Below are 56,470 nucleotides of genomic sequence, written 5' to 3' on the forward strand. Positions count from 1 at the left end.
CTCCACGATCAGCGTGTTCGCATTCGAAATGTCCAGGCCCGTCTCGATAATCGTCGTACACACCAGCACGTCGTACTCGTTCTGCCAGAACCCCTGCACGGTCCGCTCGAGGTTGTCTTCGTTCATCTGGCCGTGCGCGACCACAACCCGCGCCTCGGGCACAAGCTCGTGAATTCGCTTGGCCGCCTTGTCGATCGAGCTGACGCGGTTGTGCACGTAGAACACCTGGCCGTCGCGCAACAACTCACGCCGGATCGCGGCCGCGACCTGCTTGTCGTTGTACGCGCCCACATAGGTGAGCACTGGGTGGCGCTCCTCGGGCGGAGTGAGGATGGTCGACATCTCGCGAATTCCGGCCAGGCTCATTTCCAGTGTGCGCGGGATCGGAGTGGCGGACATCGTGAGCACGTCGACGTGTGTCCGCATCGCCTTGATGTGTTCCTTGTGCTCCACACCGAAGCGCTGCTCCTCGTCCACCACGACGAGCCCGAGGTCTTTCCAGCGCACCCCGGTCTGCAGCAATCGGTGCGTGCCTACCACCACATCGACGGTGCCCTCGGCGAGTCCGTCGAGGATCTCGCGCGATTCGCCGGCATCGGTGAAACGGGACAGTCCCTTGACGACGACCGGGAAGGCCGACATCCGCTCGGTGAAGGTCTGCAGATGTTGTTGCGCCAGAATCGTTGTCGGCACCAGGACTGCGACCTGTTTGCCGTCCTGCACGGCCTTGAAGGCTGCCCGCACCGCGATCTCGGTCTTGCCGTAGCCAACGTCGCCGCACACCACGCGGTCCATCGGAACAGCGCGCTCCATGTCGGCCTTCACCTCACCGATCGCGGTCATCTGATCGACCGTCTCGGTGAATGCGAACGCGTCCTCCATCTCCTTCTGCCACGGCGTATCCGGCCCGAAGGCGTGTCCGGGCGCGGCATGTCGAGCGGCGTAGAGCTGCACGAGTTCGCCTGCGATCTCGCGAACTGCCTTGCGCGCCTTCCGTTTCGTGTTCGCCCAGTCGGAGCCACCGAGCTTGGACAGCGCTGGCATTTCGCCGCCGACGTAGCGGGACAACTGATCGAGCGAGTCCATCGGCACGAACAGCCGGTCACCAGGCTGGCCGCGCTTGCTCGACGCGTACTCGATGACGAGATACTCGCGCCGCGCGCCACCCACGGTGCGCTCCACCATCTCGATGAACCTGCCGATGCCGTGCTGATCGTGCACGACCATGTCACCGGCTTCGAGGGCGAGCGGGTCCACCTGGTTGCGCCGCTTCGCCGGCATCCGCTTGCCTTCGCCGGCTGCGGTGGCGCGATGCCCGGTCAGGTCGGACTCGGTGATGACAACGAGGCCCGCGTCGGCGAGCACGAAGCCGGACCCGAGCGTGCCGCACAGCACGCCGACCAGGCCTTCCCCCGGCTGCGCACCCGCGTCGAGCAGCGTGCTCGGCACGTCCGCCTCACGCAGCCGTTCGAGCACACGCTCGGCGGTGCCGTGACCCGCGACCACGATCGCTGCCCGGCCGCCGGTGCTGACATGCCCGCGCAGCATCGCGAAAGTATTGGCCAGCTCCTCCTCGGAACCGCGCGCCGCCGGCGGCGGGGAGACCGCGAGTTCGACCTCGGACTCCGCGCCGGACGCGAGCGGACTGATCGTCCACCAGGGCAGGTCGCGCGCTCGCGCGCTCTCCTGGACCTCGCGGAGCTGGCGATACGCCGATGCGCCCAGGTCGATCGCGAGCCGAGCGCCATTGCTGTCGCGAAGGTTCGACGTATCGATCGGAGCCGTGCCGCCCACGGAGGCGGCCGTCCACGACGCCTCCAGGAACTCCTGCCCGGTCCGGACCAGGTCGGCCGCGCGGGTGCGCACCTTCTCCGGATCGCAGATCACGATGTGCGCGGCGTCGGGGAGCACATCGGTGAGCAGTTGCAGCTTGCCGGGGATCAGCACCGGCAGCAGGGCCTCCATGCCTTCGACCGGAATGCCCTCGCCAAGCTTGTCGAGCAGCTCCACCAGTGCGGCGTCGGCCTGGTTGTCGGCGGCGAGCTGGCCGGCGCGGTCGCGGATGGCTTCGGTCAGCAGCAGCTCGCGGCACGGCGGCGCGATCACGAGGTCGATCGGAACATCGGAGAGCGAACGCTGGTCGGCCACAGAGAACGCCCGCAACTCGGTGATCTCGTCGCCCCAGAACTCCACCCGCACCGGGTGGTCTGCGGTCGGCGAGAAAACGTCGAGGATGCCGCCGCGCACGGCGAACTCACCACGCTTGCCGACCATGTCGACACGGGTATACGCGAACTCCACCAGACGCTCGGTCAGCTTGTCGAAGTCCAGTTCGGCGCCGATCCGCAGCGTGATCGGCTCGATCTCCCCCAGCTTCGGCGCCATCGGCTGCATCAGGGATCGGACCGTGGTCACGACGACCCGCAGCGGTACGCCGTAATCCGGGTCGGTGGGGCGGGCCAACCGACGCAGGACCTCGAGCCGTCGGCCGATGGTGTCGGCGCCGGGTGAGAGGCGTTCGTGCGGCAGCGTCTCCCAGGACGGGAACTGCACGACCGCATCGCCGATCGTCTCGGTCAACTCGGTGGTGAGGTCGTCCGCCTCGCGGCCGGTCGCGGTGACCAGCAGCAGGAAGGACTTATCGGCGATCGCGGTGGCGGCGAACGCACGCACCGCGGCCGGGCCGACAAGCTCGACGTCCGGCTGGCCGACCAACTCGGCTACTCGGGTGAGGGCGGCGTCCGCGCAGGCGACGGCGGCCAGCCCCGCCAACGGCGGGCTAGTGGAAGGCAACGGCAAGCTCCTGGTGCCCAGTCGTGGATCTGTGACGCCACCGACGGTGGCCTTCCCCATCTTATGAGCGCACGGAGCGTGCCGGGTCCGCGGCTGGTTCAGTAGCGGCGGGCGCGGCGCGCGGCATACTCGCGGAAGTACCCGAGCTTGGCGTCGGGCACGAGCGACGGCAGCAGGTGGTACCAGGCCCGTTCCATGCGCGCCGGCATCTGCTCGACGTCGCCCATGCCCAGTGCGATGACGTGCACTCCGGCCGTCACCTCTTGCAGCAGCAGCGCGACCGACTCCGGCTCGATGTCCGGGCGCAGGTCGCCCTCTTGCACTGCCCGCTTGGCCAGTTGCACATGCTCTTCGACGAACAAGGCCAGCATGTTCTCGTTGCTGGTGCCGCGGTAGTCGCCGACCTGATGGTTCAGTGCGAGCATCGCCGCGACCATCCGGTCGCGCAGAGCCATATCTGCGACGAGATAGCTGTAGGCGACGCACACCTCGAGCGCTGGGGCATTGTTGTCGGCGAGCCGGTCGCGTGCCCCGGCCAGGCGCTCGATACCGATGTCGATGACGACTCGGGCGAGCTCCTCCTTGGAGCCGAAGTGGAAGTACAGCGCACCCTTGGTGACCTTCGCCTGCGCCATGATCTCGGCGAGGCTCGCGTTCGCGTAGCCCAGGCGCAGGAAAACCTCCGCCGCGCCTGTGAGCACCGCGTCACGTGTCGCCTCGGCGCGGGCCTGTCTAGCGACCCGCATGTGCACCACCGGTCATGTGGGAATTGTTGCCCCTCATTCGTCACCCAGTTCGGGATTCGGCTCGAGGTTTGTCAGTCCGTTCCAGCACAGGTTGACCAGATGGGCCGCGACCACCTCTTTCGGTGGTTCGCGGACATCGAGCCACCAGGTCGCCGTGACCGACACCATCCCGACAAGTGCCTGGGCGTAGAGCGGCGCGAGGGCCGGGTCGAGGCCGCGCCGGGCGAAATCGCCGCCAAGGATGTAGCCGACCTGACCGATCGCCTCGTTCAGCAGGCTCGAGTAGGTGCCCTCGGCCGCGGTCACCCGCTGGTCGCGGACCAGGATGCGGAACCCGTCGGTGCGTTCGTCCACATAGGTAAGGAGCGCGAGTGCCACGCGTTCCACCCGCACTCGCGAGCGGTTCTGGGTGAGCGAGGAGGTGATCATGTCGTTGAGCGTGGACATCTCCCGGTCCACGACAACCGCGTAGAGGCCTTCCTTGCCGCCGAAGTGCTCGTAGACGACCGGCTTCGAGACATGCGCGCGCTGCGCGATCTCCTCGACGGAGGCAGCGTCGTAACCGCGCTCGGCGAACAACGCCCGGGCGACTTCGATCAGCTGCTGGCGGCGCTGGGTTCCGGTCATCCGGACCCGGGGGGCGCGCTCGCCGGGGCCGGTATGTTCTGGGTCCGACATGGACCTAGCCCCGCCCTCGGTTTCGCTCCATAGCGCCCGCCTTGCACCGATCCGCAGCCATGTCATCCCTCCCGGAGTGTCGCCGGCCTCCCAGTGAGGAGGCGACGAACCTGTCACCAGGACATACCCTAGCCACGCCGACGGTGGAAATACGCGAGCGGTTCGACGCGCGCGCCGTCGGCGTGCAAGGATCGTGGCGCAGCGGCGGGACTGCACCCGCTAGAAGTACGGCTCGCCGGTGCGACAATCCGCCGTAGTGTAATGGCAGCACCTCTGATTTTGGTTCAGATAGTTCAGGTTCGAGTCCTGGCGGCGGAGCGCAGGGACCGGCGCTGATCTGCGGAAAAGCGCCGGCACCGCATGATCGACCGAACACCGACGCTAGAGGGAGCTCAATGCGACAGCGCACCGCGGTCGTTGTACTCGCCGCCGGGGCCGGAACCCGAATGCGGTCGAAGACCCCCAAGGTGCTGCATCCTCTCGCTGGGCGATCGATGCTCGCCCACGCGCTGTACGCGGCAAACGACGTTCACCCCGAACACCTGATCACCGTGGTGGGTCATGACCGGGAGAAGGTGTCCCACGCGGTGTCCACGGTGGCGGGCGACCTGGGCCGCAAGATCGACCTGGCGGTCCAGGAGGAACAGCTCGGCACCGGCCACGCCGTGCGCTGTGCGCTCGACATCCTGCCCGCGGATTTCGCCGGCGACGTCCTGGTCACCTCCGCGGACGTGCCGCTGCTCGACGGCCACACACTCGAGGCGCTCGTCGAGGAGCACCGCAGCTACTCCGACCGCCCCGGTGCCACCGTGCTCACCTTTGTTCCCGCGGATCCGAACGGCTACGGCCGGATCGTCCGCGACGACAACAATCAGGTCGCCGAGATCGTGGAGCACGCCGACGCAACCCCGGCGCAGGCTTCGATCGGCGAGGTCAACTCCGGTGTCTATATCTTCGACGCGGACCTGTTGCGCGCCGCGATCCATCAGCTCCGCACCGCGAACGCGCAGCACGAGCTGTACTTGACCGACGTTGTGAAGATCGCGCGTCAGGCCGGTCGCGCGGTGTACGGCGCGCTGCTCGCCGATTCGACGCGCGTGACCGGCGTCAACGACCGCGTACAGCTGGCCGCCGCGGCTCGCGCACTGAACACCGTCCTGCTGGAACGGCATATGCGGGCCGGTGTCACCGTGATCGACCCGGGCAGCACCTGGGTGGACGCAACAGTGCAGATCGGCCAGGACGCGCTGCTGCATCCCGGCGTGCAGTTGCTCGGAGCGACGGTTATCGGCGAGGACGCGGAGATCGGCCCCGACACCACCCTGACCGACGTCACGGTCGGCGCCGGCGCAAGCGTCGTGCGCAGCCACGGCACGCGCGCGGTCATCGGCGCCGGCGCGACCGTCGGGCCGTTCACCTACCTGCGCCCGGACAGTGAAATCGGTGAGGCAGGCAAGCTCGGCGCGTTCGTGGAGACCAAGAACGCGCAGATCGGCGCGCACAGCAAGGTGCCGCACCTGACCTACGTCGGGGACGCGACGATCGGGGAGTACAGCAACATCGGCGCGTCGAGCGTTTTCGTCAACTACGACGGCGTTAAGAAGAGCCGCACGATCGTCGGTTCGCACGTCCGCACGGGCAGTGACACCATGTTCGTCGCACCGATCGAGGTCGGAGACGGCGCGTATACCGGCGCCGGAACCGTGTTGCGGAATAATGTTCCACCGGGGGCGCTGGCCGTGTCAGGTGGATCACAGCGCAATATTGAAGGCTGGGTGGAGCGGAATCGTCCCGACACGGAGTCCGCTCGGGCAGCTGCCCGGGCGCGTGACGGGATAGAGACGGCCGATACCCCTGCGGATGCGGATCCGCAGCCAGGACCGCCGGCACAAGCTGCGGGCACATCGCACGAAACGCAACAAAAGGATGGCGAAGACCAGTGAGCGCGTTCTCAATCGACAACTCGAAGAACCTGATGCTGTTCTCCGGGCGAGCGCACCCCGAACTGGCCGATCAGGTCGCAAAGGAACTCGACGTTCAGGTCACTCCGCAGACCGCACGCGACTTCGCCAACGGCGAGATCTTCGTGCGCTTCGAGGAGTCGGTCCGCGGCTGTGACGCCTTCGTCCTGCAGAGCCATCCCGCGCCGCTGAACACCTGGCTGATGGAACAGCTGATCATGATCGACGCGCTCAAGCGCGGATCGGCCAAGCGCATCACCGCCGTCCTGCCCTTCTATCCGTACGCGCGCCAGGACAAGAAGCACCGCGGCCGTGAGCCGATCTCGGCCCGCCTGGTCGCCGACCTGCTCAAGACCGCGGGCGCGGACCGCATCATCACGGTCGACCTGCACACCGACCAGATCCAGGGCTTCTTCGACGGCCCGGTCGACCACATGCACGCGCAGGGCCAGCTCGCCCAGCACGTCCGCAACGGCTACGAGCTCGAGAACATCACGGTCGTCTCCCCGGACTCCGGTCGCGTCCGAGTGGCGGAGAAGTGGGCCGACTCGCTCGACGGCGCGCCGCTGGCGTTCATCCACAAGACCCGCGATCCCCTGGTGCCCAACCAGGTGAAGTCGAATCGCGTGGTCGGTGAGGTCGAGGGCCGCACCTGCATCCTGATCGACGACATGATCGACACCGGCGGCACCATCGCCGGCGCGGTCAAGGTGCTCAAGGAAGCCGGCGCGGGCGACGTCATCATCGCCGCCACCCACGGCGTGCTGAGCGATCCTGCGGCCGAGCGCCTCGCCGCGAGCGGCGCACGCGAGGTCGTCGTGACCAACACCCTGCCGATCGACGAGGACAAGAAGTTCCCGCAGCTGACCGTGCTGTCCATCGCGCCGCTGCTCGCTCGCACCATCCGCGAGGTGTTCGAGAACGGCTCGGTGACGAGCCTGTTCAACGGCAGCGCCTAGGAGCCCTAAGCAAATCCACCGCCCGCGGTGATGCGGCGGCCCGCCCGCGGTGATGGGGCGGCCCGCCCGCGGTGATCACGAGCATGTGGTCGCCGCGGGCGTCTTTGTAGGTGTCGCCGTTCCGCGGTGATCACGAGCAAATGGCCCCAGTTTCGCCCGTGAACGCGGCCATATGTTCGTGATCACGGCGGAATCCGTAGGCTGGCGATGTGTTCACCGGGATACCCGTCGCTGCGCTCGACTTCTACGAGGACCTCGGCGCGGACAACAGCAAGACGTGGTGGAACGCGCACAAGGACGTCTACGACACCGCTGTGCGTGAGCCGATCACCGCACTGGCCGCGGCGCTGGAACCGGAGTTCGGCGCCGCCAAGGTGTTTCGGCCCTACCGGGACGTGCGCTTCTCGAAGGACAAGACGCCGTACAAAACAGCGCAGGGCGCGTTCGTCGCCGTCGCACCGAGCACGGGTTACTACCTCCAGGTGGACGCGTCGGGACTGCGCCTCGCCGGCGGCTGCTATCACGCATCGGGCGAGCAACTCACCCGGTTCCGTTCGGCGATCGACCGCGATGATCGCGGCACCGAGCTCGAAAAGCTGCTGCAGAAGCTGACCCGCAAGGGTTTCGAGATCGGCGGCGACAAGCTCAAGACCGCGCCGCGGGGTTACGCCGCGGACCACCCGCGCATCGAACTACTGCGGCACAAGTCGCTGACCGCGAGCATCAACGTGGGTTGCCCGGATTGGCTCGAAACACCGAAAACGGTCGACGAGGTCCGCAAGACTTGGCGCGCCCTGCGCCCGCTCGTGGAGTGGGCGCAGGACGTGCAGAGCTGACCACTACTTCGCGGCGGCGAGGACCAAGGCGAAACGATCGTCCGGGTCGGTCCAGTGCCTCGCGACACTGAAACCGGCATGCGCGAGTTCGCCTTCCAGCCCGGACAGCCGGAACTTCGCTGAAATCTCGGTGCGCATCTGCTCCCCCGCGGCAAAGTCCACGGTCAGGTCTAGATCGCGTACCTCGACGCGCATGTTCCGCGAGGCCTCGAGCCGCATCTCGATCCACTCCTGCTGCGCATCCCACACCGCGACATGCCGGAAAGCGTCGGCGTCGAAATCGGCGTTCAGCCTGGAATTCAAGACCCGCAGGACATTTCGGTTGAACTCTGCGGTCACTCCGGCCGCATCGTCGTAGGCCGGCACTAGTACCGCAGGATCGATCACCAACCCGGCACCCAGGAGCAGGAACTCCCCCGGATCGAGCACATCACGCACGCTGGAGAGGAACTCGGCCCGCTCCTCGGGCACGAGATTGCCGATGGTACCGCCAAGGAACGCGATCATGCGCTTGCCGTCCTTGCCCTTGGGGCGGGGCAGGTGATGCAGCGTGTGGGTGAAGTCGGATACCACCCCGTGCACGGAAACACCCGGGAAACGCTCGTTGATCTGTTCCGCGGCCGTTTCCAGCGCGCTCGGCGAGACATCCTGGGGCACATACAGTTCCAGCTCGCCATGGGCCACGAAGGCATCGAGTAGCAGCACCGTCTTCTCCGATGACCCCGAGCCCAGCTCTACGAGCACCTCGGGGGCAGCGGCCTCGGCGATCTCGCCCGCGACCGCGGAGAGCAGTGCCCGCTCGGTGCGCGTCGGGTAGTACTCGGGCAGTTCGGTGATCTGCTCGAAAAGCTCGCTGCCGCGCGCATCGTAGAACCATTTGGGCGGCAACCATTTCGGGCTTGCGGTGAGACCAACGCGAGCGTCGTGGCGCAATGCTTCGGTGAGCATGTCTTCGGACAGGTGGATTTCCAGCGACGGTATCGTCATATCTCCTGCTTCGCGAAGGGTTCGATTCGGACACCGCCGGGGCGGGCGGTAACGATGTGGAGGTCGGGCACCGGCGTCCAGCCGGGGTCGTCGTCATACGGTTCGGAGGACACGGTCACGCTGTCCTCGGTGGCCAGGACCGACAACGAGTGGTAACAGGTTGTTGCCCAGAGTGTTTCGCCGTCACCGAGCAATAGGTTGAGCCGGGCGGCGGGCTGCCAGTCCAGCACCCGTGCCATCAGGTTGGCGAGCGCTATTTCCGGCTTGTGCAGTTCGAGCAGCGTTCGTAGCACCAGCCAAAGCGCAGCGGAGTCCGTAAGCGCCTCGATCTCGTACAGGTTCTGCACGAGGACCTCGTCTGCTATCGCAGCGAGCGTCTCCCGCCACTCCGGTACGACGCCGTTGTGGCTGAATGCCCACTGGCCGTGGACGAACGGCGCGCAACTGGCCCGGTCCACAGGCATGCCGGGGGTGGCCGAGCGTACCGACGCGAGCACGGCGGGCGCGGTGATCTGGCCGAGCACCTCTCCCACGGCTGGGTCGGTCCAGATCGGTATCGGGTTGCGGTAACGGGAGACGGCGGAACCATCGGCGGTGCGCTCACCGGGCCACCAGGCAACGCCGAACCCGTCGGCATTGATAGTCCCGCCGCCACGCATTTCCCTTGGCGCCCAGGACTGTACGTACAACGAATGTGCACCGCACGTGATCGGCTCGCTGACCGGAACCGGCGGCCCCAGATATCCGAGGTGACGGCACATGCGCTATCGCGGTCCGTCCGTCTCACCAGGTGTGAGGTCGCGGGCGAGCCGGAACCCGGCAAAGATCTGGCGCCGGATCGGGTGATCCCAGTTCCGGAACGTGCCACGGCAGGCCACCTCGTCGGTTCCGAATGACCCGCCGCGCAGCACGCGGTAATCGCCGCCGAAGAACACCTCGGAGTACTCCCGGTACGGGAAAGGCGCAAAGCCGGGATACGGGTCGAACCCCGATGACGTCCATTCCCACACGTCACCGATCAACTGGTGTACACCCGTCGGGGATACGCCCTGCCGGTAGGCGCCGACCTCGGCTGGTTCCAGGTGGCGCTGACCGAGATTCGCGCGCGCCGGGGTGGGATCGTCGTCGCCCCACGGATAGCGCAGCGAACGCCCGGTGGCCGGATCGAACCGGGCCGCCTTTTCCCATTCGGCCTCGGTGGGCAGTCGCTTTCCCGCCCAGCGCGCGAATGCCTCGGCCTCGAACCAGCACACGTGCACAACGGGCTGACGCGGCGCGAGCGGCCGCATCGAACCGAAAACCCTTCGCCACCAGTTGCCGTCGGTATCGTGTTCCCAGAACTGCGGCGCGGTCAGGCCTTCTGCGACGCGGTGTGCCCAGCCGGCCTCGCTCCACAACTCGGAGCGGTGGTAGCCGTCATCGGCGATGAACGCGAGGTACTGCTCATTGGTGATCGGCGCGGCATCAATCGCGAAGGCGTGCACCGAAACCCGGTGTGCGGGGCGTTCGTTGTCCAGCGCCCACGGCTCGGTGGAGGTACCCATGACGAATTCACCACCGGGCACGATCACTTCAAGCGGGACCGGAGCGCCCGGCGGAGGCGCGGGAGCTTCGAGCACCGCGGCTCCCGTGCGCAACTGATGGGTGGCGAGCATCGTCTCGTCGTGCTGCTGTTCGTGCTGCGCGATCATCCCGAACGCGAAGCCGTCTCGCTCGAGGTTCCGGCCGCCAAGTGAGCTGCGGTCCAACACGTCCCAGACTTTGTCTCGCACCGATCCGGCGTACCCGCGTGCCTCTGCCGGACTGAGCAGCGGGAGCGCCGGGCGGTTCGAGCGGGCATGCTTGAACGCGTCATAGAGATCGTCGATGTCACTGCGCACCGGTTCGCGTCCGCCGACGTCGCGTACGAGCCACAACTCTTCCTGGTTGCCGATATGCGCGAGGTCCCACACCAGCGGACTCATAATCCGGGAGTGCTGCGCCACCAGATCGGCCTCGTCGACGCAGTCGGTGAGGCCGGCCGTCCGCGCGCGTGCCCGGGCCAGCACCTCCGCGATCCGCGTGCGCAGGGCCTCGGCAGGCTCGACGCCGTGGTCGATGGTCACGCAGCTTCCTCCTCGATCGGGTTACGTCCCCGCCGGCAGCGCCGAACGGCGGCACATAGTTGCGCGGCCGCATCCAGGGTCGGCGCATGTGCCTCGGCCAATTTCAGCAGTTCCACCGCAGCGGTGCGGATTTCCGGATCCGCGAGCCCGTCTCGTGCGCCGTCGATCCAGCGCGTCTCCGTGCCGGAAACGATTGTGACCGCCTCGGCGAGCACAGTGGGACTGCTGGTCAACGCGGAGACTGCATGAATCGGCACTGCCCAGGTGTCTGCCGGTTGCGCGTCGAAATAGCGCACCTCGAGGTGCCCCGAGGCGCGGACCGGCGGAAACAGCGTGGTGAGGTGGTAGTCCAGATCGTCCCAGTCGGGACGCCGGTCGACCAGGCCGTCGAGATTGCCTGCGAGCCAGTCCGAGAACGTCGCGTCCCGTGGCGGAGACCAGTCGGTCTCGCCGTCGCGACGAATGCACAACAGCGGCGCGTCGAGCGCCCAGCGGACGTACGCCTGGGTCGGATCTGCCGCATCGACCGGTGGTTCGGTACGACCGAGATCCAGGTTAAGCCAGGTACGCATCCGCTGCGACGCCCACGAGCCACGCGGAACACCCTGCAGCACAGGGGAACACGCGAATGCCGCAAGCAAGGCAGGACCCATCGCATTCAGCGCCACCCAGCGCGCGCCGGCCTCGGCAAGGTCCGTGCCGGCATCGACGCTCACCTGCGTGGCCGCGGTGTTGCACATCATCAGCTTGCCGAACGGCCCAATCCGAAGGAACCTGTTCTCCATGGCGCAGTAGCGCGGCATTTGCAGCAGCCGCCGCGCAGGACGGTAGGCCTCGGCCGCCGCCGATACGAGCCCAATGGAGTGCGCGCGAAGCAGGTCGCGCAAGAAGTCTTCGTCGTCGCGCAATCGGCGACAGAGTTCCTCGGTTGAGGAAACGGGAATGCTCGAGATTTCGAGCTGACCACCCGGCTCGACTGTGACGCGGCCACCGAATGGCAATGCCAGCGCCGGCGAGGACGGGGAGAGGGAGGTGGGTGCGTACGGGCCGAGGGCCGACGCGAGGACCATGAGGTCCGGTCTAGCAACGTGCGCTTGCGGTGGGCTGGAGGTGGGACAGTCACCATCGTCGATCGTGGTCAACCATTCGAGCTCGGCCCCGACCAGCGTCGGCGGTCCCAGCTTGAAACACACTCCGCCGAGATAGGCCTCGGCGGCGGCGCGCGTCGAGAGCGTGCCAACCGTCATTGCAGTTGCCATCGTGACCTCCGATCAGAGGCGGACTGCCAAATCGGGACCCTAGTCGGTGGTACCGACATCAAGTAGCCGCCGGTGTTCCGACATTAAAACGAAAACGACGCGCGCGCACGGCCCGTTCACCCGTTCGGCACGAATTTCGGGCAGTCTCGACGCGGACTGCTGCCGGGCCACGTATGCCCTACCGGGAAGGACCTCACACATGCTCGACCGCGAACGGGTTCGCGCCGATACGCCCGGTTGCCTGGATCTGGCGTTCTTCGACAGCGCGGGTTCCTCGCTGCCGCCAGAACCGGTAGTCGCGACCGTAACCGGGCATATCCGCCGAGAGGCGCAGGTCGGCGGCTACCGTGCCGCGAACGAGCGGCTCGACGACCTCGCTGGGGTGAAGGTGGCGATCGGCGAGCTGATCGGCGCAACCGCGGATTCCATCGCACTCAGCGACAGCGCGACGCGGTCGTGGACGGACTTCTTCGGTGCCGTGCCGCTCGGCGCGAACGATCGCGTGCTGATCAGCGAAGCCGAATACGCGAGCAATGCGATCGCCGTGCTGCAGCGTGCACAGGCCGTCGGCGCAACCGTGGATGTGGTGCCGAGCGACACCGACGGGCAGCTCGATCTCGATGCGCTCGCGACGCTGCTCGATGAGCGAGTACGGCTCGTATCGCTGGTACATGTGCCCACCAACGGCGGGCTGGTCAATCCGGTCGCCGAGGTCACCGCGCTCGCCCATCGGGTCGGTGCGCTGGTGTTGCTCGATGCCTGCCAGTCCGCAGGGCAATTGCGGCTCGACGTGGCCGAACTCGGTGTCGATGCGCTGTCGGTGACCGGGCGAAAGTGGCTGCGCGGTCCGCGCGGCACCGGTTTCCTCTACGTCCGGCAAGGACTGCTCGACACCCTCGAACCGGCCTCGCTCGACCTGCACAGCGCCGAGTGGACCGCGCTCGACACCTACCGGATGCACGACGACGCCCGTCGGTTCGAATTCTGGGAACACGACGTCGCAGGCCGGCTCGGTCTCGGCACCGCGGTCCGCTATCTGCTGGATCTGGGGCCCGACGATGTCTATGCGGCAATTGCGGAGCGCGCCGAACGGGTGCGCGCCGTGTTGGGCGAGATCGACGGGGTGCAGGTGCGCGATCTCGGACAGCGCCGAGCTGGGATCGTGTCGTTCACCGTGGCCGGGTTCGAGCCGGTGGACGTGCGTGACCGGCTGGCGGAGCAGAACGTCACGGTGACCGTCAGCCACCGCAGCTCGACGCTGATCGACATGTCCAAACGCGGACTCGGCTCGGTTGTCCGCGCGTCCCCACACTGCTTCGTCTCCGACGAGGACATCGATGCGCTGGCCACGGCGGTCGCAAACGTGAACCGGGATTCGGCCCCGCGCAGGTAGGTGCGGTAGTCTGTTCAGGTTGTCTCGGCGAGGGTGCAGACGAAGCACACGCTTCCCGCACCGTGATCGACGCGGCACGGCTCCGTTCGCCGTCCACGTCTGTCCCGCCGCGACGTGTTGACCACAACTGATCGATCGAACGTAGGAGCCGTTTCACATGTCCGACGCAAGTCGTCTCACCGCCGTCGTCCGCACCGAGTTCGGCAAGGGTGCCGCGCGCCGCACCCGTCGCGACGGCAACGTTCCCGCGGTCCTTTACGGCCACAAGACCGACCCGCAGCACCTCGCGGTCAACGCGCAGGCGTTCGCCCGCGTGCTGCGTGAGAACGGCACCAACGCCATCCTCACCCTCGACATCGACGGCACCGAGCAGCTCGCACTGACCAAGTCGGTTGTCGTGCACCCGATCCGCAACTACATCGAGCACGCGGACCTGCTGGTCATCCGCAAGGGCGAGAAGGTCGTCGTCGACGTGCCAGTCGTCGTGACCGGCGAGGCCGCCCCCGGCTCCGTCCTGACGCAGGAGGCCAACACCATCTCCCTCGAGGCCGATGCGCTGTCCATCCCCGAGTCGATCGAGGTCGACATCGAGGGCGCCGAGATCGGCACCCAGGTGCTCGCCGGTGCGCTGGAGCTCCCCAAGGGCTCGACCCTGCAGACCGACCCGGAGACCCTGATCGTCAACGTGGTCGCGCCGGCGGCTGAGGAAGCGGAGACCACCGAGGAAGAGGGTGCCGAGGAAGAGGGTGCCGCCGAGGAAGAGGCTCCTGCCGACGAGTCGGCCGAGGGCTGATTCTCCTCACTCGATGGCTGATACAGGTGCGGCGCTCGTCGTCGGGCTCGGTAACCCGGGCCCACAGTACGAGCGCACCCGCCACAACATCGGTTTTATGGTCGCCGACGTGCTCGCTGAGCGCGTCGGCGGCCGTTTTTCCACCCACAAGAAGTCCGGCGCGGACCTCCTGCAGGCGCGCCTCGACGGGCGTCCTGTGCTCGTCGCCAAACCGCGCTGCTACATGAACGAGTCCGGTCGCCCGGTCGCCGCGCTCGCCAGATTCTTCTCCGTCCCGGTGGAGCGGGTGATCGTCATCCACGACGAGATCGACCTCGACTTCGCCACGATCCGGCTCAAGCAGGGCGGTGGCGAGGGCGGCCACAACGGGCTTCGCTCCATCTCCAGCGCCCTGACCAGCAAGGACTATCTGCGCACCAGGGTCGGCGTTGGCCGCCCGCCGGGCCGGATGGACGCCGCGGCCTACGTGCTCAAGCCGTTCTCCGCCGCCGAGCGCAAGGAGCTGCCGATCATCTGCGAGCAGGCCGCGGATGCGGTGGAACTGCTGCTCGACGTTGGGCTCGAGGCCGCGCAGAACCGCCTGCACTGAGCACCCCGCTGGGTTAGGGACAGTCTCCCGACTCGCCGTACTTGACCACGGACAGCACCGCGTCGCCCTCGTCGATCGCGATCCCCGGGGCCGGACTCTGTGCGACGACGACCCAGTTGCGATCCGAGATCTGCATGCGCCCCTTGCCGGTCGCATCCTCGCTGCGCGAGTAGAAGACTCCGGCAGCCTGGATCGCGTCCTGCGCCGCCTGCAGATTCATGCACAACACAGCCGGCATCAAAGCGGTTGGCGCCGAAGCTGATTGCGGAACCGGAGCCGCAGCCGGCACGCTCGTCGCAGGAGCGATAGTTGTCGGAGTAATCGTCGCCGAGGGTGCGACTGTCGTCGTCGGCGAGGCCGACGTGGTGGCACGGGCCGCCGACGTGGGAACTGGCTGCGTCGAGGATGGCGGCGATTGGTCCTCGGACTCGTCGAAGCCATCCGAGATATCGGTGGCGATGCCGATGACCGTCAATCCGGCCGCCACGATTGCCGCAGCCACAACGCCCTTGCGGACGGGTGGCGGAGCGTAGACCGGCGGCGGCGCCGCGAGGGCGGCAGCCGTATCGCCAGCCATGAATGCCGCGTTCGCGGCATCCGCGCGGGCGACGATCGCCGCGTTCCGTGCCTTCACCCGGGCGATGTGGTCCCGAATCGGCTTGGCCAGGGCGAGATACCACAACCCGGCGGCGAAGACGGTCATCGTGACAACCTGCCCGAAGTCCACCTGGATCGCGCTCACGACGATCAGCCACGTGCAGACCGCGGCGAAGAATCCGGCGAGGACGCGCAGATAAGGGCTGAGGGTGTTCATCGATCCTGCTTCGGGTGGCTACGGCGGGTGGAGCCAGGAGTCTGGCATCCGTCACCGAACAGATTCGGCCGTTCCACGGCGGCCGTTACGGACCCAGCCGGGCCCCCAAACGGGTGCAAAACTTGTACCCGGGGCCGAAACTTCGCACCCGTGAGGAAGACTTGCACCCGCCTGAACTTCCTCACGACCGCAAACCTTGTTCCCGGGGACGAAACTTCGCACTCACGAACACAATTCGCTCGCCTTTGGTCGCCGGATATCGCTACAGCAGCGCCAACGTGTGGGTCCGCCGCAGCTTGCCCGACGACGTCTTCGGGATCGAGCCGGGACCGAGCACCGCGACTCGGCGGGGGCGTACGCCGACCTCGCCGAATACCACGTGCGCCACCTCGTGCTCGATGCGCTCGACCTCGGCGTGGTCCTCGAATCCGCCGCTCTCCACGACGACGGCGAAGCTCTCGCGCTTGTCCCCCGCGTCGATCCGCACCGCCACCGCATTGCCCGGCCGCACGCCGTCGACGCGTGCCGCGGCCCGCTCGATATCGGTCGGGTAGATATTGCGGCCGCCCATGATGATCACGTCCTTGATGCGGCCGCACACCACCACGAGCCCTTCTTCGGTGAAGTAGCCGATATCTCCCGTATCGAGCCAGCCATCCTCGTCTTGTGCGGGCACAAACCCGTCGACGGTGACGTAACCGGGTGTGACGGCATCGCCGCGCACCTGAATCACCCCGACGCCGCGCGCGGGCAGCTCCTGGTTGTCCGTGTCCACCACACGACCCTCGAGGTTGTCGACGAGATAGCCGAGTGTCGCGAGCCGGCGCACGTGCCCTCGCGTGGCTGGAACCGCCCGGCCCATTGCCTCGAGCAGTTCCGCGTCCACGGTGTCGAGGACGAGGCCGTGTCCGGCATCGGGCACCGAGACCGCGAGGGTCGTCTCCGCCATGCCGTAGACCGGGGTGAGCGCTGTGGCATTGAGACCGAACCGCGCGCCGTCGGCGGCCAGCGTCGTCATCGTGTCCGGATCGACGGGCTCGGCACCGTTCCACATGTAGCGGATCGAACTAAGGTCCACCGCGCCGTCATCCGCCTGACGCAGTCGCCGCGCGAGCAGGGCGTAAGCGAAGTTCGGCGCCGCCGTCACGGTGCCGCGGTACTTCTCGATCAGCTCGGCCCAGACCAGCGGCCGGCGCAGAAACTCCAGCGGAGTGACGCTGACGACCTCGGCACCGTATTGCATTGGCACGCTGAGGAATCCGACCATGCCCATGTCGTGGAACAACGGCAGCCAGCTGATCATGACGTCGTCGGCTCGGTCGAACTTGATCCGGTCGATCATCGCGTACGCGTTGACGTAGAAGTTGCGGTGCGTGATCTGCACGGCCTTGGGTGTGCCGGTCGAACCCGAGGTCAGCTGCTGCAGGGCGATGTCGGTCTCGGCGGTTTCGATCGGGTCGATGTCGTCGCCGGTGCGCAACTCCTTGACGGTGACCACCCGGATTCCGCGCTCTTTGAGCAGTGGCGCGGCCGCCTCGAACGGCTCCCCGACGATTACCGCGTGGGCGGCGATCATCGTCAGAATGGCCTCGGTATCGGCGGCCCAGGCGATGAGATCGGTGCGCGGGGTGGGCTGATGCAGCATCGTCACCGATGCTCCGCGCATCCAGGTCGCCTGCACTGCGGGGGCAATATCCACCGGCTGACCGGCCAGCACACCGACCGCATCGCCGTGTCCGATCCCGGCTGCGGCCAATCCACCGGCCATCCGGCGAGCCACCGTGTGAATCTCGCCCCAGGTATGCCGAACCGGCGCATCCGGCTCGCCTGTGACTAGCCCGCGGTCGCTCGTGCGGGCGGTCTCGTACATTTCCTCGGTGAATTTGCTCACGATCCCGACTCCTCGAGGCAGCGCCATATGCGGCGAGTACGTGTCTCCTTCTTGACATCCCGACACGCCCGGGCGGCGTTAACGGTCCCGCGACGCGACGGCGCCGGATGAATGCCGCGCCGACGTCGACTACTCTGGAACGTCGCGTATGTCGCGCGCACGCGACGCTTTCTCGCCCCACCGCGCACGCCCCCACAAGAGCACGAGGTAGACCCTTGACCACGCCTGCATCGGACGAGTCCGCCGGCACCGCGACGACCAAGTCCAGCGAGTCGCTCGCCAAGGAGGTCTCGCGCCGCCGCACCTTCGCGGTCATCTCGCACCCCGACGCAGGCAAGTCGACGCTCACCGAGGCGCTCGCGCTGCACGCACGCATGATTTCCGAGGCGGGCGCGATCCACGGCAAGGCCGGACGCCGCTCCACCGTCTCCGACTGGATGGAGATGGAGAAGGCCCGCGGCATCTCCGTGTCCTCCACGGCGCTGCAGTTCGAGTACCAGAGCGCCTCCGGTGTGAACGCGGTGATCAACCTCGTCGACACACCCGGCCACTCCGACTTCTCCGAGGACACCTACCGCGTGCTCACCGCGGTCGACGCGGCCGTCATGCTGATCGACGCCGCAAAGGGCCTCGAGCCACAGACCCTGAAGCTGTTCCAGGTGTGCCGTCACCGCGGCATTCCGGTCATCACCGTGATCAACAAATGGGACCGGCCCGGCCGGGAACCGCTGGAACTGCTCGACGAGATCGATGAGCGCATCGGCCTGACGCCCACCCCGCTGTTCCTGCCGGTCGGTATCGCGGGCGATTTCCGCGGCCTGCTGCGCCGCGGCGAGGACGGCGCGGCGACCGAGTACATCCACTTCACCCGCACAGCAGGTGGCGCGACGATCGCGCCCGAGGAATCGCTCGATCCCGACACCGCCGCGGCTCGCGAGGGCGACGCCTGGACCGATGCCGTGGAAGAGAGCGAACTGCTCTCTGCCAGCGGGCAGGATCACGACCAGGAACTGTTCCTCGCCGGGCAGACCTCCCCCGTGATCTACGCGTCAGCAATGCTGAATTTCGGTGTGCGGCAACTGCTCGAGTCGCTCGTGTCGCTCGCACCATCCCCGCGTCCGCGCAACGATGTGAATGACAATCCGCGTGAGGTCACCGCCCCGTTCAGCGCGGTGGTGTTCAAGGTGCAGGCCGGCATGGACGCCGCGCACCGAGATCGCTTGGCGTTCATGCGCATTGTGTCCGGCACCTTCGAGCGCGGCATGGTGGTCACGCACGCGCAGACTGGAAAGCCGTTCGCCACCAAGTACGCGCTCACTGTTTTCGGCCGGGACCGCACCACCGTCGAGGAGGCCTACCCGGGCGACGTCGTCGGCCTGGTGAATGCCACCGCGCTCGCGCCCGGACACACCCTCTATGTGGACCGCAAGGTCGAGTTCCCGCCCATTCCGTCGTTTGCTCCCGAGCACTTCGCCGTGGTGCGCGCCGAGAGCGCTAGCAAGTACAAGCAGTTCCGCCGCGGCATCGATCAACTCGACTCCGAAGGCGTGGTTCAGGTGCTGCGCAACGAAATTCGTGGTGACGCATCGCCCGTGTTCGCGGCCGTCGGCCCTATGCAGTTCGAGGTGGCCGCGGCGCGGATGAAGGCCGAGTTCAACGTCGAGGCCAAGCTCGAGTTTCTCCCCTACACGCTGGCGCGGCGCACCGACCGCGAGTCCATGGACGAACTCGGGCGCCAGCGCGGCGTCGAGGTGTTCACCCGTACCGACGGCGTGATCCTCGCGTTGTTCAGCGACAAGTGGCGGCTGCAGTATATCGAGAAGGAGCTCTCGCAGCTCACCCTCGAGCCGCTGGTTGCCGCGGCCGACTGACTACCGGCACCGTCCGGGTTGGGCGCACCCAGCCGCCGCACACCTTCTGTTGCGCCGCATAGGAATCCGCACGCGGGAGCCTGTGCGAGGCGTCAGGAAGTGTGCGGCGATGGGGGTGCTGGCGAGAACAGCGCGATGACGCCGTAGGACGCCGGAACCGCGCGGACCGTCACGGCCAGAGATCGCTCGCCGACCATCCCGGTTCCGCGCGGGTGAACCGGCGCCGCAGATGCCGACGCCCTGGGTCGGCCTGCCAGAACTCGACTGTCATCGGCTCGATCCGCCACACCCGCCAGTGCGCGGACAGCAGTTGCGGCTGGTGTTCGATCAGGTTCTGCGCGTCTGCCACGGCCGCGAAATACTCACTCTCGTCGGCCAATTCGGCGCTCTGTTTGCTGCCGAACGCCACTGCCTGCGCGATAGTTGACCGGTCGTGGAAGTCACGGGACGCCGCCTCGATACCGCCGTCGATCACCGACCCGGCAATGCGCACCTGCCTGCCGTGCTCACGCCAGTAAAACGTCAGCGCTGCTTGCGGATTCGCGGCGATGTGCGCGCCCTTGACCGAGAAGTCCGGCCCTGAGACCGACCAACCGGACGCATCGATATCGCGCAGCATCAGCACACGCGCCGACGGAAGTCCGTCGGCGCCGGTGGTGGCCAGCACACCAACATGCGGCTCGGGGATACCCGCATCGACCGCGTCCTCCAGCCAGCGGAGAAACGAATCATGCGGTGGCACAGCGGGATCGGGAAGCTCCCGGTACGGCGGCTCGATCGCTGCGAAGCCGAGCGAGCGCAACCAGGCGCGGTTGTCCGAGAACTCCGTCCTGCGCGGCACTGCCCGAGGTTACGCGGAGGCAGGAGGTTGTGCGACCGGCCCCCAGCGATTCGAGGTCAACCGGAAGCCGGGTAGGTCGGTGAGCGCGTACACGACCTCGTACGTGCGGGCATAGCCGGTGTGCAGAATCTTCCACTGCCCGTCCAGGCCTTTGACGTAGCGATCGTCGTAATACGCGGCACCGCGCATCAGCATGTTGTGCTCGGGAATGAGTACGGTGTCGGACTGGTACCAGACCCCCGAGGCCGTGTCGCCATCTACTTCGATCTCGGGGTGGTCACAGTGGTGCTCGGTGATGACATTCGGGCCAAGGGTGTTGCGCATGAATCCGATGAAGGCGTCACGCGATTCGAACTGCAGGTACTCGCTGTAGGTGGCCGTTGCTTCGGGCAGCATCGTTTCGGCCAACTCGTCCCAGGCCTTGGTGTCCAGTGCGCGCAGATATCGGTACTTCAGGCGGCCGATCTCGTACACGGCTTCCAGATCCATGAATCTACTGTGCCACCATCGGGCCTGATTGAGAGCTTTTTTGGCGTGGTCGATCAATCCGTGAGGGGTGACTCCGCCTGGCGCGGGTCCAGCGTGAAGCAGGTTTTGCAGAAATCGACGCCGAAATCGGTCAGCAACAGCGATTTGCGGATGACCTTGGGGGCGCGACCAGCCTTTTTGCGCGCTTCCTCGACCGACGGCTGTACCTCGAGCACCATGTACCGGTTCAGCACCACCGGATCGGCGGATACCTCGACGAGACCGAGCCGTTTCAGATTGGTCACGTACGAGCCGGATCGGTGCAGGTGACGCACGCCGGCCTGCTCGGGAACGGAGGTGAGATCGCCTGCGATCAGCTCCGAACCGATGCCCAGCGGGCGGTTGGTCCGCACGTCGACGAGCGGTTGCGCCCCGTTCAACGCCAGGAAGCGCAGCATGCGCGCCTCGTCCGGGGCGAGTTCGCCGAGAATCCGGTCGAAGGCGGGGTGGACGTCCTCGGTGAAATAGACGTCGGCCGACACAGCGAGCAAGGCATCCCCGCGGCGGCGCAGGTCGTCAGTAGTGGACGCTTCGAGCGCTTTTCGGGCCGGATCAACCTGCGGCGGCAGCGTCGCGGCCGGCACGTAACTGACGATCTCGCGCACCGATCCCTCGGTGACACCGAGGGCGGTCTGCGCGAGCGAGCGCAGCGAGTTCGCCGCGCGCTCTGCGATTTCCGCGGATGTCTCACCCTCGATCGCGGCCTGCGCGATCTGCCGGCCGACCTCGAGCCCCGTCCCGGCCACCCACTGCGTTCCGCGCAGTGCGGTACCGACTGCGAAACCGGCCGCACGGAACGTGCCGCGGATCAACTGGGCTTCGGGGCTGATTTGCCGTTCGACCTCTTTGCGCTGCTGCTGCGCGAGTGCGGTCGACGGGTCGGCCGCGGCAAGCACGGCCTCATCGGAGGGCGTTTGGCCGTCCGGTCCGGCAATGTCGTCGGGATCGATCACGTCACACTCCGAAGATCGCCAGGTGGATGAAGCCGCCGATCGAGCCAAGGACGGCACCGTGCACGAACAGCAACCATTCGTCCTGCTTGGTCGCCGAGCGCAGCAGATCCACGAAGTCTTCCAGACTCAGTTTTTCCATTTGCTGAGCGATGAAGGTTCGGATGCGGCCGGCCTGCTTCTCGGCGAACGCCCGGTCGGTCATCGCATCGGTGGCGAAGTCCAGTGCCACCGGGGCGAGCGAGGACTGGATGCGCGCGTATTCGTTACTGCCCAGCGACATCACGAGGGCGATCTTGGCCCGCCCCACCGCTCTGTCCACCGAGTCGCGCATCACACTATCGAGCATCTGCAGGGTGCGGTCGGAACGAGAACCGGCGAGCAACTCCCGAGCCATGTTCTCTGTGGTGATCACGTCGTCGGCGATGATGTCGGCGAAGCCCTCGATGATCTCGGTACGCCGTTTGAGCATCAGGCCCTGCCGCCACGGCACCCACCACTTCGGGTGCAGCGGCTCGTAAATCATGTTGATGCCGACCCAGTTCACGACGTAGCCGATCACCACGCCGCCCACCGGAAGCAACCACCAGTACGGGAAGACGTGCAGCAGGCCGACCAGAAGGAAGCCCATCGGGTAACCGAAGTAGAACCCGAAGTTCTGCATGAACCGCAGTTCCTTCGCGCCCATCTCGCGGAAGATGCTGTTGAGCAGCTTCGGGTTCTCGGTCAGATGCCGGATCGCCATCCACTTCGGGTCGACGAGGTCCTCGATGTGCTCACCGAGCGTCGCCGTGATCTTGCTGGCGTTCTCGGGCAGTTCACTTTCGACCTTGCGGTACACCGCTTCCCGGGCGAACGCGGGGAGGCTGCGCCATAGCCGCGGGCTTTCGCGCTCCACGATGCGGTCCACCACGCCGCGGATCTCCGGCCTGGCCACGGTGACGAAATGCTCGGCGATGCTGTCCGGGTCGAGTTCGCGGTAGAAGTCCGCGACGCTGCCCAGCTTGGAGATGCTCTTGTCCACCGCGATGGAGGCCATCTTCTCGGCCCGCGAGGGGACCATGCCTTGCCAGCCGATCTTGCGGCCGTCGGGCGAGTAGATCGGCAGAATCTGAATGCGGCGATGCAGGTACGGGTAGATCAGCTCATTGCCGGGAAGACGGAAGCCGTGAAATTTCAACGGCTGGAACAGCATCAGGACGCCTGTCCAGTTCGTGACGTAACCGATGATGCCGGTGAACAACGGGATCGTTATGAGATCCATCATGAGTTTGTGGTCCACGTCGTCCACCTCCCCTCGGCGCGGCCGGCGGCCGGTCCTCGCGTTCGTGCCGTGTCGCAGTGTCCGTTAGCCGAGGCCTTCGTGACGCGAAATCGAAGGCTACCGTGTTGATCGTCACGGTCCGGCACGGGTGCGCTCGTCACACCCGTGACCCACCTCACTCGTGTTCTGCGGCGAGCTCGAGCCAGCGTTCCTCGGCCGAGTCCTTCTCGCTGACGACCCGCTTGAGTTCGGCATCCAGGGTCGCCAGCCGACTCGGGTCGCTGACCGCCGCGGCAAGTTCCTCGTGCAGCTCGCGCTCGCGCTTATCGAGCCGCTCCATCGTCCGCTCGAGCTTGGCAAGTTCCTTGCGTGCCGCCCGCTGCGTGGCCGCGTCGACCATGGGCGCACCCGGAGCGGCCGTGCCCGGCGCGGCCCCGGCGGCGCGGGCCGGGCGCGCCGGTGAGGCATGGCGACGCCGCAGGTACTCCTCGATGCCCCCCGGCAGGTTCGTGAGCTTGCCGTCGCCGAACAGCGCCCATGTGCTGTCGCAGATCCGCTCGATCAGGTAGCGGTCGTGGCTGATCACCACGAGCGTGCCGGCCCAGCCGTCGAGCAGATCCTCGAGCTGCTGCAGGGTGTCGATATCGAGGTCGTTGGTCGGCTCGTCGAGCAGCAGGACGTTCGGCTCGCCCATCAGGATCCGGGTCAACTGCAGCCGCCGCCGCTCGCCGCCGGACAGCTCCCCCACCGGCGTGCGCTGCCGGGCCGGAGTAAATCCGAGCCGTTCGGCCAGCTGCCCGGCCGAGATCTCCTTGTCGCCGATCATGGTTCGCTCGGCCACGTCCTGGACCGCCTCGAGCACCCGCATATCGGTGGGCAGGTCGTCGAGTTCCTGTCGCAGCCAACCGATCTCGACCGTCTTGCCCTGCACGCGCCGGCCTGCGGCGAGTTCGGCATCACCGGCCAAGGCCCGCAGCAGTGTCGTTTTGCCCGATCCATTCACGCCGACCAGGCCGAGGCGTTCGCCGGGCGCGAGGCGCCAGGTCAGGTCGTCTACGAGCACACGACCGTCCGGGCTGGCCAGCTGCACATCCTCGAGTTCGATCACGATGCGGCCGAGCCTGCGACGGGCAAACGCGGACAGCGCGACCGTGTCACGGGGCGCGGGCACATCGGCGATCAGCGCCTCGGCGGCCTCGACCCGGTAGCGCGGCTTCGAGGTGCGCGCCTGCGGGCCGCGGCGCAGCCACGCCAGTTCCTTGCGAGCCAGGTTGCGGCGCCGTGCCTCGCTGGCGTCCGCCTGCCTGGCGCGCTCGGCGCGGGCGAAGATCCAGTCCGCGTAACCGCCCTCGTAGGTCTCCACCTTGCCGCCGACGACCTCCCACGTGCGGGTCGCCACGGTGTCCAGGAACCAGCGATCGTGCGTGACGACCACCAGCGCGCCGCGCCGGGACAGCAGGTGCTCGGCAAGCCACTGCACGCCCTCGACATCGAGATGGTTGGTGGGCTCGTCGAGTATGAGGAGGTCCAGTTCATGGACCAGCGCTGCGGCAAGTGCGACACGGCGGCGCTCGCCGCCGGACAGATCGTCCACCCGCGTTTCCAGGCCGAGATCGGCAATCCCGATACCGGCGAGGATGCCGCGGATGCGCGCGTCACCTGCCCATTCGTGCTCGGCGTCGGCGACCGTGCCGAGGACGACCTCGCCGATCGTCGCGCCCACGGGCAGCACGCCGCGCTGGGTCACGACCGCGAGCCGCAGCCCGCCCACCCGGCTCACCCGCCCCGAATCGGGCTGGGCGATGCCCGCGAGCACCTCGAGCAGCGTGGTCTTGCCGCCGCCGTTGAGGCCCACGACGCCGATCCGGTCGCCCTCGTGCACGCCGAGCGACACCGTGTCGAGCAACGGGCGAATGCCGAAGGATTTGGAGACCTGTTCCAGATTGATCAGGTTGGTCACGCGGAATATCCGTCCTCATCGATAACCCGGGTGCCGTGCGCAGGGCCGGTAGCCAGTCGCACCGAGCGGCACACGCCGGCACCGGAAAGTTCGGCACCGACGGCGACGGCGGCGTCGTGGTCGGCGCACAGGAATGCACAGGTGGGGCCCGAGCCGGAGATAATGCCGGCGAGTGCGCCCGAGGAAATCCCGGCGCGCAGCGTGCGGCGCAGGTCCGGGCGCAGCGACAGCGCGGCGGCCTGCAGGTCGTTGCCGAGTAGCGGGGCGAGCCGCTCGGGGGCACCCACGGCGAGTGCCTGCATCAGTTCCTGCGCCTCGCCGAGCCGGGGCGGCTGCCCGCGGCCGCGCAACTTGTCGAGTTCGCCGTACACCTCGGGCGTGCTCAAACCACCCTTTGCGAGCGCGATCACCCAGTGAAAAGTGTTGCGGGACAACACCGGAAGCAGTTCCTCGCCACGTCCGGTACCGAGCGCGGTGCCGCCGTGCAGCGCGAAGGGCACGTCGCTGCCGAGTTGGAGCGCGATCTCGTCGAGCTCCTCACGGCCGAGATCGAGCTGCCACAGTTCGTTCAGGCCGACCAGTACCGCAGCGGCGTCCGCACTGCCACCAGCCATGCCGCCGGCGACGGGGATGCCCTTATCGATGATGATGTCGACCAGCGGTTCGTGGTCGAAACGTTTGCCGAGCAACTCCGCGGCCTGCCACGCCAGATTGCGCCGGTCGGTCGGCACGTCCCTCGCGCCCTCGCCGCGCACCTGCACGGTCAGTTCACGCGATGTCGTGATCTGCACCTGATCCGACAGCGACAGCGCCTGGAAGACGGTGCTCAATTCGTGGTAGCCGTCCGGTCGCAGCTCGCCGACGGCGAGATGCAGGTTTACCTTGGCGGGGGCCCGGACGACTACGGGCGTCGGCACGACTGACAACACGACCAAGAGCCTAAATGTCGGTCGCCAACCGTTTGCGAGCCGGACCGACGAGTCACTGCGCCCGCAGTTCCCGCTTGAGCAGCTTGCCGCTCTGGTTGCGCGGCAGTTCATCGACGAACGTCACCCGCTTGGGCACCTTGAACGGTGCCAGGCGCGCCTTCACATGCGCGATGATCTCGTCCTCGCTCGCCGTCGCGTCCTCACGCAGCACCACAACCGCGGTCACCGCCTCGATCCACTTCTCGTCCGGCGTTCCGATCACGGCGACCTCGGCCACACCATCGTGCGTGTAGATCGCGTCCTCCACCTCGCGCGAGGCCACCAGCACACCGCCGGTGTTGATGACGTCCTTGATCCGGTCAACGACGGTGATGTAGCCCTGCTCATCTCGGGTGACCAGGTCACCGGAGTGGAACCAGCCGTCGCGGAACGCCTCCTCGGTCGCCTCCGCGTTGTCCCAGTAGCCGAGGCACAGCTGCGGCGACCGGTACAGCACCTCGCCGGCAGTGCCCGGCGGGACATCGTTGCCGTCGGTGTCGACGACGCGGGTCTCCACGAAGAACACGGGCGTGCCGCACGAGGCCGGCCGTTCGTCGTGCTCCTCGGGCCGCAGCACTGTCGCGAGGGGGCCGATCTCCGACTGGCCGAAGCAGTTGTAGAAGCCAAGGTCCGGGTAGCGGCCGCGCAGCCGTTCGAGCACCGTCACCGGCATGATCGACGCGCCGTACTGGGCCTTCGTCAGCGAGGACAGATCCCGTTTGTCGAGATCGGGATGCCCGGCGAGCGGCACCCACACGGTCGGCGCGAGGAACAGCGATCCGATTCGCTCCGCCTCGACCCGTCGCAGGATCTCGGGCACATCCGGCGACTCCATCAGCCGCACCGTCGCCCCCACCGACAGGTACGGAAGCATGATCACGTGCATACCCGCCGAGTGGTAGAGCGGCATGCAGAGCAGCGGGTCGTCAGCCGCCGTGAAGTCCAGGGCGAGAACGCACGAGACGTATTCGTGCACCAGCGCAGCGTGCGACATCATCGCGCCCTTGGGCTTCGACGTGGTGCCCGAGGTGTAGAGCAGCTGCACCAGATCGGTCGAGCTCACCGCCGCCTCGACCACGGGGACCTGGCCGCGACGCGCCAGCTCGACGAGCGAATCCTCCAAGTCGCGCAGCGGCAGCACCTTCGCGATATCGAGCTGCGGCAGCACTGCGTCGAGTTCGGCGCGCTGGCTGGGATCGACCAGCACCACCCGGCTGCCGGACTGTTCGAGCAGGTAGGTCAGTTCCTCTCCGCGCAGCGCGTAATTGACCGGCACATGCACGAGGCCGGCACGCGCGCAGGCGAGGAAGCCGATCACATAGGCATCGGAATTGACGCCGAACGCGGCGACGCGGTCGCCCAGCTCGAGTCCGAGCTTGCTCAGCGCCGCGGCGGCACGAGTGACGGCGTCGTCGAGTTCGCGGTAGGTCCACGTCCGGTCGGCGAAGATCAGGGCGTCCCGGTCCGGCGTCCGGGACGCCGAGCGGCGCAGCACGGCATCGACGGTGGCGGAACGCGGATCGATTGTCATGAATCGCAGACTAACCGTCGATCATTAAGGACCGTAGTAGTCCGCAATGGGTGGCATCGTGAGGGCCATGCTCGAGACATCCGCCCGCTTGCTGCGGCTGCTCACCTTGCTGCAGACGCGCAAGGAATGGTCCGGCGCCGACCTCGCCGACCGGCTCGAGGTGACGCCCCGAACTGTCCGCCGCGACGTCGACAAACTGCGCGACCTCGGCTATCCGGTCAACGCCTCGGTGGGCGTCGGCGGTGGCTATCAGCTCGGCGCGGGCGCGGAGATGCCACCGCTGTTGCTCGATGACGACGAGACGCTCGCGGTGGCGTTCGGCCTGCAGTCCGGCGCGACCGGGCCGGTCACCGGTATCGGCGAGCCGTCGCTGCGTGCGCTGACCAAGCTGCGTCAGGTCATGCCGTCGCGGCTGCGGCACCGGCTCGATGCCCTCTCGGTGGACGTCGTGGCCCGGCCGGAGGTGAAGTCCGCGGTCGACGCGAAACTACTCGCCACGGTCGCCTCGGTCTGCCACGCGCACGAGCGGCTGCGCTTCGACTACCGACGTCACGACGGCGAGGAGATGCGCCGCGAGGTCGAGCCGTACCGTCTGGTCCGCTCGGGCGCGCGTTGGTACCTCGTCGCCTGGGACATCGGCCGCAGCGACTGGCGGTCATTCCGGGTGGACCGGATGACCCCGAAGATCCCGACCGGGCCGCGCTTCACCCCACGCGAGCTGCCCGAGGGCGGCGCAGCGCAATTCGTCGCGACGGGCATCAACCGCGCCACGACACAGGCTCGCGCCCGGGTGCGCCTGCACGCCCCCATCGAGCAGATCGCGGAAATGGTGCACGAGGATTGGGGCACGCTCGAGGCAGGCGACGGAACGAGCTGCGTCGTCGCGCTCGGCGCGGAATCGCAGACCTCGCTGGCGAGGTGGCTCTCGGCGTTCGATGTGCCGTTCACCGTGCTCGAACCCGATGAACTGCGCGAGGAGTGCCGCCGGCTCGCGGATCGGCACACGCTACTGGCGGAGCGCTACCGGGAAGCGTGAACTCCTTGCGGTAGGTACCCCTGGGGGGTATATTCGGGACCGAGATAGCTCGACCCGAATGCCCTTAAGGAGATCTTCGTGAGCACCTCCACCTTCACCGTCACCGGGATGACGTGCGGACATTGCGTGAGCGCGGTCCGCGAGGAGGTCGGCAACATCGCCGGTGTCGAGACTGTGGACGTCGACCTCGAGAGCGGACGTTTGGTGATCGAGAGCGGCACGCCGCTTGCCGACGCCGACGTGATCGCCGCGGTCGACGAAGCCGGATACCAGGCAACACGACAGGAGTGAGGATGTCCGCGCCGACGACCAATCGCAACGTCGAACTCGCCATTACCGGAATGACGTGCGCCTCGTGCGCCGCCCGGATCGAGAAGCGGCTCAACAAGCTCGACGGCGTCCAGGCCTCGGTGAACTTCGCGACCGAGACCGCGAGCGTTCGAGCACCTTCGACCGTAGATGACGACGCGCTCGTCGCGCAGGTGGTGAGCGCCGGATATGGCGCGAGCCCGGCACAGGACGAGGTCGAGGAAACCGACGAACTCTCGAGCCTGAGGTTGCGACTCATCGTCAGCACGGTGCTTGCGGTGCCCGTGATCGCGCTGGCAATGGTTCCGTCCTGGCAGTTCACCAACTGGCAGTGGGTCTCGCTCGCCCTGGCTACGCCGGTCGTGGTGTGGGGCGCGTGGCCGTTCCACCGCGCCACCTGGGCGAACCTGAAGCACGGCGCCGCGACGATGGACACGCTGATATCGCTCGGCACAGTGTCGGCCTACCTCTGGTCCGTCTATGCGCTGGTGTTCGGCTCCGCCACCCACCACCCAGGGCACGGGTTCGAACTCACCATCGACAGATCCGACGCCGCATCGAACGTGTACTTCGAGGTCGCAGCCGGCGTCATCGTGTTCATCCTCGCCGGGCGCTACTTCGAGATGAAGGCGAAGCGCGGCGCGGGATCGGCGTTGCGACGCCTGCTCGAGCTCGGCGCGAAGGACGTCGCAGTGCTGCGTGACGGCCGCGAGGAGCGAATCCCCGTGGCGCAGTTGCATGTTGGCGACGAGTTCGTGGTGCGTCCCGGTGAGCGGATCGCGACCGACGGCGTCGTCGCGTCGGGTAGCTCGGCAATCGACACCAGCGTGCTGACCGGCGAGTCGATGCCGGTCGAGGTAAGCGAGGGCGATGCGGTTGCGGGTGCGACCGTCAACTCCGGTGGGCTGCTTCGCATTAGGGCCACCCGCGTCGGCCGCGATACCCAACTCGCCCGCATGGCTTCATTGGTAACCGAGGCGCAGAACGGCAAGGCGCCGGTTCAGCGGTTGGCCGACCGCATTTCCGCCGTGTTCGTGCCCATCGTCATGGTGATCGCGCTGGGTACGCTGGCCGGCTGGCTGATCGCAGGCGAACCGGCACAGGCCGCGTTCGGCGCCGCTGTCGCGGTGCTGATCATCGCCTGCCCCTGCGCGCTCGGGCTCGCCACGCCGATGGCGCTGCTGGTCGGCACCGGTCGAGGCGCACAACTCGGCATCATCATCCGCAGCCCGGAAATGCTGGAGTCGACGCGTCGCGTGGACACCGTGGTGCTGGACAAGACCGGCACCGTCACGACCGGCCGGATGACGCTCCTAGACACCATCGGTGAGGATCGTGACGAGTTGCTGCGATTGGGCGGCGCCGTCGAATCCGGATCCGAGCATCCCGTGGCGCGCGCGATCGTCAATGCGGCCACCGACGTTGCGGAACTGACTGCGGTGCAAGACTTCCGGGCACACGGAGGACTGGGCGTCGAGGGCGTTGTCGATGGCCGCACCGTTGTGGTTGGCCGGCTGGCACTGCTCACCGATCGCGGACTCGCGGTTGGCGATCCCGTTCGCACGGCGATGACGGATGCCGAGAAGCTCGGCCGGACCGCGGTTGCGGTGGGCTGGGACGGACGGGCCCGCGGCGTGTTCGTTGTCGCGGATGCGGTCAAAGACACCAGCGCCGAAGCGATTACCAAGTTGCGCACGCTCGGCCTCTCCCCCGTCCTGCTCACCGGCGACCATGAGGTGACAGCCCGCGCGGTCGCCGATCAGGTCGGCATCGAGCAGGTCATCGCCGGCGTCCTGCCCACCGACAAGGTGGACACGATCAAGCGGCTGCAGGACGAGGGCCGCGTGGTCGCGATGGTCGGCGACGGCGTCAACGACGCTGCGGCACTTGCCCAGGCCGATCTCGGTATCGCGATGGGCACCGGCACGGATGCCGCCATCGAGGCGAGTGATCTCACGTTGGTGCGCGGCGACCTGCGCAGTGCGGCCGACGCGATCCGGCTGTCTCGCCGCACGCTGACCACGATCAAGGGCAACCTGGTCTGGGCGTTCGGCTACAACGTGGCCGCGATCCCACTTGCGGCACTGGGGCTCCTCAACCCGATGCTCGCGGGCGCGGCGATGGCGCTGTCGAGTGTGTTCGTAGTGACGAATAGCTTGCGGCTGCGCCGGTTTCGGTAGCGGTCGGCGGTTTGTCGGTGGCCCCCACTAGCGTTCGCAGCACGATCGGCGGGTGGGGGGTCACCGGTGGACGGTTCGGCATTGCTTGGCGGCTCGGCCGTTCAACCCAATCAGACCGGCTGCGGGCGCACCGTGAGGATCTGCTCGGCGACACCGACCGGGCCGCGGGTGTCGTGCAGAACGGTGCGGGTCAGGCCCTGGCCTGTGCCGCCGAACGTGACGCTCGTGTCGAGCCCGGTCCACGGTCCTTCCGGCTGGCGGTAGAGGTGAATCGTCAGATCCAGGTTCGGGAACATCCACTTGGTGGGGTCTTGCCGAACGCCGATCCCGTTCGCCGTGTCGACGAGGGCGACGTAGGACGCCAACGTGCTGGCATCCTCTCCGGCGACAAGGTCGACGGCGGACCGGATCCAGGCCGTGGCACGCCCCTGCTCGGGCGTGCCAACTTGACGGACATCGATCGACTCGATGTACCCACCCGGCCACACCGAGTCAATTGACCACGACGCCAGTTGATCTGGACTGGTCAGCGAGTCGGGCTCCCCGCCGCTGACAGCGGCCGTGTCCTGCGCGGTAGTCAGCCATGCGCGGGCACTCACTGTGGGGCGGCCCGCGATGATGACGGTCGCCTCGACGAGCTCGATCGTGCGTCCCGGCCGAAGCACCTCGACCTGGATGTCGAACTCCCCGAACGCGATGCGGCCGAGGATGTCGAAACTGATTCGGCTCATGAGCATGTCGGGCCGGCTGCCGCGGGTCCGGGCGCATTCGATCTCGTGGACGATCAGCCCGGCCAACGGACTGAAGTGCTGTTCGTCGGCTGCCCACGCGCCGCCCACATGGGAAGTCGGCAAGAAGCGATTGTCGCCCGTTCGAACAAAGTAGCTCTCGTTCACGTTTATCAACCTATAGGTCGAATTTTGATCGATCAAGTCGGATATTCACATGATTGGTCGATATATGCACGTCAGGGTTGATAATCATCGCTAGGATCGCCGAGTGACATCGACCGCGGATACAGAGGTGCCTCAGGGCGGACGCGTCGCGCGTCGGCGCGACCGACGCAAGGCCGAGATGATCGCGGCGGCGCTGCAGATTCTGTCCAGCAGTGGCTATCAAGGCATGCGGTTCGAGGATGTGGCCGACCGGGCGGATATCGCCAAAGCCACGCTCTATCACTACTTCCCGAGCAAAGACGCGCTCGTCTCGGAGGCATTGGAAAAGCTCACCACCGACGTGCTGGTTCGGCTGTCCGCAAGTCTCGATGCCACCCAGGCCCAGTCCGCGACAGACCAGCTGCGCGCGTTGATCACCGAACAGCTGCACATTCTCACCGTGCTCTATCCCGAGGTTGGCACGTTGTTCTCCTTCCCCGCGCCGTGGCCCGAGGAACATGCCGAGGCCATCAAGACCATGCGACGGCGCCACGACACGACCTTCCGCAACGTTGTTGAACGCGGCTTGGCGTCCGGAGAGTTCGACTGCGCGGATCCGTCGGTGGCGCTGCATGCATTGCATGGCGTGCTCAACCACGCATCCATCTGGCTGCGCCCGGCGGCGGGCGACGACACCCACGAAGCCGTAGTCGATGCGGCGATGCGGTTGTTCACGCGCGCCTGACCCGCGGCGCATTGCCGGGGCAGAGACAGCGAACGGTCGCGCTGAATCAGACGGTGGCGGCGAGCCGCACGTACGCCGCGGTATCCAGCGTCTCTCCCCGCGCGCCCGGATCGATTCCGGCGGCAACGAGGCGACGCTCGGCCTCCGGCGCAGAGCCGGCCCAACCGGCGAGTGCGGCCCGTAATGTCTTGCGGCGCTGAGCAAATGCCGCGTCAATGACGGTGAATACCTTGGCGCGATGGCCCTCGTCGATCGGCCACGGCGACTCTTTGTACCTGTCGATACGGACGAGACCGGACTCCACCTGCGGCACCGGCCAGAACACGTTGCGCCCGACCGCTCCCGCGCGGCGCACGGTGCCGAAGAAACCCGCCTTCACGCTCGGCACGCCGTAGACCTTGTTGCCGGGCGGGGCTGCGAGCCGGTCGGCGACCTCGGCCTGAACCATCACGAGTGTGGTGCGGATACTCGGCAGTTCGGCGAGCAGATGCAGCAGCACCGGCACGGCGACGTTGTACGGCAGGTTCGCGACCAGTGCGGTAGGACCAACGCCGATCTCAGCGGCTTTGACGCGCATTGCGTCGGCCTCGATCACCCGAAGGTTCCCGGAGAGGTCCGGGGCCCGATCGGCAGCCGTGCTCGGCAGACGTGCCGCCAGCACCGGATCGATCTCGACCGCCACAACCGCCCCGACCACGTCGAGCAGAGCGAGTGTCAGCGAACCGAGTCCCGGGCCAACCTCGAGTACGCGGTCGTTGGCGTCGACACCCGCGGCGGCCACGATTCGGCGCACGGTGTTCGCGTCATGCACGAAGTTCTGCCCGAGCGTCTTGGTCGGCCGGACGCCGAGCTCTTCGGCAAGGGCACGGACCTCGGCGGGACCAAGCAAAGCGGCGGGCACCGGAAAAATCTACCGGTTCCCGCCGCCCCCCGACGAACTACTTGCTTTACCGGTATCCGAGCCGGCTGGTGCAGGCCGGCCACGCACCCCAGCCCTGGCGGTCGCGGGTGACCTCGGCGATCGCGATCTGCTCTTCGCGGGTGGCAAGGTCGGCGCGCGGCGCGTAGCGCAGGCCGCCCTGACGCTCCCAGGTGTTCTGGTCGAACTGGACGCCGCCGTAGAAGCCGTTACCGGTGTTGATGGCCCAGTTGCCGGTGGCCTCGCACTGCGCGAGCGCGTCCCAGGTGGCCCCATTCGACACCGGCGGCACCTCGGTGCCGGGCTTGGTGCCCTTGCGGACCGTCTTCGGCTGCGACGGCGTGGTGACGTTCGCGCCCACCGGGTTGCGGCCGACCTCCTGGCCGTTGACCAGGTTCACCGAGAATGTGACGTCCTGGACGCCCGGCACGCCCGGGTTCTCCACGACGGTGCGGCTCTGGTTCAGAGTCGGATCTTCGATGACGTTCTCCGACGGCGGGAGCGGCACGGTCTCCACGCGGGTCTCGGTGCGACTGCGCGTGACCGCGATCTGCAGACCCTCGGTCAGCGGGGTGTCGGCGGCGGGTACGACGGTGTCGGCCTGCTGCAGCGGGACACCCTTCGCCGTGAGGAACTCGCCGACGGTCGGCGCGGCAAGCCGCACGTCCGTCGGGGCACCAATGCCATCGACCAGGTGAACGATCCGCGGGCTGAGCACGTCGAGCGTCGCGCCGTCGAGCGGGAGGCGCGCGCCACGCGACGCCGATACATGCACGTCGCCGGCGAGCTGGAACTGATTGAGCGCCTCGTCGACGGTCTGCGCGGTGGTCCACACCTTGCGCTCCTGCCCGTCGACGGTGAGCTCGACTTCGCGCGCGCGGCGGAGCACGACGGTGTCACCGTCGGAGATGTGCGACGCCAGTGCCGGCGCGACAACGTCGCGCTCGTGCACGTCGTAGCCAGCGGCATCCAACGCGCCTTCGACATCGCCGCTCATGGTGCCGACCGAGCGGGTTTCGCCGTCGACATCGACCGTGATGGTCTTGTGCTGAGCAATCGAGACACCGGCACCCACTGTGAGGGTGGCGAGGACTCCAGCCACCGACGCATACAGCATCGGCGAGCGCGCATTATTAATTCGCGAAATAACTGGCATAATTACGGGACGATAACGAGGCGGCCAAGGCGTGGCAACTTCTACCCGTTTAGCTCGATGTTTACTCATTACGAATCGGTATATCTCACCGATTCACAAATAACAAGCAAATACAGAGGTCAGAACGGCAATCGATAAACCCGCTCGGCATTTGCGGTGACGGTCTGTGCGAGCTCAGTGGGATCCTGGTCACGTAATGCCGCCAAGGCGCGAACCGTATAGGGCAGGCAGTACGGCTCGTTGGGCGCGCCACGGAATGGATGCGGCGTCAGAAACGGCGCGTCGGTCTCCACCAGAATCTGATCGTCCGGCACCAACTTCGCTGCTTCGTGCAGCTCACGGGCATTCCGGAAGCTCACCGAGCCGGAGAAGCTGAGGATGTAGCCCTCCTCGACACAGGCGTTCGCCATGTTCGCGTCCGAGGAGAAGCAGTGAAAGATCACGGCGCTCGGCGCGCCCTCGTCCAGCAGCACGGTCAGCAGATCGTGATCCGCGTCACGGTTGTGGATCATCAGGGGCTTCCTGAGCCGCTTCGCCAGGTCGATATGCCACCGGAACGCCTCGACCTGCTCCTCGACCTCGGCGCAGCCGTCGAGCTTGCCGGGCCAGTAGTAGTCCATGCCGGTCTCGCCGACCGCCACCACGCGCGGGTCACGAGCGAGCCGCTCGATCTCGGCCCTCGCTGCGTCGTCGAGGGCGTTTGCGCGGGTGGGATGCAGCGCCACCGCAGCGAACACCCGCTCGTCCCAGTGCGCGGCGTCGACGGCGAACTGCGCGGCCGCCAAGTCGTCGGCGATCGTCACCACCCGACCGACACCCACCGACTCGGCGCGGTCGACGATCTCCTTCACCGACGCGGCGTCGGTCGCGCCGCAGGCATCGAGGTGCGTGTGCGCGTCGACAAGCGGCGCGAGTGGCTCGGGGAGATCGGGCGCGGGGCGGGAACCGGGAGGCACGCCGATTAAAGTAGTCGCCACCATGACCACAGCCGAGAAGCCGCCCTTCTACATCACCACCGCGATCGCGTACCCCAACGGTGCGCCGCACATCGGGCACGCATACGAGTACATCTCCTCGGACGCCATCGCCCGGTTCAAGCGGCTCGACGGCTTCGACGTCTTCTTCATGACCGGCACCGACGTGCACGGGCAGAAGATGCAGCAGACCGCGACCGCCGAGGGCATTCCCGTGCAGGAACTCGCGACCCGCAACTCGGATGCGTTCGAGGCGATGGACAAGGTGCTCGACATCTCGTTCGACCGGTTCATCCGCACGATGGACGCAGACCACCACGTGGCGAGCAAGGCCATCTGGGAGCGGCTGCTGGCCAATGGCGACATCTATCTCGACACCTACGCCGGCTGGTACTCGGTGCGCGACGAGGCGTTCTACACCGAGGGCGAGACCACGCTGCTCGAGGACGGCACACGCGTGTCGACGGAATCGAACACGCCGGTCACCTGGACCGAGGAGTCGAGCTACTTCTTCCGGCTCTCCGCGTATCAGGACAAGCTGCTCGCGCTGTACGAGGAGCACCCGGAATTCCTCGAGCCTGCCACCCGACGCAACGAGATCACGAGCTTCGTACGCGGCGGGCTGAAGGACCTCTCCATCTCGAGGACCACGTTCGACTGGGGCGTTCCTGTCCCGGACCACCCCGAGCACGTCATGTACGTGTGGCTCGACGCGCTGACGAACTACCTCACCGGCGTCGGCTTCCCGGACACCGAATCGGCGGCATTCCAACGTTTCTGGCCCGCCGACCTGCACATCATCGGCAAGGACATCACCCGCTTCCACGCCGTTTACTGGCCGGCGTTCCTGATGTCCGCCGGGCTGGAGCTGCCCAAGCGCGTGTTCGTGCACGGGTTCCTCTACAACAAGGGCGAGAAGATGTCGAAGTCGGTCGGCAACGTCGTCGACCCCATCGAACTCGTCGAGCAGTATGGCCTCGACGCGGTGCGCTTCTTCCTGCTCCGCGAGATCTCGTACGGCCAGGACGGTAGCTACAGCCACGAGGCGATCGTCACCCGGATCAACGCTGATCTCGCCAACGAACTCGGCAACCTCGCGCAGCGCTCGCTGTCGATGATCGCCAAGAACTGCGACGGCAAGGTACCCACGCCCGGCGAATTCACCGCCGACGATCAGGCGCTACTCGACCTCGCGAACGGGCTGCTCGACCGCGTCCGCGCCGAATTCGATGTGCAGGCACTGCATCTCGCGTTGGAGGCGATCTGGCTCGCGCTCGGCGAGACCAACCGCTACTTCTCCGCGCAGGAGCCGTGGAAGCTGCGTAAGACCGACTTCGCGCGCATGGAGACCGTCCTCTACACCACCATCGAGATGGTGCGGATCGTGGCGCTCCTTGTGCAGCCGGTGATGCCGGAATCGGCGGGCAAGCTGCTCGACCTCCTCGGGCAGGAGGGCCGCGAGTTCACGGACATCGCAACGCCGATCAAGCCGGGAATCGAATTGCCCGCGCCGAGTGGAGTGTTCCCGCGTTATGTCGAGGACGAGTAGCCTCGAAATATGGTGTACGTCAGCGAGTTCGCCGCCGCGGGCCCGCTGACGTGCGACATTGCCGAGAACCTGTCGTGGAAGACGGGCGATTTCTCTTCGCGGATCTTCCTCATCGTGGGCGGTCGCCGATTGCTCGCGCAGAACCTGCCGCACTGCTGGGACGAGCTGAAAGTGCGCACCGGGACGCCAATCACGGTCACGACCGAGGGCGGCCGGCACCCCGCCGACGTTGAGGATCGGCGAGCTCTGCGCGAGTTCACCGACATGTTCCAGCGGCTGACGACGTGCTGAGCATCTCGCGATCGATCGGGGTGGTGCTCGCCGCCGTCGCGCTCACCGCTGTCCTGCTCAGTGGTCCCGCGCAGGCCGATTCCCTTCCTCCGCCGAATTGGTCCGGCCTGGACGTCACGTCGTACTCCGGCCCGATTCCGCACTCGGGAACGCTGATCGAACAGGTCCCGCTCGATCCGGCCCTGTCCCTCCCGAGCGCGGCGCCGGCCTACCGCATCCACTATTCGTCACCGGATATCCGCGGTTACCCGGCTACCAGCACCGGCGCGGTATTCCTGCCGAAGCAGCCGGCACCACCCGGTGGCTACCCGGTGATCGCCTGGGCACATGGCACAACCGGCCTCGGCGACGACTGCACGCCGTCCGCATTACCGCGGAGTGCCCGCGACACGGCCTACCTCTCGCACTGGCTCGACCAGGGCTACGCGGTGGTGTCCAGCGATTACGTCGGCCTCGGTACGCCGGGCCTGATGAGCTACCTCAGCGGCCGGGTCGAGGCAACCTCGATCGTGGACTCGGTAAAGGCGGCGCATCAACTCGGCCTGCCGCTGGCGAACCGATGGGCGATCGTCGGCCAGTCGCAGGGCGCGGGCGCGGCGCTGAACGCCGCCCAGCGCGCAACCGCGCTGACGGCGGGCACAGACCTGGACTACCGCGGGGTGGTCGCCACAGGTACTCCAGCCAACATCGAGACCGTTGTGGGCCTCGGCGGGCCGGGCTTCCCGCCCGTGACACTGCCAGCGGCGCTGAACGTGTACCTGGCCTACATCCTGGCCGGGTTCAGTGACGCCAGCGTCGATTTCAGCGTTCCTGCGGTACTCACGCCACGTGGGCGCGAGGTGCTGGAACTCGCGCGCACCGAGTGCTATCAGGACCTCGCCGATGCGTTGGCCGGCCAACGCGTCGGCGACTGGTTCGCCGCGCCGCTCTCCTCGATTCCATGGGTGCAGATGTCGCTGTCGCTGTACATGGGCACGCCGTTCACCGGTTACGACCGGCCGATCTTCCTCGGTCAGGGCCTGCGCGATGTCGATGTCCCGGCACCGTCGGCGCTGTCGCTGTATGCGCAGATGCGGGCCAACAACCAGCCCGTAGAGTTGCATATCTACCCGGACCAGGACCACAACGGCACGGTGCTGGCCTCGATACCGGATTCGACGCCGTTCCTCGCGCGGGTGCTCGCGCCCTAGCGCCGAGGGCGGCCCTCAGTCGACGTTGCGAGTGCTGATGTTGCGTCCCTGCATGTCCGGGGCGGCCTCGATGCCGTAGCTGATGAGGCGCTCGGGATGGACGCGGATGATCGCACCGTCGAATCCGCCAGCACGATCGCCGTAGGCCGAGTCGGTGGGTCGAGCGATTGCTTCTGCGTGCCCGCGGATTTCGAGGAATCGCGGTGTCCATGGATCGATGGAGGCGAGGTCATCGACGACGAAGGCGACGCGTCCGTTGTCGGAAACATTGCGGAACTTCTTGCTTCTCGCCATGTTGTGACCGGCGATGTCGATGGTCTTGGTGCCCTCGTTGTAGCGGAAGCCGACCGGGCTGACCTGCAGAGTGCCATCCGGCTGGGCCGTGGCCATCCGGCCGAGGCGCTGGCTGCTCAGGTAGTCCAGTTCGGCGTCGGTGAAAGTCATGGTGGCCCTTCGGTTGTCGCGCGAGTCGCGGGGTGTCAGCCGGTCTGGCGGGCAAGTCGAATAACAGGAATCACGCGATCTGTTTTGGTCTCGTATTTCGTAAAACGAGGCGAGGCGGTAATGATTTTGAGTTAGGCACATTCTCGCAACGTATGGGCGCTTAGCGGCAATAAACCGGCTCACGAGACCGAACAAATGGCCCTCGACCCGCCGTCGAGAAGGGCCATTTGCTCGTGATCACCGCGAGAGGGTGAGAGATCAGTCCTTACGCGCGGCGAGTACCGCGTCGTAGAGCTCCTTCTTCCCCACCCCGCCGGTGGCCACCTCGGCGCAGGCGTCCTTGAGTCGCATACCGGCCGCGACCAGCTTCTCGGCCCTCTCCACCAGCGATTCGGCGTCCACACTTTCGGGTTCGGCGCCCGCGAGCACGACGGTGATCTCGCCGCGCACGCCCTCGGCCGCCCACCCGGCGAGTTCGGCGAGGGTGCCGCGGCGGACTTCCTCGTAGGTCTTGGTCAGTTCCCGGCACACCGCGGCGCGACGCTCGGCGCCGAGGACCTCGACGGCGTCGGCCAGACAGTCGGCGAGCCGGTGCGGGGCCTCGAAGAACACTGCTGCCCGGCGCTCCGTGCGCAGCTCTGCCAGCCAGGTCCGGCGCTGGCCGGACTTGCGGGGCGGAAAGCCCTCGAAGCAGAACCGCTCGACCGGCAGCCCGGACAGCGCGAGTGCCGTGGTCACCGCCGACGGGCCGGGCAGACAGGTCACCGGGAGGTGCGCGTCAACGCATGCTACGACGAGCCGATAGCCCGGATCGCTCACCGACGGCATGCCGGCATCGGTGACCAGCAACACCGTCGCACCGCCCTCGATATCGGCGATCAGTCCCGGGGTGCGCTCGGCCTCCACATGGTCGTAGAAGCTCACCACCCGCCCGGTGATCTCGACGTCGAGCGAGCGCGCGAGCATCCGGGTGCGGCGGGTGTCCTCGGCGGCAACGACATCGGCGCTCGCCAGTGCGTCGCGCAGCCGTTGCGACGCGTCGCCGGGATCGCCCATCGGCGTCCCCGCAAGGACCAGCCGGCCCGGCGCACCCTCGTCGTCGTGTGCCATACGGCTCCCATCGCCTGGTCGGTCGGATTCTGCAAAGAGCATACGATCGAGGCGTGACGCAGCTGACGGACGAGCGACCCGCCCCCACCGTCACCACTTCCACTGTCCGGCCGGCTCCGCGCTGGCCAGATGCCAGCTTCGGCCCCACCGATACGAAGCGTGGCTGGATCGTCACGCTTGTCGTCACTGCGATCGCGGCCATCTCGCGGTTCGTGATGCTCAACTACCCCACCGACGCAGGCACGCCGGTATTCGACGAGAAGCACTACGCCCCGCAGGCCTGGCAGGTCGTGACCGGTGGCGGCGTGGAGGACAACCCCGGCTACGGCCTGGTCGTACACCCGCCGCTGGCCAAGCAGCTGATGGCGATCGGCGAGGCGATGTTCGGCTACGACGGCTGGGGCTGGCGTTTCGCGTCCGCTGTGGCCGGCACCGTGCTCGTGCTGCTCGTCGTCCGGATCACGCGACGCCTCACGCGCTCGACCATGATCGGCGCGATAGCGGGCCTGCTGCTGATCGCCGACGGCCTGACCTTCGTCTCGTCCCGCATCGGGATGCTCGACATCTTCACCGCACTGTTCGTCACCGCAGCGTTCGGTTGCCTCATCGTCGATCGCGACGATGTTCGGCTGCGCATGGCCCGCGTCGCCGTCGAGGGCCGCATCGCGCTCACTCCGTTCGGGCCACGCCACGGCGTGCGCTGGTGGCGGTTCGGCGCCGGCGTGTGCCTCGGCCTCGCGTGCGGCACCAAGTGGTCCGGCCTGTACTTCGTAGCCTTCTTCGGCGTGCTGTGCATTGCGTTCGATATCGCGGCGCGCCGCGCCTACCGGGTCGAACGCCCCTGGGTGGGCGCGCTGCGCCGCGACCTCCTGCCCGCACTGTGGGCACTGCTGGTGGTTCCGGTGCTGGTCTATCTGGCCACCTACGGGCCGTGGTTCGCCAGCGAGACTGGCGTCGAACGGCACGCCGTTGGCTCCAAGATCGGCACCGGCGGGGCATTCGGATTCATCCCCGACGCGCTGCGATCGCTCTGGTACTACTCCAGCGGCGTACTCGAATTCCATGAAGGACTGACCAATTCGGCGGGCAATCACCACCCGTGGGAATCGAAGCCCTGGACGTGGCCGATGGGCCTGCGGCCGATGCTCTACTACTACGCCGACGGCCCGGACGTGAGCGGCTGCGGCGGCTCGGAATGCGTCAAGGCGGTCATGCTGATCGGCACCCCGGCCCTCTGGTGGGTCGCGGTACCCGTGCTCGGGTGGGCGCTGTGGTGCACCGTGGTTCGGCGCGACTGGCGGTTCGCCGCGGTGCTGGTCGGCTATGCGGCGGCACTCGTGCCGTGGTTCTTCAGCCTCGACCGGCAGATGTACTACTTCTACGCGGTCGCAATGGCCCCGTTCTACGTGATGCTCGTGGCGATGGCGCTCGGCCAGGTCATCGGCAAGGCCCGAGCCGGAAAGGAACGCCGTAGCACCGGTCTGCTCGCGGTGTGCCTGTACCTCGGTGTCGTAATTGCGAATTTCGCCTGGCTCTACCCGATCCTCACCGCGCTGCCGATCAGCAACCACCTGTGGCACCAACAGTTGTGGCTGCCGAGCTGGCGGTAACCACACTGTGCCGTATCGAGCGCACCGCGCTCAGCGCAGGGCCGAGCGCACCAGTTGAATCGCGACGTCGGGCGCGATACCAAGTGTCCGAACGACCGCGGCGAAATCCGCGGCAGCCCGCGCCGCGGTGTCCATGGTGGGATCGCCGGTATCGGCGATGAATGTGCCTGCACGGCCGCGTGTCTCGATGACGCCGAGCTTCTCGAGATCCCGGTAGGCGCGCGCAACTGTATTGGGTGCAATACGCAGGTCCGCTGCCATGGCACGCACCGTGGGAATTTTGTTGCCCGCGCGCAGATCGCCTCCCCGCACCCCCTCGATGATGGCCAGGCGAAGCTGCTCATGCGGTGGGATGTGCGACGAATGGTTGATGACGATGGTTGGTTCGGGAGACGACATCGATATCACCATCACAAAGCAGCGACCGCGTCTGCGATCGTGGTATCGCCGGACGTCAGCACGAGGGTCTTACCCACGCTGGCCGGGGCATCGAGCAGAGCGACGATCACCGCGGCCACATCGGCCCGCGTCACGTTGCCGCGTTCGAGCGGCGGTTCGGTCAACGCGACCCGGCCGGTCGGCTCGTCGTCGATGAGGCGGCCCGGCCGCAGAATCGTGGAGTCGAGCCCGGACCTGCGACGCAGATCCTCCTCGGCCGCGGTTTTCGCGCGGACGTAGGCCTGCCAGGTTTCGTCCAGCTGCTCGTCGGGCTCCTCGCCGGCACCGAAGGCGCTGATCTGAATGAACCGGCGCACGTGCGTCTGCTCTGCGGCATCGGCCAGCAAAACCGAGGCCGCGCGGTCCACGGTGTCCTTGCGCGCGGGCCCGCTGCCAGGTCCGGCGCCGGCGGCGAACACCACCGCATCGGCTCCGGTCACCGCTGGTGTCACCTCGTCCAGACCCACCTGTTCGAGGTCGAGCACCCGCGGCTGGCCACCCCAGCGGGCCACCTCGTCGCCGTGATCCGGATTTCGGATCAAACCGATGGCCTCGTCGCCGCGATCGGCCAGTAGCCGGATGAGATGCCGGGCGATCTGGCCGTGTCCACCGGCAATGACGATCCGCGACATTCGTGCTCCTCTCGATCGACGCGGTGCGGTGTTGGCAGAATGGCGGCCATGCCACAGGACGCCACGATCTACCACAACCCGCGCTGCAGCACGTCTCGAAATGTACTCGAGGCGATCCGGGCTACGGGTGTAGAACCGACGATTGTCGAGTACCTCAAAACGCCGCCGTCACGAGACGGGCTGCGCAAACTTCTCGACGATGCGGGGCTGAAGCCTAGCGAAGCAGTACGCAAGCGCGAGGCGCTTTACACAGAACTCGGCCTTGCCGACGCGGACGAGGAAACCATCTTCGCGGCGATGGCAGATAACCCGATCCTGATCGAGCGGCCGATCGTGGTGACCGACAAGGGCACCCGCCTCGCGCGCCCGGCTGCCACTGTGGAGGAGATCCTCTAGGGCATGCCTCCCAATCTCACTCGGATGGACCTGTCAGGACAATCGTCGCCCTGTAAGGCGGAGGAGAAGTCGATACCGGGGTTGTATCGACGCCGACGACAACGCAGCAGGGCGGCGATTGAACGCCAGGGGCGCCGAGAAGAGATTGGGAGGTATGACCTAAAGCCGGTCCCGCGCAATTGGGCAGGACATACAGCGCGGCCCGCCTCGGCCCGAGCCGAGCTCGGAGCCGCTGATCCGAAGCACCTCGATACCGGACGCCTCGAGCCTGGCGTTGGTCTCGACATTGCGCTCGTAGGCGACGACAACACCCGGCGAGATCGCCAGGGTGTTGTTGCCGTCGTCCCACTGCTCGCGTTCGGCGGTGACGCTGTCCAGGCCGGTGTCGATCACGCGCAGCTTGCCGATGCCCATCGCCTCGGCAGCCGCCTCGAGGAACGGGTCCGCGCCGCGAATGCTCACGTCGTCGTCCTCGCGGCGAATGGTGAACGCGGTCAACGTGTCCTGAATCGCGGGATACATCACCACCGCGTCGACGTCGACCATCGTGCAGACGGTGTCGAGGTGCATCGAGGCCCTGTTCTGTGCGATCGGCACCACCAGGACGGTGTGCGCGAGATCGTCGTCGAACAGGCTGCGCGCCAACGCCTCCGCCCCGGCAGGGGTGGTCCGCTCGCCGACGCCTACCGCCACCACCCCGGGCGAGAGCAGCAGCACGTCGCCGCCTTCCATCGGTGCGGTGTGCGACTCGTACGCGCGCCGCACACCGAGGAAGCGTGGGTGGAACGCGTAGATCAGATCGGTGAGCGAGGTTTCCCGTACTCGCGCCGGAAGCGCGAGCGAGGTGATCGCAACGCGGTCACCGATCCACACCGACGAGTCGCGCGTGAACAGCAGATTCGGCAGCGGGTCGATGACGAAATCGCCGCCATGGTGCATGCGGCGAACCAGTGACGTGCCACTCGGCCCGAACGGCAACTCGTCGAACGTCATTCCGGCAGTGAGCACGACCGCGAGTTCCTCCGGCGGAACGCCACGCAGGTGGGCGGCAAGTTCGTCCGCCAGCGCGTGCCCGAGCCGGCGCGGGTTGACCGCCGCGCCGATGCCCTGAATACGCGCCGCGCCGCTGGCCTCGATGGTCTCGGTGAGCACGTCGCGCAGCAGCAGCACTTCCACGCCGTGGCCGCGCAGCAGTTCGGCGAATATGTCGTGTTCCTCCTGCGCCCGGTCCACCCACGGGACGCCGTCGAAGAGCAGCTGATCATTGTTGCGGGGTGTCAGGCGGCGCAACTCGTCGCCCGGGCGATGCAGCAGCACCGCGCGCAAACGGCCCACCTCGGAGTTCGCGCCGAGTACGAGATCGGGACCGCGGTCCGCGTTCATGGTCAAACAGTATCCCGGCGAGCCACGATGGCGTCGTATTCACTTTGCAACGCCTCGGCAAGGACGCGCAGGTCGGGCGTCGTCGCTGGATCCGCGACGATCACGCTTGTCATGGTCCCCGCATACGACAGTGCAATGAACGCCACAGTGACGTTGCCACCGCCGCCTACCGACAGCGGGACCAGGTCGACAATCGGAAACCCCGCGAAACGCAACCGGTCCGGCGGTCCCGGCACGTTGGACATGACCGTGTGAATCTGGTGCTGCCGCTTGGCATACCAGTCGTAAAGCCCGACCCGGGCGATGAACTCGAAGATGAGTGCCACGAGCGCCGGGACCGAGCCGCTCGATACCCGATTCTTCTCGGTGCGCATGGTCGCCGAGATCGATTGCATCCGTTCATCGATCGGGCTCGGCCCGGGCAGTGTCACAGAGACGGGGACGGTCCGGTTGTCGAGCGTTGTTCGGGCTCGGGCGACCGGTGCCGCAATCGGTACTCCAGCCTGGATGCCCGGCACGGATTCGCCTCGGGTGCGAAGCAATTCGTGCAGGGCACCCGTCACCGCAGCGAGGTACGCGTCGTTGATCGTGCCGCCCCGCGCGTGCGCGGCATTGCGTAGAGCGCCGACGTCGGAGCGCACCACGGCCAGCTTGCGCCTGCTGCTCGTCGGCTGCAGCAGTGAGCAGGGCTGTGCCCGGGCGGTTCGGAACCCTGCGATCGATGGCCGCTCCGATCGTGGTTTCCGCCTCCGAAGCTTGCGCGCAAACTGGGCCACTGCCCGACCTCGGCGGCGCTGGGCGTCCAGGAACAGGTCTCGTCTGCTCGGCGCGGGTCGCGGGAACTCCGCCGCAGGTTGTCCGAAGCCGGGGTCGACGAGCCGCGCTAGGGCCAGAACCCCGCCAATGCCGTCGACGAGCACATGGTCGATCACGAAGATCAGCGCCGCTCGCTCGTGCTCGAGCCCGGTGACGAACACGGCGGCCCACCCGGGGCGGTCCTCGGGCAGCCGTCGGGCGAGCACATCGGCCGCGATATCGAGCAGCGCGGCCTCATCGCCGGGAGCCGGGCACTCGACATGCCGGATGTGCCGGATCGGATCGAAACCCGCATCATCGACCCACACCGGATAGCCACACAGCGGCGGCGCGCGACGCAACCGCTGGCACAGCCGCTCGATAGTGCTGACCCGCTGCGCGAGCAGGTCTCGCGCAGCGGCGAGATCGAACCTGCCGTGCGTGTCGAGCACAAGCACGCCACCCAACTGCTCAGGCACCGAACTGGTTCCCATGGCGTGCATCGCCAGGTCGGCCGGTCCGGCCCGATCGATAAGTGCCTGCGTCAGGGTGCCCACCTGCCCTTCGAGCGGTCGTTATTCGAGCTCGCGCAGATCCACGCTCATGAGCTCGGGAATCCTGCGCAGGTCGTGGGGAGTGATGCGGATCGTTTCGAGTTGCGCGAGTGCCCGGCGCAGCACAGCGAGGAGTTCGTCACGAAACGCCGGCGTCGTCGCCGGATCGTCCATCAACGCAATGATCTTCCGCGCCCGGCGCAGGGCGACTCGCTCGCCGCTGCGGAAGTTGTCCAGACCGATGGCGCGGGCGCGGGCGTCGGCGCGCAGCCAGGTGTCCCAGGCGGTGTTGACGCGCTTCTCGAACCGCGCGAGGTCGGCCGCCGTCATCCCGTCCTCGCCGAGCGGGTGCTGTGCCGCCGAGATCCTGGCGGCTTCCCAGGCGCGGTGGTACTCGCCGATCACCGGGTCGTTCTGGTCGAGCAGCAGGGGCCGGGTGAGAAACAGCGACTCGGGGTCGGTGACGAAGGCCAGCCACTCGTCGTCGAGTTGTGTGAGAGCGGCCTGAGCGTCGAGCCAGCGCTGCGCGAGGTCACCGTCGTCGGGCGGGGCCGGCGTGCGGACGGGTTTGGGATCGTCCCGCTCCGGGACGAGGGTCGCCACAACGAAGATGCCTATGGCTCCGACGACGACCAGCAGCACCGGGAGCCGGACCACGAATGGAAGGACGAAGGCGAGCAGGAGCACCGCGCCGGAAACTCGCACCCAGCGCGGCCGTGCCCCGTCGTGCCCGGACGCCATGGTCTCGATGCTAACCAGCACAGCCGCTCCGCACCGCGCGAAAATCAGGCCGCGCCGTGCGACGGGCAATGCCGAAAACCTCGACTAATGTTGAGCTATCGGGATCTCGCGGAAGGACGAACGATGCCCATGCCGGACTGGAAGGTCAAGGAACTCACGCCCGGCCAGCTGGCAGAACGCAGCGGGGTCGCGGTCTCGGCGTTGCATTTCTACGAGCGCGAAGGGCTGATCACCAGCCGCCGCACGAGTGGCAATCAGCGTCGCTACCACCGCGAGACGCTGCGGCGGGTGGCGTTCATCCGGATCTCGCAACGGGTCGGCATTCCCCTGGCCGAAATCCGCGCGGCACTGGAAACTCTGCCCGAGGGACGCACGCCTACCCGCAAGGACTGGGCGCGGCTGTCCACCACCTGGAAGGACGGACTCGACGAGCGCATCACCCAGCTGACCCGGCTGCGCGATGACCTGACCGGGTGTATCGGTTGCGGCTGCCTGTCCCTGGCAAGTTGCACGCTCGTGAACAGCCATGACCGACTGGGCGAATGGGGACCGGGCGCGCGGGTGCTCGATGTAGAGCTGAACGCGCCGTAGTTCCTCCGCTGGCTTGCCGGAAATTTCGGGACGGCTCGCCGTCGTCAGGCCGGCGGCAGGAACCGGTTGAACCGGTTGTTCGCCCACTGCATGACGAACTCGTAGGGCGGCGCGAACTTGCGCGCCCACCAGTAGCCGAAGCGGATGTCGTTCGACGTGTAGATCAGGTACTTGTTGCGCTCGACGCCCTTGATGATCGACTTCGCCGCGTCCTCCGGTGACACCGCGCGCTTGTCGAACGCGTGTACATAGCGCTGCACCTTCGGATCGTTCATATCCACGCCGGCCACCTCGAAGGTGTCCATCAGTGGGGTGCGTACCGCGCCCGGGACGACGAGGTGCACAGAGATGCGGTGCCGCTTGAGGTCGAAACGCAGCACCTCGGAGATGCCGCGCACGCCGAACTTGCTGGCGCTGTAGGCCGCGTGCCATGGCAGCGCGAGCAGACCAGCCGCCGATGACACGTTCACCAGGGCGCCGCCGCGGCGAGCCTCGATCATCGGCGGCACGAAACATTCGATGACGTGGATCGGGCCCATCAGGTTGACGTCGACCATCGCCTGCCAGTGCCGGTGCTCGAGGTTCTCGACCGTGCCCCAGGCCGAGATACCGGCGACATTCATCACCACGTCGAGGCTGCCGAACTGCTGGTAGACCTCTTTGGCGAAGCCGCTCACCGCGTCGTAGTCGGAGATGTCGAGCGCCTTGGTGAGGCTCACGGTGCCGCCCTTGGCGACGACGAGCTCGACCGTCTCGGCCAGGCCCTTCTCGTTGATATCGGTAAGGAAGAGTTCGGCGCCCTTGGCTGCCGCGGCGACCGCAGTCGCGCGCCCGATGCCACTGGCCGCGCCGGTGATTAGGGTCTTCTTCTCGTTGAGGGTTCCGATCACGGTTCGTCCTATCGCGTTCGGCGCCGGGGCATGTTCGTCAAAGGTACATCGCGTGACGGGTGACGATACGGGACTCGGCACCGGGTCGCGCCGCCGCGCGAGAATCGGTACATCCGCGCAGGAAGTGCCCATGTTTGCGGCCGAAGTGTTACGCGCCGAGCGCCGAGAGCATGCCGTCGACCGACGCGGGCCAGCCGAACTCTTCGGCCCGCTGCCGGGCGGCGAGCCGGCGCTGCGGCACCGGACGCGCGGCCACCTCACTGATCGCGCCCGCGAACGCGGTGGCGGAGTCGAGGGCGACAGCGCCACTGTCCGCGGTGACGATGTCGGCGAGCGCTGACGATCTGCTCGCCACGACCGGGGTGCCCGCCGCAAGCGCCTCCAGCGCCGCGAGACCGAATGTCTCGTGCGGACCCGGCGCGAGGGCGACATCGGCCGTCGCGAGCAGGGTGGCCAGGTGTGCACGATCGTCGATGAATCCGGTGAAGTGCACGGGCAGCCCCTCGGCACGGCGTTCCAGCGCTGCCCGGCGTGGCCCGTCCCCCGCGACGACGAGCCGCGCGCACAGCCCCGCCCGGGTCAGCGCGGCCACCGCGCCGATGCTTCGGTCGGCCCGCTTCTCCACCGACAGCCGGCCGCAGTGCACGAGAAGCAGGTCGTTCCCGGCGAGCCGGTCGCGCAACAGCCCGTCGTGGCGATGGGGCGCGAACAGCTCGAGGTCGACGCCAAGCGGAACCAACCGGACATTGGGTGTGTCGATGCGAGCGAACTCCCGGCGCGCGAAATCGGTGGTGCACACGACGGTGTCGTAGTCAATCGCGCTGTGCCGGTTCGCGATATCGGCCATGTGCCGCGCCGCCGGGCCGGGCAGGAACTGGCCGAGCAGGCGATCGAGCCGCTCGTGGGAGATCATCACCGACCCAATGTCGCGGCGACGAGCCCAGCGGCCGAACCCGCGCAGTGTCAGCCGGTCCGATACCTCGAGCGCGTCGGGGCGCAGCGCTGCCAGCACGTCAGCGACCCGACGCGGGTCAGCGGCACGGTAGCCGCCGGTGAACGGCAATTGCGGCGCGGGCAGCGTGATCCGGGTGACCCCGCTCGGCAGTGTCTCCTCACCGGCCCGTTCACCGGGCACGATGAGCACGACCTCGTGTCCACGTTGCTGATACCCGGCACCGAGGTGATTGAGCGCCGTCCGTAGGCCGCCCGATCGCGGGCCGTAAAAGTTCGCGAGCTGCACGATCCGCACCGGCCCATGGTTCGTGAGCCGGGATACGGCAGCGACAACGGCCGATTAACGGCGATGGAAGATTCGAAGCCACGCTTTCGACCGGGCTACCGAGCTACGGACCGCCGTCGCTGGGCGGCTCCGCAGGCTCCGCGGCGGCGCCGGTGTCGGGCGCATCGAGCCGATGAAGTTCGCTGTCGGACAGGACCAGTCCGGCCGCAGCGACATTGGTGCGCACGTGGCTGACCCTGGTGGTGCCGGGGATCGGGACGACCGGCACGCCATGTACCCGCTCGCGCTGGTGGACCCAGGCCAGCGCAACCTGACCGATCGCGACCTCGTGCGCACGGGCGATCTCGGCGAGCGCTTCGTGCAGGTCGGTGTTCTCGTCGGGCGCCGCCCGGTGCAGCAGTCCGTGGCCGTTCGGGGAGTGCGGCACAACAACCACACCGAGTTCGGCCGCTGTCGGAAGCAACCGCTGTTCGATATCGCGATGGACCAGCGACCACTCCTCCTGTAGCGCGGCGATCTGGTGCACTTCGTGCGCCCGACGCAGATCGTCGGCCGTGACATTCGACAGTCCGATCGCGCGGACCTTTCCCTGTTCGATCAGGCCGGCCATCGCGCCGACCGTCTCCTCGATCGGCACCGTCTCACTGCGATGGTGCAGGTAGTACAGGTCGATCACCTCAACATCGAGTCGCCGGAGGCTCGCGTCACAGGCCTGTCGCAGGTAGTGCGGATCGGCGCGAACGTCGAAGCCCCCGGCCTCGTCGAAAACCAGCCCAAACTTGCTGGCGAGCAACACGTCCTCCCGGCGGCCACGAATCGCGCGGCCGACGAGTTCCTCGGTCCGGTAGACGTCGGCGGTGTCCACCATCGTGACACCGGCATCGAGAGCGGCTCGCACGACGGCGACGGGGTCGCGATCCGCGTCGCCGAGGGTGTCGGCGTTCAACCGCATCGCCCCGAATCCCTGGCGGCCGAACGCATCCCGGCTAAGTCCCGCATGTCTTCCCGGCTCGGTGATCGACATGGCACGCAGCCTAGGCCCTCAACCGCACTCGAGGTCCAGCCCCGCTGCGTCGGCGGCCGCGCGATAGGCGACTGCGAGTGTGTCGACCGTGTCATGGGCATTTAGCCCACTCGGATTCGGCACAACCCACACCGCAGCGCCGCCGATCTGCCGGGACTGCAGCCCCGTGCGCGCGGTGCGCTCACCGAACGCCGTGCGGTAGGCGGTGACTCCGGCGACCGCGACCACCCGCGGACGTACCCGTTCGACGGTCCTCGTCAGCGCGGCGACTCCGTCACGCAGTTCCGCGGCGCCGACCTCATCCGCCCGCGCGGTGGCCCGCGGAACGAGGTTGGTGATGCCGACACCGCGGGCGATCAGTAGCTCGCGGTCCGCATCCGACATTCCGCCGGACGGATCGATCTGCCGCTCGGTGATGCCCGCCCGGTACAGCGCCGGATAGAACCGGTTGCCCGGGCGCGCGAAATGCGCGTTGACCGCGGCCGTCCACAGTCCGGGGTTGATGCCGACGAAAAGCAGCGCGCAGTCCGGGCCGATCAGATCGTCGATGACCGCATCACGAAACGACTCGAGCTGCGCGCGCGTGAAACCCATGCCGGCGTCAGACGTCGACCAGCAGGGCGATACCGCCGACCAGCAGCGCGATCACCTTGAGCACCTCGAGGCCCACGTACCAGTAGTGCGCGTGGGAGCGCGGCGCATCGTCGCCGGCGAGGACGGCATCGGAGCGGCGAGTCAACCGCGGCCGGACGATGAGAACCTGCACCAGCAGCACGCCCATTGCGACCCACAGTTCCGCCGGAGTCCCCGACGACGGCCCGTCCGCGAAAACCGCAACCGTGATGGCCACCGCGAGCACGACCTCCACGGCGTTCAACGCGCGAAAGACCAGCCGGCCGATGCCGAGCCCGAGTGGGATGGTGATGCCGGGGGCACGGAACTTGAGCGGCGCCTCGAGGAACGAGATCGCCAGCACCATTCCGAGCCAGACGAAGGTAGCTGCTATGGCAACCGCGGTACCCGCATTCATTCGCAATCCCCTTACCGAGGCTCACAGTGAACCCCGGATCAGCATCATGCCGAATGCGGGTGCGCGGCAGCCACTAATTGGTCAAGTGACCGAGACTCGTGCGGCGGGATCCTCGGTGCGGACAATGTCGCCGAAGCGCTGCACAAATTGTGCATACGCCGTGTATGCCTGCGCCAATCCGCCGAAGCGCCCTGGGGTGCGATCTATTTCGATATAGCCGGTGGACATCGCGCCGAGGCTGGCGATCGTCACATGGAAGGTCAGGTCGTTCACGGAGTCGTCGACGCTATGCACCGAGAAGGTCGGATGGCTGCCGTCGAATCCGTCAAAGCGGACCGCGGTTCCATTGAATTCGCCGGTCTCGGCGACGAATTCGGAGATTTCCGCGAGCCGCGGCCCAGACAGGCGCGTCGTGATTGCGATGGATGAATTGTTCGAGTCGTGCAGGATTGCCATTGGGGATACTCCACGGTCGGCTGGGTACTGGCACCTAGTTCCACTTGCGTATGCCGGGCCGGTACCCCTCGCACTGCTCAAACCGTTCCGACTACCTCCACTGTCGTGCGTACCGGACGTTTTGTTTCGCCTTCAACCAAAGAAATATCGTCACGATCGAATAACGGCGACCTTTCATGCGGGCAACAACAATTCAAAATTCCGAATCATTCATGTTTCGCAGAGCTATTATGGCGGACCTGATTGAACGGCACCCCCTTGTCCGCAGCATGTTCGCGCGGCAGACCGAGCACTCGTTCGGCAATGACATTGCGGGCCATCTCATTGCTGCCGCCACCGAGCGCCACCGTCTGCCGGGACAGGTACCGCTGCCCCACTCCCAGCAGTTGCTCGTCGCCCTCGACAACACCGAACGGACCCGCGATCTCCATCGCGGTGTCGACCTCGAGGAAGACCACATCGGAGTGGAAGAGCCGGATGATCGACCCCGCGGCCGGCGGCAACGAGCCGTCCCGCATGGCCGCGGAAACGTGCTCGACCATCCGATCGCGCACCATGCGGCGCGCCAGCACCCGGCCGACCTTTTCCTGCACGAGCGGGTCGTCCGCGGCACCGACGGACCTCGCGAGCGCGATCAGATCCGAAGTCGATTCCTCTGACCGCTCGCGGCCCCGGCCGCTGGCGAACTCCGAGCCCTGCCCGACCGCGCGGCGCTCGTGGAAGAGCAGCCGCGATGCGACCTCCCAACCGCCATTGACCTCACCGACCACCGCGTCATCGCCGAGCCGGAGTCCGTCGAAGAACTCGGTGCAAAAGTCGTTCGAGCCGTCGACCTGTTCGATCCGGCGCAACTCCACGCCCGGTGAGTTGATCGGCACCAGGAACATCGTCAGCCCCTCGTGCTTCGGCACCGTGGGATCGGTTCGCACCAAGAGCAATCCGTAGTCCGCCGCGAACGCACTGGTGCTCCAGGTCTTTGCACCGTTGATCACCCAGGCGTCGCCGTCACGTTCCGCACGGGTGATCAGGCCCGCCAGATCCGATCCGCCGCTCGGCTCGGACAGCAACTGGACAAGCACTTCCTCGCCCCGCAGCACGGCCGAAATGCGTTCGCGTTTCTGGTCTTCGGATCCGGTGTCGAGCAGTGTCGCCGCACAAATGGTGAACGTCGGCACATTCAGAATCAGCGGCATCTCGTACTGGGCCACTTCGATGTCGAAGGCACGCTGATACGCCACGTCCAGCCCGAGTCCACCGTATTCGCGTGGGAAGCAGATGCCCGCAAAGCCGCCCGAGTACAGCAACTGCTGAAGTTCACGGGCCCGCTTCCACGCGGCTTCGTCGCCACGTCCTGCCACGGGCGGATTCTCCGGGTCCAGGCGCGGCATGTTCTCGGCGAGCCACTCGCGTGCCCGAGCCGCGAACTCCTGCACCGATTCCGTTGCGGCGTGGGCAGTTGTCTCGATCATGCGGCCGGAGTCCCCTCTGCTGCGTTGCGCGCAATAATTCGGTGATGCCCGGCCGTCGAGCCGAACATGTTGCGATACAAGGTGATCCGTCGAAGGTAGAGATGCAGGTCGTGTTCCCACGTGACCCCGATGCCACCGTGCAACTGAATGCACTCCTGGACCAACTGTCCGGCATGCTCACCGAGGTAGGACTTCGCGGCGCTCACCCAGATCAGCGCGGACGGGTTGCCGGCAACGACCTCATCAACGGCGCCTGCCGTGATCCCGCGGCAGGCGTGCAGCCACATGGTCATGTCGGCGAGCCGGTGCTTGAGCGCCTGATACGAGGCCAGCGGCCGACCGAAGGTGTACCGCTGTTCGGTCCACTCGATGGTCAACTTCAGCACGGTGTCGATTGCGCCGACGATCTCGGCGCACTGCAGCAGGTTCGCGATATCGGATTGGCGCTGAATCAGGGCCGGCGTTTGCGCCGCGGTGCCAACCACCGCTGAGGCAGCAACCACAACGGAATCGAATTCGACTCGTGCGTAATGCTTTACCAGGTCCAGGCTCGGCTGTGGGCGCGCAGTCACCCCGGCAGAGTCAGCCGGGATGAGGAACTGCCGCACGCCGTCGTCGGTGCGCGCAGTCACCAGCAGGAGATCGGCCTCCGAGCCTGCTTCGACCCGATCCTTCACGCCGTCGAGGCGATAGCCGTCCGGCGTCTGCGTCGCAACCAGCGTCGGTTCGAGCGGACCGAATTGCCGGCCTGGCTCCTCCACCGCCCAGCTCGCGACCTTGCTGCCCTGCACCAGGTCGGCGATCGCGTCCGCGTGGTCGTCGCGGTTTTCGGCGTCGACCAATCCCGCGAGCACGACGCTCACCGGATGCAGCGGACCGGGAGCAACCGTGGTCCCCATCAGCTCCGCGATCGTGGCGAGATCATGCAGGCCGCTGCCCGACACGCTGCCGCCATCGAGCTCCTCCGGCACAAGCAGTCCGGCCCAGCCGAGCCCAGCGGCCTGTTCCCACCACGCCGCGTCGTAGGACCGGCCATCCGCGTGGAGCGCACGCTGATGACTCACGGTCGCGTTCTTGTCGAGGAATGTCCGTGCCGTCCGCAGGAACAGCTCGGTTTCCGGTGCAGTGTTGTTCACTCGTCCTCCACGCCGAAGGTGTTGACCGCCATCGCGAGCAGGGCGTATCCGCCGATCGTGAAGACGAGGTCCATTCGTTGTTTGTCGTCGAAATACTTGCCGAGTTCGTCCCAGACCTCGGCGGAGATGGTGCTCTGTGTGTCGAGGTCGTCAACGGCAGCGACGACGATCCGGTCGCAGTCGTCTGCGGGTTTCCCGTCGCGAATACCGTCGATATCGGCATCGGTCAGTCCGACTCGCTTTGCGAGCGGAATGTGATGCGTCCACAGGTATTCGCAGCCCCGACGGTGGACTACCCGCATCAGCGCCACTTCGCGGATGCGCGGCGACAGCGCCGACTCCCGCAACAGGTAGGTGTTGAACGGTAGGTACGCATGCGTCAGGTCCGTGTGGCGTACCAGCGTGGACAAGACGTTGCCGGCATCGGCCGGGTTGGCACGCTCGACGGGGAGCAGTGACGTCAGCGACGAACGGACCTCATCGGTCCATTCGTCGGACGGCAACGGCGCCAACCGCAGCGGATGTCGGGATGTCATCGAAAGGTCAGGCCGTCGCCTCGTGGATCAGGCTCAGGTACCGCATTACTGCCGGCGGTTCGGTCCGGACGCCGACAGGCTTGGACATCGTGCCGCTGGCGAAGAACGCCTTCAGGGTCGCCTTTGCCGTCTCCACGTCCGCGTCGATCTCGTACAGCGTGATGAAGTTGTCGCCGTCCTGCCACCGCCGGGCAGATACGAAGCCATCCAGCTCGAGCATCTCGGGAACGTGGACCTCGTTGTGCCAGCGGTTGTAGTCGTCGACGGTGTCTGCCGAGGCGGGCCCGCTCTCGACGAACAGAATTGACTTAGCCATGTGTGTACTCCTGATCGATGAAAGAACTTGTGAGAGAGGAACTACTGGATCGGCTCGTCGCCGAGCACCGTGGTGCGCAGCATCTCTCGCGGCGAGGTCTCGTCGTACGGTGCGGCGCGGTGCAGCACCCCGCGGTTGTCCCAGATGACGGTGTCGCCCACCGACCAGTTGTGGCTGTAGACCTGCTCGGCGGTGGTGGCGCGCTTCAGCAGGTCGTCCAGCAGGGCCTGGCCCTCGTCGCGGTCCATGCCGACCACGTAGTGGGCCGAGGCGCCCAGGACCAACGACTTGCGGCCGGAGCGGTGGCTCCAGATCAGCGGATGCTCGTGGGTGGGGCGGGCTCGCCACTGCGCCAACTGTTCCGGCGTCGGATCGGGGTTGACCCGGCTCTGCGACGCTTCGAGCGAATGCACGACGCGAAGCGAGGCGAACCGCTCCTTCTCGTCATCGGTGAGTCCGTCGTAGGCGGCATACGAACTGGCGAACTCGGTCTCACCACCGGAGGTAGCGACCTGGACGGCCGAGAGGACGGTCGCCATCTGCGGGTACGAGTTGTCCGTCGGGGTGCATCCGTCGATGTGCCAGTCGAAGGTGGCCTTGAGGTAGGCCGCGGAGGAATTCTTCGACTTGTCCAACGTGACGGGGTAGATACCTGCGACCGGGTGGTGGCCGTCGGCCGAATGGTCGATCGCGCCGAGTCGACGGCAGAACTCGACCTGATCCGCCGGATCGAAGTTC

General features: G+C 67.0%; 55 protein-coding genes and 1 tRNA gene (1 of these 56 cut by a window edge). 18 read left to right on the plus strand and 38 right to left on the minus strand.

Annotation, left to right across the window (positions count from 1 at the left end; translation table 11 throughout):
- The 3 genes from A8G08_RS10875 to A8G08_RS10885 form a co-directional block, all read right to left on the minus strand.
- Positions 1-2,793 (minus strand): transcription-repair coupling factor (locus A8G08_RS10875; RefSeq protein ID WP_068273734.1); only part of this gene is annotated, 2,793 nt, incomplete at its 3' end.
- 98 nt (positions 2,794-2,891) lie between these two features.
- Complete coding sequence (locus A8G08_RS10880) at positions 2,892-3,539, minus strand: TetR/AcrR family transcriptional regulator (protein WP_068273736.1); 648 nt, start codon at positions 3,537-3,539, stop codon at positions 2,892-2,894.
- Between the two features lie 33 nt (positions 3,540-3,572).
- Positions 3,573-4,217, minus strand: a complete 645-nt coding sequence (locus A8G08_RS10885; protein WP_068273628.1) for a TetR/AcrR family transcriptional regulator — start codon at positions 4,215-4,217, stop codon at positions 3,573-3,575.
- Between the two features lie 247 nt (positions 4,218-4,464).
- On the opposite strand from A8G08_RS10885, the gene A8G08_RS10890 reads away from it, so the two are divergent.
- The 4 genes from A8G08_RS10890 to A8G08_RS10905 all read left to right on the plus strand — a co-directional run bounded on the left by A8G08_RS10890 (position 4,465) and on the right by A8G08_RS10905 (position 7,973).
- Positions 4,465-4,535 (plus strand) — tRNA-Gln (locus A8G08_RS10890).
- 77 nt (positions 4,536-4,612) lie between these two features.
- On the plus strand, positions 4,613-6,160 hold the full coding sequence (gene glmU, locus A8G08_RS10895) for a bifunctional UDP-N-acetylglucosamine diphosphorylase/glucosamine-1-phosphate N-acetyltransferase GlmU (RefSeq protein WP_084436102.1): 1,548 nt from the start codon (positions 4,613-4,615) through the stop codon (positions 6,158-6,160).
- Complete coding sequence (locus A8G08_RS10900; protein ID WP_068273630.1) at positions 6,157-7,137, plus strand: ribose-phosphate diphosphokinase; 981 nt, start codon at positions 6,157-6,159, stop codon at positions 7,135-7,137. The genes glmU and A8G08_RS10900 overlap by 4 nt, the downstream gene beginning before the upstream one ends.
- A 209-nt stretch (positions 7,138-7,346) precedes the next feature.
- On the plus strand, positions 7,347-7,973 hold the full coding sequence (locus A8G08_RS10905; protein WP_068273632.1) for a DUF2461 domain-containing protein: 627 nt from the start codon (positions 7,347-7,349) through the stop codon (positions 7,971-7,973).
- Between the two features lie 3 nt (positions 7,974-7,976).
- Here A8G08_RS10905 and egtD read toward each other — a convergent pair whose 3' ends face one another.
- From egtD to egtA, 4 genes are read right to left on the minus strand one after another with little or no spacing between them, the layout of a single operon-like run.
- Positions 7,977-8,960, minus strand: a complete 984-nt coding sequence (egtD, locus tag A8G08_RS10910; protein WP_068273634.1) for an L-histidine N(alpha)-methyltransferase — start codon at positions 8,958-8,960, stop codon at positions 7,977-7,979.
- Positions 8,957-9,721 carry an ergothioneine biosynthesis protein EgtC gene (gene egtC / locus A8G08_RS10915; protein WP_068273636.1) on the minus strand — a complete coding sequence of 255 codons (765 nt, stop codon included), beginning with the start codon at positions 9,719-9,721 and terminating at the stop codon, positions 8,957-8,959. Before egtC ends, egtD begins: the two co-directional genes overlap by 4 nt.
- 3 nt (positions 9,722-9,724) lie before the next feature.
- Complete coding sequence (egtB, locus tag A8G08_RS10920) at positions 9,725-11,065, minus strand: ergothioneine biosynthesis protein EgtB (protein WP_068273637.1); 1,341 nt, start codon at positions 11,063-11,065, stop codon at positions 9,725-9,727.
- Positions 11,062-12,324: an ergothioneine biosynthesis glutamate--cysteine ligase EgtA gene (egtA, locus tag A8G08_RS10925; protein ID WP_068273639.1), complete on the minus strand. Its 1,263-nt coding sequence runs from the start codon at positions 12,322-12,324 to the stop codon at positions 11,062-11,064. The genes egtB and egtA overlap by 4 nt, the downstream gene beginning before the upstream one ends.
- Before the next feature lie 199 nt (positions 12,325-12,523).
- On the opposite strand from egtA, the gene A8G08_RS10930 reads away from it, so the two are divergent.
- From A8G08_RS10930 to pth, 3 genes are all read left to right on the plus strand, one after another.
- Complete coding sequence (locus tag A8G08_RS10930; RefSeq protein ID WP_068273641.1) at positions 12,524-13,717, plus strand: aminotransferase class V-fold PLP-dependent enzyme; 1,194 nt, start codon at positions 12,524-12,526, stop codon at positions 13,715-13,717.
- 157 nt (positions 13,718-13,874) lie between these two features.
- Complete coding sequence (locus A8G08_RS10935) at positions 13,875-14,510, plus strand: 50S ribosomal protein L25/general stress protein Ctc (protein WP_068273643.1); 636 nt, start codon at positions 13,875-13,877, stop codon at positions 14,508-14,510.
- Between the two features lie 13 nt (positions 14,511-14,523).
- Positions 14,524-15,099 (plus strand): aminoacyl-tRNA hydrolase, encoded by a 576-nt coding sequence (gene pth / locus A8G08_RS10940; RefSeq protein WP_068273645.1) that lies wholly within the window; start codon positions 14,524-14,526, stop codon positions 15,097-15,099.
- A gap of 13 nt (positions 15,100-15,112) precedes the next feature.
- On the opposite strand, the gene A8G08_RS10945 is transcribed toward pth, so the two are convergent.
- Both A8G08_RS10945 and A8G08_RS10950 read right to left on the minus strand, forming a co-directional pair.
- Positions 15,113-15,913, minus strand: a complete 801-nt coding sequence (locus A8G08_RS10945) for a hypothetical protein (RefSeq protein ID WP_068273647.1) — start codon at positions 15,911-15,913, stop codon at positions 15,113-15,115.
- 262 nt (positions 15,914-16,175) lie between these two features.
- Entirely contained in the window at positions 16,176-17,804 is a 1,629-nt protein-coding gene (locus A8G08_RS10950) for a fatty acyl-AMP ligase (RefSeq protein ID WP_068273738.1), read from the minus strand.
- A 215-nt stretch (positions 17,805-18,019) separates the two neighbouring features.
- On the opposite strand from A8G08_RS10950, the gene A8G08_RS10955 reads away from it, so the two are divergent.
- Positions 18,020-19,675 (plus strand): peptide chain release factor 3, encoded by a 1,656-nt coding sequence (locus A8G08_RS10955; RefSeq protein ID WP_068273648.1) that lies wholly within the window; start codon positions 18,020-18,022, stop codon positions 19,673-19,675.
- Between the two features lie 169 nt (positions 19,676-19,844).
- Here the strand turns inward: A8G08_RS10955 and A8G08_RS10960 are convergent, their stop codons facing one another.
- The 7 genes from A8G08_RS10960 to A8G08_RS10990 form a co-directional block, all read right to left on the minus strand.
- On the minus strand, positions 19,845-20,516 hold the full coding sequence (locus tag A8G08_RS10960; protein ID WP_068273650.1) for a pyridoxine/pyridoxamine 5'-phosphate oxidase: 672 nt from the start codon (positions 20,514-20,516) through the stop codon (positions 19,845-19,847).
- Positions 20,517-20,525: 9 nt separating this feature from the next.
- Positions 20,526-21,005 (minus strand): nuclear transport factor 2 family protein, encoded by a 480-nt coding sequence (locus A8G08_RS10965; protein WP_068273654.1) that lies wholly within the window; start codon positions 21,003-21,005, stop codon positions 20,526-20,528.
- Positions 21,006-21,058: 53 nt separating this feature from the next.
- The gene (locus A8G08_RS27995; RefSeq protein WP_245672773.1) at positions 21,059-21,997 is read right to left on the minus strand and encodes a DUF4393 domain-containing protein; all 939 of its coding nucleotides are present in this window, start codon (positions 21,995-21,997) and stop codon (positions 21,059-21,061) included.
- Between the two features lies 1 nt (position 21,998).
- The gene (locus tag A8G08_RS10975; RefSeq protein ID WP_245672774.1) at positions 21,999-23,276 is read right to left on the minus strand and encodes a DUF445 domain-containing protein; all 1,278 of its coding nucleotides are present in this window, start codon (positions 23,274-23,276) and stop codon (positions 21,999-22,001) included.
- Between the two features lie 157 nt (positions 23,277-23,433).
- Positions 23,434-25,218, minus strand: a complete 1,785-nt coding sequence (locus tag A8G08_RS10980; RefSeq protein WP_068273655.1) for an ABC-F family ATP-binding cassette domain-containing protein — start codon at positions 25,216-25,218, stop codon at positions 23,434-23,436.
- Entirely contained in the window at positions 25,215-26,147 is a 933-nt protein-coding gene (locus tag A8G08_RS10985; RefSeq protein WP_068273657.1) for a 4-(cytidine 5'-diphospho)-2-C-methyl-D-erythritol kinase, read from the minus strand. Before A8G08_RS10985 ends, A8G08_RS10980 begins: the two co-directional genes overlap by 4 nt.
- Positions 26,148-26,199: 52 nt before the next feature.
- Positions 26,200-27,717 (minus strand): acyl-CoA synthetase, encoded by a 1,518-nt coding sequence (locus A8G08_RS10990; protein WP_068273659.1) that lies wholly within the window; start codon positions 27,715-27,717, stop codon positions 26,200-26,202.
- 67 nt (positions 27,718-27,784) lie between these two features.
- On the opposite strand from A8G08_RS10990, the gene A8G08_RS10995 reads away from it, so the two are divergent.
- From A8G08_RS10995 to A8G08_RS11005, 3 genes are all read left to right on the plus strand, one after another.
- Positions 27,785-28,753 carry a helix-turn-helix transcriptional regulator gene (locus tag A8G08_RS10995; protein WP_068273744.1) on the plus strand — a complete coding sequence of 323 codons (969 nt, stop codon included), beginning with the start codon at positions 27,785-27,787 and terminating at the stop codon, positions 28,751-28,753.
- Between the two features lie 78 nt (positions 28,754-28,831).
- Positions 28,832-29,044, plus strand: a complete 213-nt coding sequence (locus tag A8G08_RS11000) for a heavy-metal-associated domain-containing protein (RefSeq protein ID WP_068273661.1) — start codon at positions 28,832-28,834, stop codon at positions 29,042-29,044.
- A gap of 2 nt (positions 29,045-29,046) precedes the next feature.
- Positions 29,047-31,242 carry a heavy metal translocating P-type ATPase gene (locus tag A8G08_RS11005; protein WP_068273663.1) on the plus strand — a complete coding sequence of 732 codons (2,196 nt, stop codon included), beginning with the start codon at positions 29,047-29,049 and terminating at the stop codon, positions 31,240-31,242.
- A gap of 110 nt (positions 31,243-31,352) precedes the next feature.
- Here A8G08_RS11005 and A8G08_RS11010 read toward each other — a convergent pair whose 3' ends face one another.
- Positions 31,353-32,096: a thioesterase family protein gene (locus A8G08_RS11010; RefSeq protein WP_245672775.1), complete on the minus strand. Its 744-nt coding sequence runs from the start codon at positions 32,094-32,096 to the stop codon at positions 31,353-31,355.
- 145 nt (positions 32,097-32,241) lie between these two features.
- On the opposite strand from A8G08_RS11010, the gene A8G08_RS11015 reads away from it, so the two are divergent.
- The gene (locus A8G08_RS11015) at positions 32,242-32,862 is read left to right on the plus strand and encodes a TetR/AcrR family transcriptional regulator (protein WP_068273666.1); all 621 of its coding nucleotides are present in this window, start codon (positions 32,242-32,244) and stop codon (positions 32,860-32,862) included.
- Between the two features lie 46 nt (positions 32,863-32,908).
- Here the strand turns inward: A8G08_RS11015 and rsmA are convergent, their stop codons facing one another.
- The 3 genes from rsmA to A8G08_RS11030 all read right to left on the minus strand — a co-directional run bounded on the left by rsmA (position 32,909) and on the right by A8G08_RS11030 (position 35,893).
- Positions 32,909-33,763 carry a 16S rRNA (adenine(1518)-N(6)/adenine(1519)-N(6))-dimethyltransferase RsmA gene (rsmA, locus tag A8G08_RS11020; protein WP_245672776.1) on the minus strand — a complete coding sequence of 285 codons (855 nt, stop codon included), beginning with the start codon at positions 33,761-33,763 and terminating at the stop codon, positions 32,909-32,911.
- Between the two features lie 46 nt (positions 33,764-33,809).
- On the minus strand, positions 33,810-34,937 hold the full coding sequence (locus tag A8G08_RS11025; RefSeq protein WP_068273670.1) for a resuscitation-promoting factor: 1,128 nt from the start codon (positions 34,935-34,937) through the stop codon (positions 33,810-33,812).
- A 119-nt stretch (positions 34,938-35,056) separates the two neighbouring features.
- Positions 35,057-35,893 carry a TatD family hydrolase gene (locus tag A8G08_RS11030; protein ID WP_245672777.1) on the minus strand — a complete coding sequence of 279 codons (837 nt, stop codon included), beginning with the start codon at positions 35,891-35,893 and terminating at the stop codon, positions 35,057-35,059.
- A gap of 22 nt (positions 35,894-35,915) precedes the next feature.
- Between A8G08_RS11030 and metG the strand changes: the two genes are divergently transcribed.
- Genes metG through A8G08_RS11045 form a run of 3 tightly spaced genes read left to right on the plus strand, consistent with a single transcriptional unit; the run spans position 35,916 to position 38,941 of the window.
- Positions 35,916-37,460, plus strand: a complete 1,545-nt coding sequence (gene metG, locus A8G08_RS11035; protein ID WP_068273672.1) for a methionine--tRNA ligase — start codon at positions 35,916-35,918, stop codon at positions 37,458-37,460.
- A gap of 9 nt (positions 37,461-37,469) precedes the next feature.
- Positions 37,470-37,751 carry a hypothetical protein gene (locus tag A8G08_RS11040; protein WP_068273674.1) on the plus strand — a complete coding sequence of 94 codons (282 nt, stop codon included), beginning with the start codon at positions 37,470-37,472 and terminating at the stop codon, positions 37,749-37,751.
- Positions 37,745-38,941, plus strand: a complete 1,197-nt coding sequence (locus A8G08_RS11045; protein WP_068273676.1) for an alpha/beta hydrolase family protein — start codon at positions 37,745-37,747, stop codon at positions 38,939-38,941. Before A8G08_RS11040 ends, A8G08_RS11045 begins: the two co-directional genes overlap by 7 nt.
- Before the next feature lie 15 nt (positions 38,942-38,956).
- Here A8G08_RS11045 and A8G08_RS11050 read toward each other — a convergent pair whose 3' ends face one another.
- Both A8G08_RS11050 and rsmI read right to left on the minus strand, forming a co-directional pair.
- Entirely contained in the window at positions 38,957-39,385 is a 429-nt protein-coding gene (locus A8G08_RS11050) for a PPOX class F420-dependent oxidoreductase (RefSeq protein ID WP_068273678.1), read from the minus strand.
- A 258-nt stretch (positions 39,386-39,643) separates the two neighbouring features.
- Positions 39,644-40,495, minus strand: a complete 852-nt coding sequence (rsmI, locus tag A8G08_RS11055) for a 16S rRNA (cytidine(1402)-2'-O)-methyltransferase (RefSeq protein ID WP_068273680.1) — start codon at positions 40,493-40,495, stop codon at positions 39,644-39,646.
- Positions 40,496-40,548: 53 nt separating this feature from the next.
- On the opposite strand from rsmI, the gene A8G08_RS11060 reads away from it, so the two are divergent.
- Positions 40,549-42,105 carry a dolichyl-phosphate-mannose--protein mannosyltransferase gene (locus tag A8G08_RS11060; RefSeq protein ID WP_068273681.1) on the plus strand — a complete coding sequence of 519 codons (1,557 nt, stop codon included), beginning with the start codon at positions 40,549-40,551 and terminating at the stop codon, positions 42,103-42,105.
- Between the two features lie 30 nt (positions 42,106-42,135).
- Here A8G08_RS11060 and A8G08_RS11065 read toward each other — a convergent pair whose 3' ends face one another.
- Both A8G08_RS11065 and A8G08_RS11070 read right to left on the minus strand, forming a co-directional pair.
- Positions 42,136-42,504: a GntR family transcriptional regulator gene (locus A8G08_RS11065; RefSeq protein WP_068273748.1), complete on the minus strand. Its 369-nt coding sequence runs from the start codon at positions 42,502-42,504 to the stop codon at positions 42,136-42,138.
- A gap of 11 nt (positions 42,505-42,515) precedes the next feature.
- Positions 42,516-43,175: an SDR family oxidoreductase gene (locus tag A8G08_RS11070; RefSeq protein ID WP_068273683.1), complete on the minus strand. Its 660-nt coding sequence runs from the start codon at positions 43,173-43,175 to the stop codon at positions 42,516-42,518.
- A 48-nt stretch (positions 43,176-43,223) separates the two neighbouring features.
- On the opposite strand from A8G08_RS11070, the gene arsC reads away from it, so the two are divergent.
- On the plus strand, positions 43,224-43,571 hold the full coding sequence (gene arsC / locus A8G08_RS11075; RefSeq protein WP_187344461.1) for an arsenate reductase (glutaredoxin): 348 nt from the start codon (positions 43,224-43,226) through the stop codon (positions 43,569-43,571).
- Between the two features lie 159 nt (positions 43,572-43,730).
- Here arsC and arcA read toward each other — a convergent pair whose 3' ends face one another.
- Genes arcA through A8G08_RS11090 form a run of 3 tightly spaced genes read right to left on the minus strand, consistent with a single transcriptional unit; the run spans position 43,731 to position 47,065 of the window.
- On the minus strand, positions 43,731-44,954 hold the full coding sequence (gene arcA / locus A8G08_RS11080) for an arginine deiminase (protein ID WP_068273687.1): 1,224 nt from the start codon (positions 44,952-44,954) through the stop codon (positions 43,731-43,733).
- Positions 44,955-44,956: 2 nt separating this feature from the next.
- Positions 44,957-46,306 (minus strand): wax ester/triacylglycerol synthase domain-containing protein, encoded by a 1,350-nt coding sequence (locus A8G08_RS11085; protein ID WP_068273689.1) that lies wholly within the window; start codon positions 46,304-46,306, stop codon positions 44,957-44,959.
- Between the two features lie 18 nt (positions 46,307-46,324).
- The gene (locus A8G08_RS11090) at positions 46,325-47,065 is read right to left on the minus strand and encodes a hypothetical protein (RefSeq protein ID WP_157108513.1); all 741 of its coding nucleotides are present in this window, start codon (positions 47,063-47,065) and stop codon (positions 46,325-46,327) included.
- Between the two features lie 102 nt (positions 47,066-47,167).
- On the opposite strand from A8G08_RS11090, the gene soxR reads away from it, so the two are divergent.
- A complete protein-coding gene (gene soxR / locus A8G08_RS11095; protein WP_068273750.1) occupies positions 47,168-47,635 on the plus strand; it encodes a redox-sensitive transcriptional activator SoxR in 468 nt (155 codons plus the stop codon).
- 44 nt (positions 47,636-47,679) lie between these two features.
- Here the strand turns inward: soxR and A8G08_RS11100 are convergent, their stop codons facing one another.
- The 11 genes from A8G08_RS11100 to A8G08_RS11150 form a co-directional block, all read right to left on the minus strand.
- Complete coding sequence (locus A8G08_RS11100) at positions 47,680-48,525, minus strand: SDR family oxidoreductase (protein WP_068273693.1); 846 nt, start codon at positions 48,523-48,525, stop codon at positions 47,680-47,682.
- Between the two features lie 148 nt (positions 48,526-48,673).
- Complete coding sequence (locus A8G08_RS11105) at positions 48,674-49,774, minus strand: glycosyltransferase (RefSeq protein WP_068273695.1); 1,101 nt, start codon at positions 49,772-49,774, stop codon at positions 48,674-48,676.
- A 94-nt stretch (positions 49,775-49,868) separates the two neighbouring features.
- Positions 49,869-50,789 (minus strand): aldo/keto reductase, encoded by a 921-nt coding sequence (locus tag A8G08_RS11110; RefSeq protein WP_157108514.1) that lies wholly within the window; start codon positions 50,787-50,789, stop codon positions 49,869-49,871.
- An 18-nt stretch (positions 50,790-50,807) separates the two neighbouring features.
- Positions 50,808-51,383, minus strand: coding sequence for a mismatch-specific DNA-glycosylase (locus A8G08_RS11115; RefSeq protein ID WP_068273697.1), 576 nt, complete (start codon positions 51,381-51,383; stop codon positions 50,808-50,810).
- Between the two features lie 7 nt (positions 51,384-51,390).
- Positions 51,391-51,819: a hypothetical protein gene (locus tag A8G08_RS11120; protein WP_068273699.1), complete on the minus strand. Its 429-nt coding sequence runs from the start codon at positions 51,817-51,819 to the stop codon at positions 51,391-51,393.
- An 81-nt stretch (positions 51,820-51,900) separates the two neighbouring features.
- On the minus strand, positions 51,901-52,275 hold the full coding sequence (locus tag A8G08_RS11125; protein WP_068273701.1) for a hypothetical protein: 375 nt from the start codon (positions 52,273-52,275) through the stop codon (positions 51,901-51,903).
- Between the two features lie 206 nt (positions 52,276-52,481).
- The gene (locus A8G08_RS11130) at positions 52,482-53,744 is read right to left on the minus strand and encodes an acyl-CoA dehydrogenase family protein (RefSeq protein ID WP_068273703.1); all 1,263 of its coding nucleotides are present in this window, start codon (positions 53,742-53,744) and stop codon (positions 52,482-52,484) included.
- The gene (locus A8G08_RS11135; RefSeq protein WP_068273705.1) at positions 53,741-54,880 is read right to left on the minus strand and encodes an acyl-CoA dehydrogenase family protein; all 1,140 of its coding nucleotides are present in this window, start codon (positions 54,878-54,880) and stop codon (positions 53,741-53,743) included. Before A8G08_RS11135 ends, A8G08_RS11130 begins: the two co-directional genes overlap by 4 nt.
- On the minus strand, positions 54,877-55,416 hold the full coding sequence (locus A8G08_RS11140) for a carboxymuconolactone decarboxylase family protein (RefSeq protein WP_068273707.1): 540 nt from the start codon (positions 55,414-55,416) through the stop codon (positions 54,877-54,879). Before A8G08_RS11140 ends, A8G08_RS11135 begins: the two co-directional genes overlap by 4 nt.
- Before the next feature lie 7 nt (positions 55,417-55,423).
- The gene (locus A8G08_RS11145; protein ID WP_068273709.1) at positions 55,424-55,732 is read right to left on the minus strand and encodes a DUF4286 family protein; all 309 of its coding nucleotides are present in this window, start codon (positions 55,730-55,732) and stop codon (positions 55,424-55,426) included.
- A 41-nt stretch (positions 55,733-55,773) separates the two neighbouring features.
- Positions 55,774-56,470, minus strand: partial view of a TauD/TfdA dioxygenase family protein gene (locus A8G08_RS11150; RefSeq protein ID WP_068273711.1) — the 3' portion only. It continues 149 nt past the right edge of the window; 697 of the gene's 846 nt are visible here — the last part of the coding sequence; the start codon falls outside the window, past its right edge; its stop codon occupies positions 55,774-55,776.

Origin of the sequence: Aldersonia kunmingensis, from assembly GCF_001646865.1 — a bacterium.
GTDB lineage: Bacteria > Actinomycetota > Actinomycetes > Mycobacteriales > Mycobacteriaceae > Aldersonia > Aldersonia kunmingensis.

Bases quoted from the DNA above. Each gene is read 5' to 3' on its own strand.
- A8G08_RS10880 (WP_068273736.1), bottom strand. From the start codon at position 3,539: ATGCGGGTCGCTAGACAGGCCCGCGCCGAGGCGACACGTGACGCGGTG.
- A8G08_RS10885 (WP_068273628.1), bottom strand. From the start codon at position 4,217: ATGTCGGACCCAGAACATACCGGCCCCGGCGAGCGCGCCCCCCGGGTC.
- glmU (WP_084436102.1), top strand. From the start codon at position 4,613: ATGCGACAGCGCACCGCGGTCGTTGTACTCGCCGCCGGGGCCGGAACC.
- egtD (WP_068273634.1), bottom strand. From the start codon at position 8,960: ATGACGATACCGTCGCTGGAAATCCACCTGTCCGAAGACATGCTCACC.
- egtC (WP_068273636.1), bottom strand. From the start codon at position 9,721: ATGTGCCGTCACCTCGGATATCTGGGGCCGCCGGTTCCGGTCAGCGAG.
- egtA (WP_068273639.1), bottom strand. From the start codon at position 12,324: ATGGCAACTGCAATGACGGTTGGCACGCTCTCGACGCGCGCCGCCGCC.
- A8G08_RS10930 (WP_068273641.1), top strand. From the start codon at position 12,524: ATGCTCGACCGCGAACGGGTTCGCGCCGATACGCCCGGTTGCCTGGAT.
- A8G08_RS10935 (WP_068273643.1), top strand. From the start codon at position 13,875: ATGTCCGACGCAAGTCGTCTCACCGCCGTCGTCCGCACCGAGTTCGGC.
- pth (WP_068273645.1), top strand. From the start codon at position 14,524: ATGGCTGATACAGGTGCGGCGCTCGTCGTCGGGCTCGGTAACCCGGGC.
- A8G08_RS10945 (WP_068273647.1), bottom strand. From the start codon at position 15,913: ATGAACACCCTCAGCCCTTATCTGCGCGTCCTCGCCGGATTCTTCGCC.
- A8G08_RS10965 (WP_068273654.1), bottom strand. From the start codon at position 21,005: ATGGATCTGGAAGCCGTGTACGAGATCGGCCGCCTGAAGTACCGATAT.
- A8G08_RS10990 (WP_068273659.1), bottom strand. From the start codon at position 27,717: ATGACAATCGATCCGCGTTCCGCCACCGTCGATGCCGTGCTGCGCCGC.
- A8G08_RS10995 (WP_068273744.1), top strand. From the start codon at position 27,785: ATGCTCGAGACATCCGCCCGCTTGCTGCGGCTGCTCACCTTGCTGCAG.
- A8G08_RS11005 (WP_068273663.1), top strand. From the start codon at position 29,047: ATGTCCGCGCCGACGACCAATCGCAACGTCGAACTCGCCATTACCGGA.
- A8G08_RS11025 (WP_068273670.1), bottom strand. From the start codon at position 34,937: ATGCCAGTTATTTCGCGAATTAATAATGCGCGCTCGCCGATGCTGTAT.
- metG (WP_068273672.1), top strand. From the start codon at position 35,916: ATGACCACAGCCGAGAAGCCGCCCTTCTACATCACCACCGCGATCGCG.
- A8G08_RS11040 (WP_068273674.1), top strand. From the start codon at position 37,470: ATGGTGTACGTCAGCGAGTTCGCCGCCGCGGGCCCGCTGACGTGCGAC.
- A8G08_RS11050 (WP_068273678.1), bottom strand. From the start codon at position 39,385: ATGACTTTCACCGACGCCGAACTGGACTACCTGAGCAGCCAGCGCCTC.
- rsmI (WP_068273680.1), bottom strand. From the start codon at position 40,495: ATGGCACACGACGACGAGGGTGCGCCGGGCCGGCTGGTCCTTGCGGGG.
- A8G08_RS11065 (WP_068273748.1), bottom strand. From the start codon at position 42,504: ATGTCGTCTCCCGAACCAACCATCGTCATCAACCATTCGTCGCACATC.
- A8G08_RS11070 (WP_068273683.1), bottom strand. From the start codon at position 43,175: ATGTCGCGGATCGTCATTGCCGGTGGACACGGCCAGATCGCCCGGCAT.
- arsC (WP_187344461.1), top strand. From the start codon at position 43,224: ATGCCACAGGACGCCACGATCTACCACAACCCGCGCTGCAGCACGTCT.
- arcA (WP_068273687.1), bottom strand. From the start codon at position 44,954: ATGAACGCGGACCGCGGTCCCGATCTCGTACTCGGCGCGAACTCCGAG.
- soxR (WP_068273750.1), top strand. From the start codon at position 47,168: ATGCCCATGCCGGACTGGAAGGTCAAGGAACTCACGCCCGGCCAGCTG.
- A8G08_RS11110 (WP_157108514.1), bottom strand. From the start codon at position 50,789: ATGTCGATCACCGAGCCGGGAAGACATGCGGGACTTAGCCGGGATGCG.
- A8G08_RS11115 (WP_068273697.1), bottom strand. From the start codon at position 51,383: ATGGGTTTCACGCGCGCGCAGCTCGAGTCGTTTCGTGATGCGGTCATC.
- A8G08_RS11120 (WP_068273699.1), bottom strand. From the start codon at position 51,819: ATGAATGCGGGTACCGCGGTTGCCATAGCAGCTACCTTCGTCTGGCTC.
- A8G08_RS11125 (WP_068273701.1), bottom strand. From the start codon at position 52,275: ATGGCAATCCTGCACGACTCGAACAATTCATCCATCGCAATCACGACG.
- A8G08_RS11130 (WP_068273703.1), bottom strand. From the start codon at position 53,744: ATGATCGAGACAACTGCCCACGCCGCAACGGAATCGGTGCAGGAGTTC.
- A8G08_RS11140 (WP_068273707.1), bottom strand. From the start codon at position 55,416: ATGACATCCCGACATCCGCTGCGGTTGGCGCCGTTGCCGTCCGACGAA.
- A8G08_RS11145 (WP_068273709.1), bottom strand. From the start codon at position 55,732: ATGGCTAAGTCAATTCTGTTCGTCGAGAGCGGGCCCGCCTCGGCAGAC.